54 protein-coding genes (2 of these 54 only partly in view) are annotated in these 56,857 nt (G+C 67.4%); 25 read left to right on the top strand and 29 right to left on the bottom strand.

What is annotated here, in order from left to right:
* The 5 genes from AX730_RS05270 to AX730_RS05250 all read right to left on the bottom strand — a co-directional run.
* Positions 1-887 carry the 5' portion of a diguanylate cyclase gene (locus AX730_RS05270; protein WP_062353014.1) on the bottom strand. 826 nt of this gene lie to the left of the window's left edge, so only the first 887 of its 1,713 coding nucleotides appear in the window; it begins with the start codon at positions 885-887; its stop codon lies off the left edge, out of view.
* A 104-nt stretch (positions 888-991) separates the two neighbouring features.
* Positions 992-1,594, bottom strand: a complete 603-nt coding sequence (locus tag AX730_RS05265; RefSeq protein WP_062353012.1) for a response regulator transcription factor — start codon at positions 1,592-1,594, stop codon at positions 992-994.
* Positions 1,595-1,755: 161 nt separating this feature from the next.
* Positions 1,756-2,946, bottom strand: a complete 1,191-nt coding sequence (locus AX730_RS05260) for a sensor histidine kinase (RefSeq protein WP_083537734.1) — start codon at positions 2,944-2,946, stop codon at positions 1,756-1,758.
* Positions 2,947-2,974: 28 nt separating this feature from the next.
* The gene (locus tag AX730_RS05255; RefSeq protein WP_062353008.1) at positions 2,975-3,733 is read right to left on the bottom strand and encodes an ABC transporter permease; all 759 of its coding nucleotides are present in this window, start codon (positions 3,731-3,733) and stop codon (positions 2,975-2,977) included.
* A complete protein-coding gene (locus tag AX730_RS05250; RefSeq protein WP_062353006.1) occupies positions 3,733-4,653 on the bottom strand; it encodes an ABC transporter ATP-binding protein in 921 nt (306 codons plus the stop codon). Before AX730_RS05250 ends, AX730_RS05255 begins: the two co-directional genes overlap by 1 nt.
* A 233-nt stretch (positions 4,654-4,886) precedes the next feature.
* On the opposite strand from AX730_RS05250, the gene AX730_RS05245 reads away from it, so the two are divergent.
* The 4 genes from AX730_RS05245 to AX730_RS05230 all read left to right on the top strand — a co-directional run bounded on the left by AX730_RS05245 (position 4,887) and on the right by AX730_RS05230 (position 9,755).
* On the top strand, positions 4,887-6,131 hold the full coding sequence (locus AX730_RS05245; protein ID WP_062353002.1) for an efflux RND transporter periplasmic adaptor subunit: 1,245 nt from the start codon (positions 4,887-4,889) through the stop codon (positions 6,129-6,131).
* 200 nt (positions 6,132-6,331) lie between these two features.
* A complete protein-coding gene (locus AX730_RS05240) occupies positions 6,332-7,024 on the top strand; it encodes an ABC transporter ATP-binding protein (RefSeq protein WP_062352999.1) in 693 nt (230 codons plus the stop codon).
* Between the two features lie 12 nt (positions 7,025-7,036).
* On the top strand, positions 7,037-8,197 hold the full coding sequence (locus AX730_RS05235) for an ABC transporter permease (protein ID WP_062352996.1): 1,161 nt from the start codon (positions 7,037-7,039) through the stop codon (positions 8,195-8,197).
* Positions 8,198-8,483: 286 nt separating this feature from the next.
* The gene (locus tag AX730_RS05230; protein ID WP_062352993.1) at positions 8,484-9,755 is read left to right on the top strand and encodes an ABC transporter permease; all 1,272 of its coding nucleotides are present in this window, start codon (positions 8,484-8,486) and stop codon (positions 9,753-9,755) included.
* Between the two features lie 42 nt (positions 9,756-9,797).
* On the opposite strand, the gene AX730_RS05225 is transcribed toward AX730_RS05230, so the two are convergent.
* On the bottom strand, positions 9,798-10,409 hold the full coding sequence (locus AX730_RS05225; RefSeq protein ID WP_062352990.1) for a nucleotidyltransferase family protein: 612 nt from the start codon (positions 10,407-10,409) through the stop codon (positions 9,798-9,800).
* The gene (locus tag AX730_RS05220) at positions 10,406-11,365 is read right to left on the bottom strand and encodes an XdhC family protein (protein ID WP_062352977.1); all 960 of its coding nucleotides are present in this window, start codon (positions 11,363-11,365) and stop codon (positions 10,406-10,408) included. Before AX730_RS05220 ends, AX730_RS05225 begins: the two co-directional genes overlap by 4 nt.
* Before the next feature lie 171 nt (positions 11,366-11,536).
* On the opposite strand from AX730_RS05220, the gene AX730_RS05215 reads away from it, so the two are divergent.
* The 3 genes from AX730_RS05215 (at position 11,537) to AX730_RS05205 (ending at position 14,844) form a co-directional block, all read left to right on the top strand.
* The gene (locus AX730_RS05215) at positions 11,537-11,992 is read left to right on the top strand and encodes a (2Fe-2S)-binding protein (RefSeq protein WP_062352974.1); all 456 of its coding nucleotides are present in this window, start codon (positions 11,537-11,539) and stop codon (positions 11,990-11,992) included.
* Positions 11,993-12,055: 63 nt separating this feature from the next.
* Positions 12,056-14,248 (top strand): xanthine dehydrogenase family protein molybdopterin-binding subunit, encoded by a 2,193-nt coding sequence (locus AX730_RS05210; RefSeq protein ID WP_157074105.1) that lies wholly within the window; start codon positions 12,056-12,058, stop codon positions 14,246-14,248.
* Between the two features lie 8 nt (positions 14,249-14,256).
* Complete coding sequence (locus AX730_RS05205) at positions 14,257-14,844, top strand: hypothetical protein (protein WP_062352969.1); 588 nt, start codon at positions 14,257-14,259, stop codon at positions 14,842-14,844.
* Between the two features lies 1 nt (position 14,845).
* Here the strand turns inward: AX730_RS05205 and rarD are convergent, their stop codons facing one another.
* The 12 genes from rarD to AX730_RS05145 all read right to left on the bottom strand — a co-directional run bounded on the left by rarD (position 14,846) and on the right by AX730_RS05145 (position 29,875).
* Positions 14,846-15,766, bottom strand: coding sequence for an EamA family transporter RarD (rarD, locus tag AX730_RS05200; RefSeq protein ID WP_062352966.1), 921 nt, complete (start codon positions 15,764-15,766; stop codon positions 14,846-14,848).
* Complete coding sequence (gene yedA / locus AX730_RS05195) at positions 15,763-16,671, bottom strand: drug/metabolite exporter YedA (RefSeq protein ID WP_062352963.1); 909 nt, start codon at positions 16,669-16,671, stop codon at positions 15,763-15,765. The genes rarD and yedA overlap by 4 nt, the downstream gene beginning before the upstream one ends.
* 131 nt (positions 16,672-16,802) lie before the next feature.
* Entirely contained in the window at positions 16,803-17,648 is an 846-nt protein-coding gene (locus AX730_RS05190; protein ID WP_062353049.1) for a methylated-DNA--[protein]-cysteine S-methyltransferase, read from the bottom strand.
* 83 nt (positions 17,649-17,731) lie between these two features.
* Positions 17,732-19,912, bottom strand: coding sequence for a carboxy terminal-processing peptidase (locus AX730_RS05185; RefSeq protein ID WP_062352960.1), 2,181 nt, complete (start codon positions 19,910-19,912; stop codon positions 17,732-17,734).
* Between the two features lie 195 nt (positions 19,913-20,107).
* Positions 20,108-21,139 carry a lipoyl synthase gene (gene lipA, locus AX730_RS05180; protein WP_062352957.1) on the bottom strand — a complete coding sequence of 344 codons (1,032 nt, stop codon included), beginning with the start codon at positions 21,137-21,139 and terminating at the stop codon, positions 20,108-20,110.
* 404 nt (positions 21,140-21,543) lie between these two features.
* Positions 21,544-23,721 carry a translocation/assembly module TamB domain-containing protein gene (locus AX730_RS05175; protein ID WP_062352954.1) on the bottom strand — a complete coding sequence of 726 codons (2,178 nt, stop codon included), beginning with the start codon at positions 23,719-23,721 and terminating at the stop codon, positions 21,544-21,546.
* Positions 23,722-23,758: 37 nt separating this feature from the next.
* A complete protein-coding gene (locus AX730_RS05170; protein WP_062352951.1) occupies positions 23,759-25,282 on the bottom strand; it encodes a carotenoid oxygenase family protein in 1,524 nt (507 codons plus the stop codon).
* A gap of 11 nt (positions 25,283-25,293) precedes the next feature.
* A complete protein-coding gene (locus tag AX730_RS05165; RefSeq protein WP_083537731.1) occupies positions 25,294-25,725 on the bottom strand; it encodes a DUF2141 domain-containing protein in 432 nt (143 codons plus the stop codon).
* Positions 25,726-25,827: 102 nt separating this feature from the next.
* Entirely contained in the window at positions 25,828-26,907 is a 1,080-nt protein-coding gene (locus tag AX730_RS05160; RefSeq protein WP_062352948.1) for a 3-deoxy-7-phosphoheptulonate synthase, read from the bottom strand.
* A gap of 221 nt (positions 26,908-27,128) precedes the next feature.
* Positions 27,129-27,737 carry a DUF6445 family protein gene (locus AX730_RS05155; RefSeq protein WP_062352945.1) on the bottom strand — a complete coding sequence of 203 codons (609 nt, stop codon included), beginning with the start codon at positions 27,735-27,737 and terminating at the stop codon, positions 27,129-27,131.
* 102 nt (positions 27,738-27,839) lie between these two features.
* Positions 27,840-29,480 carry a chaperonin GroEL gene (gene groL, locus AX730_RS05150; protein WP_062352942.1) on the bottom strand — a complete coding sequence of 547 codons (1,641 nt, stop codon included), beginning with the start codon at positions 29,478-29,480 and terminating at the stop codon, positions 27,840-27,842.
* A gap of 101 nt (positions 29,481-29,581) precedes the next feature.
* Positions 29,582-29,875 carry a co-chaperone GroES gene (locus tag AX730_RS05145; protein ID WP_062352939.1) on the bottom strand — a complete coding sequence of 98 codons (294 nt, stop codon included), beginning with the start codon at positions 29,873-29,875 and terminating at the stop codon, positions 29,582-29,584.
* 204 nt (positions 29,876-30,079) lie between these two features.
* Here AX730_RS05145 and cutA point away from each other — a divergent pair, with 204 nt between their 5' ends.
* The 6 genes from cutA to accC all read left to right on the top strand — a co-directional run bounded on the left by cutA (position 30,080) and on the right by accC (position 35,873).
* Entirely contained in the window at positions 30,080-30,415 is a 336-nt protein-coding gene (gene cutA, locus AX730_RS05140) for a divalent-cation tolerance protein CutA (RefSeq protein ID WP_062352936.1), read from the top strand.
* A 4-nt stretch (positions 30,416-30,419) separates the two neighbouring features.
* Entirely contained in the window at positions 30,420-32,723 is a 2,304-nt protein-coding gene (locus AX730_RS05135; protein WP_062352933.1) for a protein-disulfide reductase DsbD family protein, read from the top strand.
* On the top strand, positions 32,720-33,313 hold the full coding sequence (locus AX730_RS05130; RefSeq protein ID WP_062352930.1) for a TlpA family protein disulfide reductase: 594 nt from the start codon (positions 32,720-32,722) through the stop codon (positions 33,311-33,313). Before AX730_RS05135 ends, AX730_RS05130 begins: the two co-directional genes overlap by 4 nt.
* 215 nt (positions 33,314-33,528) lie before the next feature.
* Complete coding sequence (gene aroQ / locus AX730_RS05125; RefSeq protein WP_062352927.1) at positions 33,529-33,969, top strand: type II 3-dehydroquinate dehydratase; 441 nt, start codon at positions 33,529-33,531, stop codon at positions 33,967-33,969.
* A gap of 49 nt (positions 33,970-34,018) precedes the next feature.
* The gene (gene accB / locus AX730_RS05120) at positions 34,019-34,495 is read left to right on the top strand and encodes an acetyl-CoA carboxylase biotin carboxyl carrier protein (protein WP_062352923.1); all 477 of its coding nucleotides are present in this window, start codon (positions 34,019-34,021) and stop codon (positions 34,493-34,495) included.
* Between the two features lie 10 nt (positions 34,496-34,505).
* Complete coding sequence (gene accC, locus AX730_RS05115; RefSeq protein ID WP_062352920.1) at positions 34,506-35,873, top strand: acetyl-CoA carboxylase biotin carboxylase subunit; 1,368 nt, start codon at positions 34,506-34,508, stop codon at positions 35,871-35,873.
* A gap of 96 nt (positions 35,874-35,969) precedes the next feature.
* Here the strand turns inward: accC and AX730_RS05110 are convergent, their stop codons facing one another.
* Positions 35,970-36,329 carry a hypothetical protein gene (locus tag AX730_RS05110; protein ID WP_062352919.1) on the bottom strand — a complete coding sequence of 120 codons (360 nt, stop codon included), beginning with the start codon at positions 36,327-36,329 and terminating at the stop codon, positions 35,970-35,972.
* Positions 36,326-37,258 (bottom strand): hypothetical protein, encoded by a 933-nt coding sequence (locus tag AX730_RS05105; RefSeq protein WP_232310179.1) that lies wholly within the window; start codon positions 37,256-37,258, stop codon positions 36,326-36,328. Before AX730_RS05105 ends, AX730_RS05110 begins: the two co-directional genes overlap by 4 nt.
* 147 nt (positions 37,259-37,405) lie before the next feature.
* On the opposite strand from AX730_RS05105, the gene prmA reads away from it, so the two are divergent.
* From prmA to purD, 6 genes are all read left to right on the top strand, one after another.
* Entirely contained in the window at positions 37,406-38,320 is a 915-nt protein-coding gene (gene prmA, locus AX730_RS05100; protein ID WP_062352916.1) for a 50S ribosomal protein L11 methyltransferase, read from the top strand.
* A 62-nt stretch (positions 38,321-38,382) separates the two neighbouring features.
* Complete coding sequence (locus AX730_RS05095; protein ID WP_062352912.1) at positions 38,383-39,315, top strand: DUF3426 domain-containing protein; 933 nt, start codon at positions 38,383-38,385, stop codon at positions 39,313-39,315.
* A gap of 122 nt (positions 39,316-39,437) precedes the next feature.
* Positions 39,438-39,710, top strand: a complete 273-nt coding sequence (gene fis / locus AX730_RS05090) for a DNA-binding transcriptional regulator Fis (protein ID WP_062352910.1) — start codon at positions 39,438-39,440, stop codon at positions 39,708-39,710.
* A gap of 62 nt (positions 39,711-39,772) precedes the next feature.
* Positions 39,773-41,359: a bifunctional phosphoribosylaminoimidazolecarboxamide formyltransferase/IMP cyclohydrolase gene (purH, locus tag AX730_RS05085; RefSeq protein WP_062352907.1), complete on the top strand. Its 1,587-nt coding sequence runs from the start codon at positions 39,773-39,775 to the stop codon at positions 41,357-41,359.
* A gap of 91 nt (positions 41,360-41,450) precedes the next feature.
* The gene (locus AX730_RS05080; protein ID WP_062352904.1) at positions 41,451-41,885 is read left to right on the top strand and encodes a hypothetical protein; all 435 of its coding nucleotides are present in this window, start codon (positions 41,451-41,453) and stop codon (positions 41,883-41,885) included.
* A gap of 10 nt (positions 41,886-41,895) precedes the next feature.
* Complete coding sequence (gene purD / locus AX730_RS05075; protein WP_062352900.1) at positions 41,896-43,188, top strand: phosphoribosylamine--glycine ligase; 1,293 nt, start codon at positions 41,896-41,898, stop codon at positions 43,186-43,188.
* A 4-nt stretch (positions 43,189-43,192) separates the two neighbouring features.
* Here the strand turns inward: purD and AX730_RS05070 are convergent, their stop codons facing one another.
* Complete coding sequence (locus AX730_RS05070) at positions 43,193-44,299, bottom strand: NADH:flavin oxidoreductase/NADH oxidase (RefSeq protein WP_062352897.1); 1,107 nt, start codon at positions 44,297-44,299, stop codon at positions 43,193-43,195.
* Between the two features lie 146 nt (positions 44,300-44,445).
* Between AX730_RS05070 and AX730_RS05065 the strand changes: the two genes are divergently transcribed.
* From AX730_RS05065 to AX730_RS05055, 3 genes are all read left to right on the top strand, one after another.
* Positions 44,446-46,344, top strand: a complete 1,899-nt coding sequence (locus AX730_RS05065; RefSeq protein ID WP_062352894.1) for an MFS transporter — start codon at positions 44,446-44,448, stop codon at positions 46,342-46,344.
* Between the two features lie 154 nt (positions 46,345-46,498).
* Complete coding sequence (locus tag AX730_RS05060) at positions 46,499-46,837, top strand: CD225/dispanin family protein (RefSeq protein ID WP_062352891.1); 339 nt, start codon at positions 46,499-46,501, stop codon at positions 46,835-46,837.
* Positions 46,837-47,247, top strand: a complete 411-nt coding sequence (locus AX730_RS05055; protein WP_062353039.1) for a DUF2752 domain-containing protein — start codon at positions 46,837-46,839, stop codon at positions 47,245-47,247. The genes AX730_RS05060 and AX730_RS05055 overlap by 1 nt, the downstream gene beginning before the upstream one ends.
* A 12-nt stretch (positions 47,248-47,259) precedes the next feature.
* On the opposite strand, the gene AX730_RS05050 is transcribed toward AX730_RS05055, so the two are convergent.
* The 6 genes from AX730_RS05050 to AX730_RS05025 are packed head-to-tail and all read right to left on the bottom strand — an operon-like array spanning position 47,260 to position 51,500.
* Positions 47,260-48,138, bottom strand: a complete 879-nt coding sequence (locus AX730_RS05050; RefSeq protein WP_062352888.1) for a hypothetical protein — start codon at positions 48,136-48,138, stop codon at positions 47,260-47,262.
* A gap of 38 nt (positions 48,139-48,176) precedes the next feature.
* Complete coding sequence (gene nudC / locus AX730_RS05045) at positions 48,177-49,124, bottom strand: NAD(+) diphosphatase (RefSeq protein WP_062353036.1); 948 nt, start codon at positions 49,122-49,124, stop codon at positions 48,177-48,179.
* Positions 49,125-49,144: 20 nt separating this feature from the next.
* Positions 49,145-49,531 (bottom strand): iron-sulfur cluster insertion protein ErpA, encoded by a 387-nt coding sequence (erpA, locus tag AX730_RS05040; protein ID WP_062352885.1) that lies wholly within the window; start codon positions 49,529-49,531, stop codon positions 49,145-49,147.
* A gap of 37 nt (positions 49,532-49,568) precedes the next feature.
* A complete protein-coding gene (locus AX730_RS05035) occupies positions 49,569-50,291 on the bottom strand; it encodes a DUF6776 family protein (protein WP_083537730.1) in 723 nt (240 codons plus the stop codon).
* 47 nt (positions 50,292-50,338) lie between these two features.
* Complete coding sequence (locus AX730_RS05030; RefSeq protein ID WP_062352878.1) at positions 50,339-50,764, bottom strand: bactofilin family protein; 426 nt, start codon at positions 50,762-50,764, stop codon at positions 50,339-50,341.
* Between the two features lies 1 nt (position 50,765).
* Positions 50,766-51,500: a DUF6776 family protein gene (locus AX730_RS05025; RefSeq protein WP_062352876.1), complete on the bottom strand. Its 735-nt coding sequence runs from the start codon at positions 51,498-51,500 to the stop codon at positions 50,766-50,768.
* 98 nt (positions 51,501-51,598) lie between these two features.
* Here AX730_RS05025 and AX730_RS05020 point away from each other — a divergent pair, with 98 nt between their 5' ends.
* The 3 genes from AX730_RS05020 (at position 51,599) to AX730_RS05010 (ending at position 56,700) form a co-directional block, all read left to right on the top strand.
* On the top strand, positions 51,599-52,219 hold the full coding sequence (locus AX730_RS05020) for a DUF4126 domain-containing protein (RefSeq protein WP_062352873.1): 621 nt from the start codon (positions 51,599-51,601) through the stop codon (positions 52,217-52,219).
* Positions 52,220-52,302: 83 nt separating this feature from the next.
* Positions 52,303-54,192 carry an EAL domain-containing protein gene (locus tag AX730_RS05015; RefSeq protein ID WP_062352870.1) on the top strand — a complete coding sequence of 630 codons (1,890 nt, stop codon included), beginning with the start codon at positions 52,303-52,305 and terminating at the stop codon, positions 54,190-54,192.
* A gap of 39 nt (positions 54,193-54,231) precedes the next feature.
* Positions 54,232-56,700: a hybrid sensor histidine kinase/response regulator gene (locus tag AX730_RS05010; RefSeq protein ID WP_407071472.1), complete on the top strand. Its 2,469-nt coding sequence runs from the start codon at positions 54,232-54,234 to the stop codon at positions 56,698-56,700.
* Here the strand turns inward: AX730_RS05010 and bfr are convergent.
* Positions 56,673-56,857, bottom strand: the 3' portion of a protein-coding gene (gene bfr, locus AX730_RS05005; protein WP_062352867.1) for a bacterioferritin. The gene runs 286 nt beyond the window's last position; only the last 185 of its 471 coding nucleotides appear in the window; the start codon falls outside the window, past its right edge; it ends in the stop codon at positions 56,673-56,675. The genes AX730_RS05010 and bfr overlap by 28 nt on opposite strands.

The raw sequence follows: 56,857 nt of genomic DNA, 5'->3' as shown, positions 1-56,857 counted from the left end.
GCATGCTCGCCCCAGTGCGCGACCTCCTCGGCGTAGTCCTGCGAGGCGCGCACCCGGTACAGCGTGCCGCCGGTCGAGGGCAGCAGGCGCGAGAAATACTGCGTGGCCAGGCCGACGGCTTCCTCGGCGCGCACGCAGCTTTGCAGCATGCCGCCGTAGCGGCTGAGTTCGTTGAGATCGGCGCCGTGCTGTTCCAGCGCGCGGATGTTGCTCATCAGCTCGCCGCGTGCGTCGTCGCCATCGGCTTCGGCACGTGCGCGATGGCGGATTTCCCCCAGCAGCCAGCCGTACACCACCGCGATGATGACCAGGCCCATCGGAATGCCGAGGATCGCCAGCGCGCGCAGCAGGTTGGCGCTGGTGCGGCTGGACTCCGCGCGCTGCACCAGCAGCACCTTCTCGTTGGCGACCAGCTGGCGCGCCTGCATGCGCAGGTTCGCCGACGTCCGCCGCACTTCCTGGCCGATCGAACGCTGCGCCGACACCAGGCCACCGGTGGCGTAGTTGCCCAGCGTGGCGTCCATCTGGCCGAGGCGGCGCTCGGTCTCCAGCTTCCACGCCAGCACCAGGCGGGCCTGCTCGGGGTTGTCGCGCACCAGCCGTTGCAGGTTGACGATCATGCCGGGCAGTTCGTCGCGGCTGCGCTGGTAGTCGGCGAGGTAGTTGACGTCGGCGGTGAGCAGGTAGCCGCGCTGCGCGGATTCGCCATCGCGCAGGTGCGCCTCGATGGCCCCCACCAGCGCGATCACTTCATTGGTGTGCGAGACGCGGTTGGCGTCGACGATGAAACGCTGCGCGCCCAGCACCACGCCGACGCCGACCGCGACGAAGATCAGCGCGGCGGCGAGCAGGCCGAGGCGGTTGGCGAGACGGCGACGCTGGGGCATTCCGTGTGGGGCGCGGCAATGGTGAAGTGAAGACTAGGTCGCGCTGTCCCGGGAGACAACCCGGCGCACACCGGAAGTGCCAACCACGACACATCCTGGCGGCGTTACAGCCACCCGCGCTGGCGCGCCAGCCGGTAGGCCTCGATGCGGTTGGCGACGCCGAGCTTGCCGATCGCTTCGGACAGGTAGTTGCGCACGGTGCCCTGCGAGAGGTTCAGCTGCTTGGCGATGTCGCCTGCCGACTGGCCCTCGCCCGCCAGCCGCAACACCTGGCGCTCACGGTCGTTGAGCGGATCGGCATCGGACCAGGCTTCCAGCGCGAGCTGCGGATCGATGGCGCGACCGCCGCGGTGCACCTTGCGCAACGCCTCGGCCAGGTCCTCGGCCGGCGCATCCTTCAACAGGTAGCCGGACACGCCGGCATCGAGCGCGCGCCGCAGGAAACCGCCGCGCGCGAACGTGGTGACGATGACGACCTTGCACGGCAGCGCGTGCCGCTGGATGCGCTGGGCGAGTTCCAGCCCACTCAGGCCCGGCATCTCGATATCGGTGACCAGCAGGTCGGGCTTCAACCGCTGCAGCTCGCGCCAGGCGGCTTCGCCATCGGGCGCACTGCCGGCCACCTCGATATCGGTCTCCATGCCCAGCAAGGCGGTCAACGCACCACGCACCATGGCCTGGTCTTCAGCAATCAGCACGCGGATCATCGGTACATCACGGTGGACAGGTCGGGTGACACGCTAGCAAATCGTGAGCGCTCCCGGGGGCTGTCGTGGGAGCGACGTCAGTCGCGATCGCACGAATGAATCGCCTACATTGCAGTTGGATATCGATACTGCCGACCCGTCCGACTTGGTCGATTCGCGACTTACGTCGCTCCCACAACGTCCTTGCTGGAAGCAATGGTTTCGCCTTCCCGCGACGGCAGCGGCAGCAAGACCTCCACGCAGGTGCCCTGCCGCAGCGTCGATTCGATGCGCAGGCGCCCGCCGCGAGATTCGACCCGCTCGCGCATGCCTGACAGTCCGTTGCCGGGCACGGCGGCACTGCCGACGCCGTTGTCGCGGATGCGCAATTGCACGTGGTCCGGGGTGCCTGTCAGCGACACCTCGGCGAGCGTCGCACGGGCGTGGCGCTGGATGTTCGTCACCGCTTCCCGCAGCGCCAGGGCCAGTACGGTTTCCAGATCCGGCGGCACCACCGCTTCCTGCGCGTCGTAGCGCAGCGTGATGCCATCCGATTCCAGCAGCAGCTTCGCCGATGCGAGTTCGGCCGCCAGTCCTGCCGCACGGATGCCGGTCACGGCGCGGCGCACCTGCGCCAGTGCGTCGCGGGCGACGCGGCTGACCTCGACGATCTCGTTGCGCGCGGCCTGCGGATCGCGGTCGATCAGGCGGCCGGCGAGATCGGACTTCAGCGCCACCAGCGACAGCGTGTGGCCGAGCAGGTCATGCAGGTCGCGGCCGATGCGCTCGCGTTCGGCCAGTGCGGCGAGGCGCCGGACCTCTTCATGCGAGAGCTTGAGTTCGGCACGCTTGCGCACCGTCTCCGACTGGAAATAGTTGCCGGTGAACACCGCCACCGAGATGATCGCGGTCAGCACCGGCACGAACACCGGGAAACCGAGCCACGCCGACAGGCCGTAGTAAGCGGACAGCAAGGCCACCAGCGCCACCAGCCGCACCCACAGCGCCCCTGGCAGCAGCGCGACGAACGCCGCCGCATAGATGATGTAGGTGTTGGAGAACGCATTGGACGACATCAGGCCACAGCCGAGCGCGGCGATGCCGAACGTGCACAGCACGCGCGTCATCGCGCTGCCGCGGTAGGCCAGGAAGTACATCGGCAGGAACACCACGATGGATGCCAGCGTCGGCCACAGGCGCCATTGCACGCTGTCGCCCCAGCCGCCGTTGGACGGCAACAGCAGCGGTGCGAACAGGAACAGCAGGTAGCCCAGCAGCAGGATCGGCATCCAGCCCAGGCCGAGCGCTTCGGGCACGAGCGCGTCGCGCAGGCGGGTGGGGCCACGCAGCAGCGGTGAGGAAGACAGTGTCATCGACGACTCCTTGTACCGGCGCACCGGCTCATTGCACCAGCCGGCGGCGGGCCAGGGTGAAGAACACGCCGGTGATCGCGGCGAGTACGCCCAGATGCAGCCACGCCGATCCGCCGGCATCGACGCCGACGATCTTCTGCGCAAGCTGCGCCAGATGATACGCCGGCCACACCGGCGCCATGGACTGCAGCACCGGGGGCAGCATCGCCAGCGGCACCCACAGGCCCGACAGGAACGCCATCGGCAGGTAGACCAGGTTGATCAGGGCAGGCGCACCACTGCCGCTGACCAGCGTGCCCAGCCACAGCCCGAGCGCACTGAACGGCAACACGCCCAGCAAGCAGGTCGTGGAGAGCAGCAGCCATTGCATCGGCGCCAGCCGCACGCCGGCCACGCCGGCCGCCAACGCGCCGAGCAGCAGCAGGATGATCGCGGCGAACAGCATCGCCATCGCCATCTTGGCGACGAGGTACGCACCGGGCGGCATCGGCTGCGCGCGCTTGAGCGTCAGCAGTCCCTGCTCGCGATCCATCGCGACCGTCACGCCGAAGCCGAACAGCGCCACGCCGACCACACCGAACACGCCGTAGCCGGCCAGCATGTACGACGCGACGGCCGGCCCGCCCTTGCCACCCAGCAGCACGCCGAACAGCAGGTAGAACACCGGCGGGAACAACAGGCACGGCAGCGAGAACGACGGCGTGCGCAGCAGGCGCAGGAATTCGTAGCGCGCCTCGAGCACATAGGCGCGCGTGGAGGAGAACGGAACGGTGGCGGTCGTTTCCATCAGGCGGCTTCCTTCTGCGCGGCGTCGCGGGTGAGGGCGAGGAAAGCATCGGCCAGTCCGGCGCGCTGCACTTCCAGGTCGGACAGGCTGGCGTCTTCGGCCAGCAGGCGACGCACGATGGGCTCGGCGGCTTCGACCACGATCTCCAGCCGCTCGCCGTCGTGCTGCGCCAGTTGCACGCCGGGCCAGTCCTGCACCAGCGCGACCGGCAGCTGGCTGTTGCAGCGGATGCGGCGTTGCGCCACCCGCGCGCGGATCTGCGCCACCGTGCCTTCGGCGACCGCGCGGCCATGGTTGACCACCACGACGCGATCGGCGAGCGCCTCGGCTTCCTCCAGGTAATGCGTGGTCAGCAGCACCGCGCAGCCCTGCGCGCTCAGCTCGCGGATCGCCCTCCACAGCATCTGCCGCGCATCGATGTCCAGCCCGGTGGTGGGTTCGTCGAGGAACAGCAGCTCCGGACGGCCACAGACCGCCAGCGCGAATTGCACGCGCCGCTGCTGGCCACCGGACAGCCGGCCGTAACGGCGCTCCATCAGGCCATCGAGACCGGCCAGCGCGACCAGGTCGGCGACGCTGCGCGGCTGCGGGTAGTAGGCGCGCGTCAGGTCGATCAGCTCGCGCACCTTCAGCGTGTCGGGCACGGCGGCGCTCTGCAGCATCACCCCGGCGCGGCGGCGCGCGTGCAATGACTGCGGCGGCAGGCCGAACAGTTCGACCGTCCCGGCATCGGCACGCTGCAGGCCCAGCAACAGGCTGACCGCGGTGGTCTTGCCCGCGCCGTTCGGCCCGAGCAGCGCGAGCACCTGTCCGGCGGACAGCGCCAGGTCCAGGCCGTCCAGCGCGAGGGTCTTGCCATAGTGATGGCGCACGCCGCGCAGGCGGGCCAATGGTGCGGAGGTGAGGCTTGCCACGTTCATGCGACGGTCTCGTCGGAGGGTGAAGCCATCCTGCGCGCCCACGAATCGTGTGATGAGTGCGGGCTCTCAGGCGAATCAGGTGACAGGTGTCACTGGGATGCGGACCGCCGCCGGCGCAGGATGCGCCCCGTGGAAGGCCTTGGCCGACCGCTCCCGCAGGAAGTGACTTCCGGCAACTGGGCTTCCGTTACCCTTGCTGGTCACACTTCCCCGCATTCACCGTCTGGATACGCATGAATACGTCTGCCGACCTGCTGAAGGAACTCCGCATCGACCGCAAGGCGCCACCGCCGGCCCCGCCGTCGCGTCGTGGCCTGTGGATCACGCTGGGCGTGGTCGTCGTGCTGCTGGGGCTGGCCGCCGCGGCATGGGCGCTGCTCGGGCGCGAGAAGCCGCTCGAAGTGCGTACCGCGCCGACGGTCGCGCTGGGCGGGGGCAGTGCGGCCGCCTCCGTGCTGGATGCGTCCGGCTATGTGGTGGCCCGGCGCATGGCGACGGTGTCGTCGAAGGTCACCGGCAAGGTGCAGGAAGTGCTGATCGAGGAAGGCATGCGCGTCGAGGCTGGCCAGGTCCTGGCGCGGCTGGAGCCGATCAACGCCGATGCCGACCGTGCGCTGGCACAGAGCCAGCTGCTGGCCGCGCGCAGCCAGACCGGCGGCGTGCGCGCGCAACTGGTGGAAGCCGAGGCGAATGGACGCCGGCTGTCGTCGCTGGTCGCCCAGCAACTGGTGTCGAAGGCGCAGTACGACCAGGCCGTCGCCCAGCGCGACCTGTTGCGTGCGCAGCTGCTGACCGCGCAGCGCAACGAACGCTCGGCCGCCGACCGCCTGACGATCGCCGACATCGGCCTGGACAACACCATCGTGCGCGCCCCGTTCGCCGGCGTCGTCATCGCCAAGGCCGCGCAACCCGGTGAAATCGTCTCGCCGCTGTCGGCCGGTGGCGGCTTCACCCGTACCGGCATCGGCACCATCGTCGACATGGAATCGCTGGAAGTGGAAGTGGAGGTCAACGAGTCCTTCATCGGCCGCGTGCAGCCGAAGATGCCGATCCAGGCCACGTTGAACGCGTATCCTGACTGGCAGATTCCCGGCGAGGTCATCGCCATCATCCCGACCGCCGACCGCAGCAAGGCGACGGTCAAGGTCCGCGTGGCGCTGAACGTGAAGGATCCGCGCATCGTGCCGGACATGGGCGTGCGCGTGAGCTTCCTGGAGGCCGCCAAGCCGCAGCAGGCCGAGCAGCCCAAGGGCGTGCGCGTGCCCGGCGCCGGCGTGGTCGAACGGGAGGGCGCGCAGGTAGCTTTCGTGGTCGGCGACGACGACACCGTGCAGCAGCGCGGCCTGAAGGTCGCCGGCAAGCTGGGCGACGATGTCCACGTCACCGAAGGCCTCGAGGCGGGCGAGACGGTCGTGCTCGATCCGCCTGCCGAACTGAAGGACGGCGCCAAGGTCGTGCTGGCCGAAGACGCCGAGTGAATCATCGGCTCATCGCGTGAGGATCTTCCTCATGCGGCGAACCACCTGACACATCGGCGCCGCCCCACCGGCGCCTGCAGATCCCGGGCGATGCCATCCGTCGTCCTGAAGGACGGACCGTGTCCATCGCGGACGGGATCCGCCCGGCTTGAACCGCCGCATCGCCGTTCGCCTTCCCGCCTCCAACAAGGACCTTGCCGATGTCTTCCCTGGTTTCCATCCGCAACCTCACCAAGACCTACCAGCGCGGCCCCGAGAAGGTGCAGGTGCTGCACGGCATCGACCTGGACATCCCGCACGGCGACTTCGTCGCAATGATGGGGCCGTCCGGCTCCGGCAAGACCACGCTGCTCAACCTGATCGGCGGACTCGATACGCCCAGCGGCGGCGAGATCGAGATCGAAGGCCAGCGCATCGACCAGATGAATGACGGTCAGCTCGCGCACTGGCGCAGCTCGCACGTCGGCTTCGTGTTCCAGTTCTACAACCTGATGCCCACGCTGACCGCACAGCGCAATGTCGAACTTCCGCTGCTGCTGACCAAGCTCGGTGGCGCGCAGCGCAAGCGAAATGCGGAGATCGCCTTGCAGCTGGTCGGCCTGGCCGACCGCAAGTCGCACCGCCCCAACGAACTGTCCGGCGGCCAGCAGCAGCGCGTGGCGATCGCGCGCGCCATCGTGTCCGACCCGACCTTCCTGATCTGCGACGAGCCGACCGGCGACCTCGACCGTCATTCGGCCGAGGAGATCCTCAACCTGCTGCAGATGCTCAACAAGGAACACGGCAAGACCATCATCATGGTCACCCACGATCCGAAGGCGGCCGAATACGCCACCCACACCATCCACCTGGACAAGGGCGAGCTGGCCGACGCCCCGGCCGGCGCGCACTGACCGGAGGCGGCCATGAAATATTTCTCGCTGATATGGTCGGCGCTGTTCCGCAGCAAGACGCGGACGTTCCTGACCCTGCTGTCGGTAATCGCGGCCTTCCTGCTGTTCGGCCTGCTCGACTCGGTGCGCGTCGCGTTCAACTCCGGCGGCAGCGTGGCCGGCGCGGACCGCCTGGTCGTCGCCTCGCGGCTTTCGATCACGCAGATGCTGCCGTACAGCCTGGCGGCCCGCATCGATGCGACGCCGGGCGTGAAGAAGAGCGCCTACGCCGCCTGGTTCGGTGGCATCTACAAGGACCCGAAGAACTTCTTCCCGAACTTCTCGGTCGGTCCCGGCTACATGGAGATGTACCCGGAATACGTCATCGACCCTGCGCAACTGAAGGCGTGGGAAGCCGACCGCACCGGCGCCATCGTCGGCGAGAACCTGGCCAGGCGTTTCGGCTGGAAGGTCGGCGACACCATCCCGCTGCAGGCGACGATCTTCCCGCAGAAGGACGGCAGCAATGCGTGGCCACTGACGCTGCGCGGCACGTTCAAACTGTCCGACAGCAAGCGCAAGGGTGAAGAGAACCAGCTGCTGTTCCACTGGAAGTACTTCGACGAAGCCAACCAGTACGTCAACGGTCAGATCGGCTGGTACATGGTGAAGCTGGACAACGTGAGCCATGCCACCCGCGTCGCGAAAGCGATCGATGCGATCTCGGCCAACTCCGCGCACGAGACCAAGACGCAGACCGAGCAGGCCTTCAACCAGTCCTTCGCCAAGCAGTTCGCCGACATCGGCCTGATCGTCACCGCGATCATGGCGGCGGTGTTCTTCACCCTGCTGCTGCTGACCGGCAACACCATGGCGCAGGCGGTACGCGAGCGTGTCCCCGAACTCGCCGTGCTGAAGACGCTCGGCTTCACCAACGGCACGGTGCTCGTGCTGGTGCTGGTGGAATCGGTGCTGCTGATCGTGCTGGGCGGCGTGCTGGGCATGGCGATCGCCTCTTTGATCATTCCAACGTTGAGTCAAGCGAGTAACGGCGCGATCGCTCTTCCCAACATCCCGAGCCAGACCTGGGCGCTTGGACTCTCGCTGATGCTGGTGATTGGCGTGGTAGTAGGTGCCCTGCCCGCCACGCGCGCCATGCGCTTGAAAATTGTCGACGCACTGGCCGGGCGCTGAGGAGAAGAAACCCATGAAATCAATTCTTAGCACCATCCTCACCGCGATCCGCTGGACAATCGCACTACTCTTAACTGCCGGACCGTTCATAGCGGAACTGGTTTTTCTCAGGAAGGTCACGCATATGCTGGCGTACCCTCTGTTTTTCCTCGTAGTTCTTGCAACATTGGCGCTGCTGGCGCCCCGGGCATTGGAGGCGTTTTCGAAATGGACCGAACGGGATGGCTTCCTGCCATCGCTGCTGCGGAACGTATCCTCTTCCTGGCTATTTTTCACACTGATCTCAATGCTGGTTTTCTTGTTTTTTGACACCAGTACGTTTGCGCTCATCACCCTGATTTCGCTATTGAGCCTGATCGCTCTCTGGCTGCTCCTTACCCGACAGGGAAAGAATGCAATCGAGATCGCGAAGATCGGCATCGCCAGCCTGCCGCAGCGCTGGGGCGCGTCGTCAGTGATCGTGGTGGGCATCGCCGGCGTGGTCGGGGTGCTGGTGGCGATGCTGGCGATGGGTGAAGGCTTTTCGGCCACGCTCAAGCAGACCGGCGGCCAAGACACCGCCATCGTGCTGCGCGGCGGTTCGCAGGCGGAAACCAATTCCGTGATCAGCCGCGATCAGGTACCGCTGATCTCCACACTGGCCGGCGTCGCCAAGGGCAAGGACGGTCGCGCGCTGCTGTCGCCGGAGCTGTCGCAGATCGTCAACCTGCCGACGGCCAGCACGGGCGAGGACGCCAATGCGCAGTTCCGTGGCGTCAGCGAGGCCGCGTGGTCGATCCGTCCGCAGGTGAAACTGACCAAAGGGCGCAAGTTCAATGTCGGCGTGCGCGAGATCGTGGTCGGCCAGGGCGCGAAAGGCCAGTACCGCGGCCTCGATGTCGGCAAGACGTTGAAACTGGGCAACCAGGAGTGGACGGTCGTCGGCGTGTTCGCGTCCGGTGACGCGCACGACTCGGAGCTGTGGACTGACATCGATACGCTGTCGTCGGCCTACGACCGCCGCGCCTACCAGTCGGTCACCGTGCGCACCGAAGGCAAGGCAGGCTTCGACCGGTTCAAGCAGGCGATGGAGAACGACCCGCGCCTGAAGCTGGACGTGCTGACCACGAGCGATTACTACACCAAGCAATCGACACAGCTAACCGGGCTGATCAGGTGGCTTGGAATGGTGATCGGCACCATCATGGCGATCGGCGCGGTGTTCGGTGCGCTCAATACCATGTACGCCGCCGTCGCCGGACGTGCGCGCGAGATCGCCACGATGCGGGCGATCGGCTTCCGCGGCCTGCCGGTGGTGATGGCGGTGATGCTGGAGACGATGCTGCTGGCGCTGCTGGGCGGGCTGCTGGGCGGGTTGATCGCCTGGGTGGTGTTCAACGGCTATAGCGTCGCCACGCTGGGCAGCAACTTCAGCCAGGTGGTGTTCCAGTTCAAGGTCACGCCGGAGCTGCTGTGGAGCGGACTGAAGTGGGCGCTCGGCATCGGCCTGGTCGGCGGGCTGTTCCCCGCGTTGCGGGCCGCGCGCCTGCCGATCACGCAGGCACTTCGCGCGATCTGATGGACCAATGAGGGTGTCGGCGCAGCCGGCACCCTCGTCGCATCAGGACGACACCGGATCCAGCCATCCCTTCGCGATGGCGGCATCGATGTCTTCCCACGTATCGATGTCGTATGCGAGTTCGGGCGCATCGCAAGGCACGACATCCAGCCCATCGACATTGAGCACATCGCGCAGGCCGCGGTCGCCGTCATGCAGCGCGAGCGCACGGTGCAGGATATCCGGCGAAACGAGCGCGGGAATACCGAGGCGATCGCCGAAGCGCGTCGCCGCCGTGCCGGCGAGAGCGCGAAGCGCAGCCTTCCTCAGCGCTTGCAGATGCGACAGCGCCAGCGCCGGCTGATCGCAGGCCAACAGCAGCGTGGCGGCTTCGTGCGTGGCGAGCGCTTCGGCTGCCAGGCGCAGGCTGCCGGCCATGCCCGTCTGCCACGCGTTGTTGACGACATATTCAACCGACAGATCCGCCAACGCGTTACGCATCTCGTCCGCATGCGCGCCCACGACCACCAGTACGCGCGACGCACCTGCCTCCCGTGCCAGCCGCGCGGCGCGATGCACCAGCGTCTCGCCTTCGCGCGTCAGTAGCTGCTTCGGTCGGCCCAGCCGCGTGCTGCCGCCGGCCGCGAGCACGACCGCCGCGTGCGGAACGCTCATGCTGGCTCGCCGTGATACCACGCCTGCAGTTGCGCGGCGATGCTGAGTGCGATCGCTTCAGCGCCCTGCCCACCCAGCTTCAAGCCGATCGGTGAGCGAAGGCGCGGCAAGAGCTGCGCATGCAGACCAGAAGGAACTACCCGCAACAGATCCTCGCGCCGGCGCACGGGACCAAGCAGGCCGATGAACCGAATCGCGGTGTCCGCCAGCACGACCAGCGCTTCGCGGTCGTGTTCGAAATGATGGTGCATCACCAGCGCGGCATCCGGCGCAGGCTGCAGCGTTAGAAGCGCATCATCGGGCGACTGCATCCGCCAATCGTCCGCGACACTGTCCGCAGCGATCCAGCGCGCACGCCGCTCCACTACGGTGACGTGCCAACCGAGCTGGCGCAGCCACGCCACCAGCATCGGCGTCTCCGGACCGGCGCCGAAGATGGCCACGCGCGGTGGTGGCGGCACCGTTGCTTCGCCGACGATCTCGGCCGCGGCGGAAGCCGCGACGGGGAGCATCCATGTCCGCTCGATATCGCCTACGCGTGCGGACACGCCACCTGCTGCGGTCAGCCGCAACGACAGCGGTCCTGCGCCCTGCCACCATGCCTGCACCACCTGCGACCAGCCGGGCAGGCGATCCAGCGGCAGCAGCGCCAAGCGCAAGCGACCCCGGCACCCGATGGCGGAACCCGCCAGCAGATCCTCGTCATCGCGCGTGTCGATCTCCATCGCATCGAGATGGCCAGCCGCGACCGCCCCACGCGCACGACGCGCGATCTCGGGTTCCAGGCAGCCGCCGCTCAACCAACCCGTCTGTGCATCGTCCGCCGCGAACACGGCCATCGCGCCCTGCCGCACGTACGTCGAGCCCTCGGTGGCGACGACCACGACCAGCGCGCTGCCGTCGCCGGCCTCGCTGGCGCGCGCGGAGACTTCCAACGGGTGGCGATGGACCGACATGCGCACCACGATGGCGCAAGCACGGGGCCGAAGGCAACGCCTCGGGTGCCGTCCCGGGCATCGGGCAAGTTTTCCGGAGGATCGTGCAAGCGGCGGCGTGCGTTTTCACTGGCAGCCCACGGAGTCACGGAGTATCGTCGACCCGTCCCACGCCGCCGCCAGGGAGACACCATGAAGTTGAACGTCAATGGGTCGGAGCGCGAAGTCGATGCGTCCGATGACATGCCGCTGCTCTGGGTCCTGCGCGACCTGATGGGCCTCACCGGAACCAAGTTCGGCTGCGGCATCGCGCAATGCGGTGCCTGCACCGTGCATGTCGATGGCTCGCCGCTGCGCGCCTGCGTCACGCCCGCCTCCGCCGTCGCCGGCAAGAAGATCACCACCATCGAAGGCCTGTCGGCCGACGGCTCGCATCCCGTGCAGAAGGCGTGGGCCGAACTCGACGTCGTGCAGTGCGGTTACTGCCAGTCCGGCCAGATCATGTCGGCCGTGGCGCTGCTCGCGGTGGTGCCGACACCGACCGACAGCGACATCGACCACGCGCTGTCCGGCAACCTCTGCCGCTGCGGCACCTACCAGCGCATCCGCGCCGCCGTGCATCGCGCGGCCGAGCTCGGCAAAGCCTGATCCCACGCCGCCGCGGCATGCGTTGCCGTGGCTCCGATCCGATGTTCGACGGAGGTCGTGTCCGTGAACCTTGAACTGAAATCCTCGCGCCGTGGTTTCCTGCGCTCCACCGCGCTCGTCGGCGGCGGCCTGGTGGTCGCCATCGCCGTACCCGGTGCCCGCCGCTTCGCCTGGGCGCAGGAAGCCCAGGCCGCCGTCGCGCCCGCGTTCGTGCCCAATGCCTTCCTGCGCATTGCCGCCGATGATTCCATCACCGTGCTGCTCGCGCACGCCGAAATGGGCCAGGGCATCTGGACCACGCTGCCGATGCTGATCGCCGAAGAACTCGACGCCGACTGGTCGAAGATCCGCGTGGAGCACGGGCCTGCCGACAAGGCGTACACCAGTCCGGTCTTCGGCATGCAGGGCACCGGCGGCTCGACGACCACGTGGTCCGAGTTCGACCGCTACCGGCAGGCCGGCGCGACCGCACGCGCGATGCTGCTGCAGGCCGCGGCGGCACGGCTCAACGTGCCGGTCGACCAGCTCCACACCGAGAACGGTGCCGTCGTGTCCGGCACGACGCGGCTGCGCTATGGCGAACTGGCCGACGACGCCGGCAAGCAGACACCGCCTGCGCTGGACGCGTTGACACTGCGCGACCCCAAGGACTGGAAGCTGATCGGCAAGGCGACCAAGCGCCTGGACACGCCGGAGAAGATCACCGGCAAGGCCGTGTTCGGCATGGACATCCAGTTCGACGGCCTGCTGACCGCGGTGGTACTGCGCTCGCCGGTGTTCGGCGGCAAGGTGACGTCGTTCGACGCCACGGCGGCACGTGCGGTCGCCGGTGTGCGCGACGTGGTGCAGGTCCCCAGCGGCGTCGCCGTGGTGGCGGACCATTTCTGGGCGGCGAAACTCGGTCGCGATGCGCTGCAGGTCGTCTGGGAAGCCGGCGAAGGCGCCAAGCTGGACAGCGTGGCGCTGCGGCAGCAGTTCTCCCAGCTGGCGACCGAAGAGGGCCCGACTGCCGCCCGCGCGGGCGACGTCATCGCCGCCCTGAGCAAGGCCGCGAAGACCGTCGATGCCGAATACGCCGTGCCCTACCTCGCTCACGCCGCGATGGAGCCGCTGAACTGCACCGTCAAGATCGAGAATGGCGAGTGCGACATCTGGTGCGGCACGCAGTTCCCCACGCTGGACCAGAACAGCACTGCGAAGATCCTCGGCATCCCGCCGGAGAAGATCCGCATCCATACGCCGTTCCTCGGCGGCGGCTTCGGTCGCCGTGCCACGCCCACGTCGGATGTGGTGTCGGAAGCGGTGGAAGTGGCCAGGGCCGCGAAGGCGCCGGTCAAGACGGTGTGGACGCGCGAGGACGACACGCGCGGCGGCTACTACCGCTCGGCGTTCGTCGAGAAGGCCACGGTCGGCCTGGGCGAGGATGGCCTGCCGGTCGCCTGGCACCAGGTGATGGTGGGCCAGTCGATCATGGCCGGCACCTTCATGGAAGCGATGATGGTGAAGAACGGCATCGACGCCACCTCGACCGAAGGCGTCGCCGATTCGCCCTACGTGCTCGGCACGCCGGCGCATCGCGTCGACCTGCATTCGCCCAGGACCGGCATCCCGGTGTTGTGGTGGCGCTCGGTGGGCCACAGCGTCAACGGCTTCGTGATGGAAAGCCTGGTGGACGAACTGGCGCATGCCGCCGGCAAGGATCCTGTCGAGTACCGCCGTACCTTGCTGAAGGATCATCCGCGCCATCTCGCGGCACTGAACCTCGTAGCGGAGAAAGCGGGCTGGTCCACGCCCGCCACGCAGGGCCGCGGACGCGGCGTCGCCGTGCATGAGTCATTCGGCAGCTATGTGGCGCAGGTGGCCGAGGTCTCGGTCGAGGACGGCCAGATCCGCGTGCATCGCGTGGTCTGCGCGATCGACTGCGGCGTGGCGGTGAATCCAGGTGCCGTCGAGGCGCAGATGGAATCCGGCATCGTGTTCGGTCTCAGCGCGGCACTGCATGGCGCGCTGACGCTGAAGGAGGGCCAGGTGCAGGAGTCGAACTACCACGACTATCGCGTGCTGCGCCTGCACGAGATGCCGAAGGTCGAGGTGCACATCGTGCCGAGCACCGAGAAGATGGGCGGCGTGGGCGAACCCGGCACGCCGCCGATCGCACCGGCCGTGGCGAATGCGGTGTTCAAGCTGACCGGTCAACGGTTGCGCGAACTGCCGCTGCGCCTGCCGACGCCTGCTTCCTCCACACCGACCGCGTGAGGCCCGCCATGCGCATCCTGATGATGTCGTTGACCGTCCTCCTGCTGGTGGCCTGCAAGCCGCGCATCAGCGAGGAGCAGAGGGCCCAGGCGCTGACCGCGTTCGCCACCGTGGAGAAGGTGTTCCAGCATCCCCGCTGCAGCAATTGCCACATCCCCGGCGACGCGCCGCTGCAGTTCGATGCGCAGACGCCGCATGCGATGAACGTCGCGCGCGGCCCCGATGGCAAGGGCGCGCCCGGCCTGCCCTGTTCCACCTGCCACGCCGAACAGAACGCGCCGGCAAGCTACGGCCCTCACGCGCCGCCCGGCGCGCCGCACTGGCAGCTGCCGCCGCCGGATCACAAGATGGCGTGGATCGGTCTGCCCGCCGACCAGCTGTGCGAGATGATCCAGGACAAGAAGCGCAACGGCGACCGCGACTTCGACGCGCTGCTCAAGCACGTGGCCGAAGACAAGCTGGTGCTGTGGGGCTGGAGCCCCGGTGGCGAACGCGCACCGGTGCCGGTGCCGCACGACCAGTTCGTCGCCGCGTTCAAGACGTGGAAGGAGGCCGGCGGCCCCTGCCCCGCGCCGGCAGCGAAGGCATCCGGCTGACTCAGCGTCCCGATGCAGCCGCCGCGACCGCATCGCGGCGGCGTGCACGCCACAGCCCATCGCTGGCGAAGATCAGCAACCCGGTCCAGATGGCGGCGAAGCCGATCGCACGCTCAACGCCGAAGGCTTCGCGGAACACCAGCACGCCGATCAGCAGCTGGATGCTGGGCGCGATGTACTGCAGCAGCCCGACCACCGACAGCGGAATACGGCGCACGCCGTAGGCGAAGCCGATCAATGGCACCGCCGTCACCACGCCACCGAAGATAAGCAGCAGGTCATTCTTCCAGCCGTAGCCGCTGACGAAGCCGCCGCCGTGGCCGAACTCGCCCCAGACCACATACGCCAGCGCGGGCAGGAACAGGTACAGGCTTTCGACGCCGAGACCGGCCACCGGATCCACCGCGACCAGCTTGCGCACCAGCCCGTACAGGCCGAACGAGAACGCCAGGCCCAGCGCGATCCACGGCGGCGAGCCCGCCTGCAGCGTCAGCCACGCCACGCCGGCCAGCGCGAAGCCCACCGCGATCCACTGCGCGGGCGACAGGCGCTCGCGCAGCACCAGCACGCCGAGCACCACGTTGATTAGCGGGTTGATGAAGTAGCCGAGGCTGGTCTCCACCACGTGCCCCGCGTTCACCGCCCAGATGTACAGGCCCCAGTTGAACGCGATCAGCAGGCTGCTGACACCCAGCAGTGGTACCGCACGAGGCTGGGCGCGCACCTGTCGCCACCAGCTGCGTCCGTTCTTGATCAACAGCCAGCCGATGACCAGCACCGCGCTCCAGACGATGCGGTGCGCAATGATGTGGAACGACGGCACTGCCTTCAGCAGATGCCAGTAGAGCGGCACCACGCCCCAGATCAGGAACGTGCCGGCGGTAATCGCCAGTCCCTTGCGGTCGATGGGCGCGGCGCTCATTTCGGTTGCCGTGCGCGTGCCAGCGTGATGAACACCACGCCCGCCAGGATCACCGCCATTGCGCCGAGGTCATGCCGCGTGAAGGTTTCGCCGGCGATGAAGGCGCCCAGTGCCACCGCGATCACCGGATTGACGTAGGCATAGCTGCCCACCAGCACGGGGCGTGCATGGTGCAGCAGCCACACGTAGGCGGTGAACGCGATGATCGAACCGAACACCGCCAGGTACGCGACCGCCAGCCCGCCGTTCAACGTCCAGTCCGCCGTATCGAAACGCTCTCCGTGCAACAGACCCGCAATCACCAGCATCACGCCGGCCGCCAGCATCTGCGCCGCAGCGGTCATGAAGGGCGATGGCAGGTCACGGCCGCGCGACCACACCGAGCCGTAGGCCCAGGCGATCGGCGCGATCAGCAACAGCACCAGCCCGACGGGGGAACCGGTCAGCGAACTGCCGGCGTTGAGCCAGACCACGCCGGCGAAGCCGACGATGATGCCGAGCCACTCGCCACGCGTCGGATGCTGGCCACGCATCGCACCGAACAGCCCCATCCACAACGGCATCGACGCCACCGCCACCGCGGCCAGGCCGGAAGACACCGTCTGCTCCGCCAGCACCACCATGCCGTTGCCCATCAGCAACAGCAGCGCGCCCATCACCAGCAGGTTCTTCCACTGCGCCCGCGTGGGTGGTGCGACACCGCGCCACAGCAGGAACAGGAACATCACCAGGCCGGCCACGACGAAGCGGCTGCCCGACACCATCAGCAACGGCGGGAAACCGCCCTCGAGCGCGATGCGGATCCCGAGGTAGGTCGAACCCCAGACCAGATAGACGATGGCCAGGGCGACAGCGACGGCTAGCCCGCCACGCGCGGGCGCGGCAGCGGAAACGGAGGAGGTCATGGGATCACGGGGGGGACGACGTACGCACATTCTAGGCCAGCAGTACACGATGGACGTGGCGCGTCGGGCGCGGACGCGCTTGAAACGTTTCCTGCCCGCCTTGAATCCTGCTCAAGTCGATGTGAGAAGACTCATGCCTGTTCGCGTGCGAGCAACTGCTGCTTGCGTGGCAGGCCCCAGCGATAACCGCCGAGCGAACCATCGCCACGGATCACGCGGTGGCACGGCACGACCACCGCGATGCGGTTGTGGGCGCACGCGCTGGCCACCGCGCGAGCCGCACGCGGCGCACCCAGCGCGTGCGCCAGTCCCGCGTAGCTGACGGTTTCGCCTGCGGGAATCTTCATCAAGGCGTCCCACACGCGTTGCTGGAAACCGGTGCCCAGCAGATCCACCGGCACGCGCGTATCGCGCCCCGCCAGGCGCTCGGCGACGGCACGCAGGCGCGGCGCGAGATAGTCGTCGCGACCAGCCTCGACGCGCTCGAGCCGCGCCAGCGGAAACTCGCCACGCAGCCGCTGCTCCAGCACCGCGTCATCGTCGCCCAGTTCCACCGCGCAAATGCCACGCTCCGTGGCCGCGACCAGCGTGCGACCGAGGACGGTGTCCACCAGCGTCCAGCGGATCGCCACGCCACGTCCGCCGGCACGATAGGTGGCCGGCGTCATGCCGAGTTTCGTCGCCCCCTGCTCGTAAAGCCGCGAGGGCGAGCTGTAACCGGCGTCGTACAGCGCCGTGGTGACGTCGGACCCTTCACGCAATGCGCTCTTCAGCGTGCCCAGCTTCCTGCGCGCGAGGTATTCGGCAGGGCTCAGACCGAAGTGTGCGCGGAAACGCCGCTGGAGGTGCGAGGCACTGAGGCCCGTGCGCAAAGCCAGCTCCGACAGCGAGGGGTCGCCTTCGTCGAGCAGGCGGCGCGCCAGCTCCAGCGGATCGCTGGAGGCGGCGGTTGGAGTGGAGATCGATCGGCGCGGCATGGTGTCCATGCGCCCAGACTAGGGCGCATGCGGCGGTCGTGCTATCCGGATCTTGCGCGGGGAGCGGATCCCGGCGCAGGCCGTCACTGGGCCCAGCGGCCCGGACCCGGCGAATCCGGCAGCACCTGCGCCGACAGCTTGCGGTCCTGGCCCAGGATGCCGATGGCGTCGGACAGGATGGCGGCGGATTCGCGCAGCAGCGGGTCGGGACGCTTGTCGGCCAGCTTCTCGCGCTGCGCATCCTTCACGATGTCGCGCTCGGACGCACCCAGGCCGTCATCGGCCAGGTCTTCGGCCAGCGGATCCAGTGCCAGTCCAAGCGTCTTGCGATCGGCCTGCCGCTGCTTGCGCTGCGTATCCTGGCGATCGCGCTCGGCACGGCGCTCTGCCTCGTTGAGCGACACGTACTTCTTGGCGGCTTCGGCGCGGAACTGCGCCACGTCCTCCGACCACCACTGGAATTCCTTGTCCTTGACCGAGCGGGCCGCATGCAGCGATTCCAGCCGCGGCAGCAGCGGCGCGAAGTTGCCGTACTGCGTGTGCGGCACCGCCGCGATGCGGGTCCACGGCAACGCGTTGTCATACGTGCTCTCGCCGTACTCGCTGCCGTCGACGCTGACCGGGAACGCGATGTCCGGCACCACGCCCTTGTGCTGGGTGCTGCCACCCGCCACGCGGAAGAACTGCGCGATGGTCAACTTCACCGAGCCGAAGCGCGGCGCTTCGTTGGCCGGCCAGCGGTCCAGATCCACCATGTTCTGCACGGTGCCCTTGCCGAAACTGGTTTCGCCGATCACCAGGCCACGGCCGTAATCCTGGATGGCACCGGCGAAGATCTCCGATGCCGATGCAGACGCGCGGTTGATCAGCACCGCCAACGGACCATCCCACGCCACGCCGGTCTTGCGGTCGCTGTTGACCGTCACGCGGCCACCGGATTCGCGCACCTGCACGACGGGGCCCTTGTCGATGAAAAGACCGGTCAGTTCCACCGCCTCGTCGAGCGAACCGCCTCCGTTGTTGCGCAGATCCATCACCACGCCGTCGACGCCCTGCGTCTTGAACTGGGCTAGCAGCTTGGCGATGTCGCGGGTCGCGGAATTGAAGTCGTTCGGATTACGGCGGCGTCCTTCGAAATCCTGGTAGAACGCCGGCAGCTTGATCACGCCGATACGGCGTGCGGGTTCGCTTCCATTGGCGGGCAGCGTGATCGTCTCGGCCTTCGCCGCCTGCTCTTCCAGCTTGACCTTCTGGCGCGTGATGGTGACCTGCGCGTGCTTGCCATCGATGCCGGCCTCGACCGGGATGTACTCGATGCGAACCTGCGTGTCCTTCTTGCCGCGGATCTGCGCGACGACATCATCGATGCGCCAGCCGATCACGTCGGTCATCGGACCGGACTTGCCTTGGCCGACGGCAACGATGCGATCACCGATCTTCAACTTGCCGCTGAGGTCGGCTGGACCGCCCGGGACAATCTCGCGGATCGCCACCAGGTCGTCCTGGCGCTGCAGTACGGCACCGATGCCTTCCAGCGACAGCGACATCGACTGGTTGAAGTTCTCGGCGGTGCGCGGGGTGAAGTAATCCGTGTGCGGATCGATCGCGCTGGTGTAAGCGTTGAGGAACGTCTGGAAGACGTCTTCCGTCTTGAGTTCGTTGACGCTGCGCTGCAGGTTGCCGTAGCGCTTGTCGAGCGTCTTGCGGATGTCGTCGGGCTTCTTGCCGGCCAGCTTCAAGCGCAGCCAGTCGTTCATCACCGACTTCTTCCAGATCGCATCCAGCGCCTTGGCGTCCGCCGCCCATGGCGCATCCTCACGGTCGTATTCCCAGCGCTCGTCGCCGGTGAAATCGAAATCCTGTTTCAGCAGCGCGCGTGCATAGGCCACGCGCTGGCCGACGCGCTGCTTGTAGACAGTGAAGATGTCGTACGCCGGGGCGAGATCGCCACTGCGGATGGCGTCGTCCATCTGGGTCTTGTACGGCGCAAACTTCGCGATGTCGGCGGCGGTGAAGAACTGCTTGCCTCCATCGAGCGCGTCGAAATAGCGCTTGAACACATCCTGCGACAGTGTGTCGTCCAACGGACGCGGCCGGTAGGCGTAACGGCTGTCGGACAACAAACCGTAGACGAGCTTGGAGGTGTTCGACTGGTCGGTGGTCGGCGCCACCGCAATCGCATCGCCGTCTCCGCGCGCGAGCAGCGCCAACGGAGCCGAAAGGGCCAGGACCAGCAGCAGGAGAGGGGCTTTCTTCAGGGTCATTGCGTACTCATGGCCCGGAGGCCGGTCAGGCGTGAACGGAAGGCAGATTCGACACGCCGACAGTGCACAAAGTTGCGCGTCCTGTCATCTGCCTTTCGGCAGCCTATAGGCCTGATGGTACAAAAAGGTGAACCGTACCCGTGCCGCGCGCCCGACTGCGACCACCTGCGGCCGGGCGTCACGAAACCCGTGGGCTCAACCCGCCTGTCGGGCGGTGTAGGCGGCCTGTGCGGCCTGCTGGTCGGCGTGGTAGGACGAACGCACCAGCGGACCGGACGCGACATGGCTGAAGCCCAGCGCCATGCCGTACTCCTCCAGCGCCTTGAATTCGTCCGGGGTCCAGTAGCGCAGCACCGGGTGATGGTGCGGCGTGGGCTGCAGGTACTGGCCGATGGTGACCATGTCGACGTCATGCGCACGCAGGTCGCGCAGCGTGCCCTGCACCTGCTCCATGGTCTCGCCCAGGCCGAGCATGATCCCGGACTTGGTCGGCAGGTGCGGATGCTGCTGCTTGAAGCGCTGCAGCAGGGTCAGCGACCACTGGTAGTCGGCGCCGGGGCGGACGTTCGTGTACAGCTCCGGCACGGTTTCGATATTGTGGTTGAACACGTCCGGCGGGTTGACCGCCAGGATCTCCAGCGCGCGGTCCATGCGGCCCTTGCCACGGAAGTCCGGGGTGAGGATCTCGATGCGCGTGGCCGGCGAATGCTCGCGGATCGCGGCGATGCAATCGACGAAATGCTGGGCACCACCGTCGCGCAGGTCGTCGCGGTCCACGCTGGTCACCACGACATACTTCAGGCCCATGTCGGCCACCGTATTCGCGAGGCTCAACGGCTCGGACGCATCGGGCGGCTTGGGCCGGCCGTGGGCGACGTCGCAGAACGAGCAGCGCCGCGTGCAGACCTCGCCGAGGATCATGAAAGTGGCCGTGCCATGACCGAAGCACTCGTGGATGTTCGGGCAGCTGGCCTCTTCGCAGACCGTGACCAGGCGGTTCTCGCGCAACTTGGCCTTGAGCTTGGCGACCGAGCCGTCGGACGGAATGCGCACGCGGATCCACGAGGGTTTCCGCAGTACCGGGGCGTCGGCGAACTGGACGGGCGAGCGCGCGATCTTGTCGCCACCGAGCTGCTTGGCGCCCGTCTCAAGCGGGGCCGCGGCGGTGGCGGAAACGATCTGCAGGGGGATTTCCCGGGCGCTGGCCGGGCGGGCGGATTCGGTCATGCGGCAATTCTACTCCCCGACCCTTCCGCATCGGCGCAGACGGGGCGTCCCGCTTCCGGAATCCAGCGTCCCGCCCCACGGCGCGGCCGTGGACGCGGGCAATAAAAAAGCCCGCAACAGCTAGGCTATTGCGGGCTTGCTCCCTCCCCCACGTCGGGATGCGGGGCCATCGTGAAGGGTGGGTTACAGGTGTTGCACGCTGCACTGCAAAACAGAACCGGGCGGTTCACCCGCCACTGTTGTGATGTCACGAATATGAATGCGAGCAAAACCCGCGCCGCTACTGCGTGTTACCGATATCAGACCAATTCGCTGGCCGTTCGTCAGAATTCCGATTACGTTCCTCAACGCATTTACCTGAACAGGGCAATCGCACCGTCTTGGCGCAACTGCGCGGCTCCTGCCTATTTCAGGTAGTGGGGACGTCCGTCGTACCAGTCCCTGGCCCGGACAAGGTGGAGCTTGCGCTGGGTCCCCTGCACTTCCATGCCGACGCTCAGCGCGCGCCAGCGGGCATACAGATCGCCCCGCCGCTGGCCACCTTGCAGGCGCAGCCGTGCCAGCACGTCGTAGCGGTCGTTGCGCGCCTGCATGCGGTCGAGCACCAACAGGTCATCGCGCCACTGCACACGGCCCCGGACCTGCGCCTGGCCGGCATCGACCAGTTTGTAGACCCAGGCCGGGTATTCCTTCTGTCGCGAGAACAGCGCCAGCAGGAAGCCGACATCCTTCATCGTCACGTCGGCTCCGCCGCGAGCGCTGACCGGACGATCGACGTCCAGCCGCGCCCGGTCCAACGTCACCCGCGCCCACCAGCCGCGCCGTGATTCGCCGCCGGACTCGGTGAAGCCGACATTGCGCACCTGCACGGTGCTGCCGTCCGCAACGAACAGCCGCCGCTTCAGGTCGGCGCGACGCAGCTTCAGGTCGAGGTCGATGTCACCACGCAGCTGCACGCCCGCCAGATGCATACGGGTGTCGCGCCCGGCGATGCGGACCGAGCCGCGCCCCACTTCACCCGCCGCATCCATCGACAGGTCGCCGCTGAGCACGCCGGCGCCCCCGTCGAAGCGCATGTGCCGGCGCGGCAGGAACGGGTTGTAGACGCGCAGGTCCGGCACGCGGGCATCCTTGAACACCACCCTCGCCTGCAGCGCGTCGCGCAGTTGCGCCAAGGGGCCATCGGCATTGATCGACAGCGCCAGGTGCCTCCCCTGCACATAGGGCGTGCCGGGGGTCTTCAGCGACGCCACGTCGAAACAGTCCATCGTCGCCTGCAGCCGCGGCACCAGCGCGCCGTCCTTGCCCGCATCCAGCCGGATGTCGGCGCGGGCGCGGCCACGGATGCGGTTACCCATCACCTCGGCCACCGCATCGACTTCCGGCACCGCGATACGGCTGCCGGCAGCCAGCTGTCCGTCCGCCACCTGCACGTCGGCACTGACCGAGCCGGCGCCGTCGAGTTTCAGCCATGGCGCCTGCGGGAACAGATCCGACAGCCAGCGCAGGGAGTCGAAATGCCACGCACCTGCCACATGGCCGGACGCGCGAGGCAGCAGGCCGGCGACATCGCGCAGGGGCACGTCCCTTCCCCGCAGGCGCAGGTCGGCGTCGACCGCCAGCCTGCCGTCGGCCTGCGGCGGCACGGTCGCCTTCAGCACGATGTCCTCGTCCACCGCCACGTCGATGCCGAGGATGTCGTTGCGCACCGCGCCGGCGATGTCGTTGCCGGCTACCGCCATCGTCCACTGCGCGCGGCCGCCGGGTGTGAGCTGGCCACGCTCGAACCCCAGGTCGATGTCGGCGCGCCCTTCTCCGGGCACCAGTGTCACCGCCACGTCGCCACGCGAACCGACGGCCACGTTCAGTCCGGCAGTGCGGCCCCCAAGCGCCAGGTGCAGCGTGGTCTTCAGCAGTTTGTCGAGGCCGGCGGCGTCCTCGCGGCGATGCCGGTCGATCGCGAAGCGCGCGTCCAGCGTGGCGTCGCGCAGCACTTCCTGGCCGTCGCGGAGCAATCGCGCGCCGGTGAACCCGGCGGTGGAAGGCATCAGTTCCATCGGCCCGCCGCGCAGTTGCTTGTAGAAGCCGACTTCGCCGCGGCCCTCGCCAAGCAGTTCGAACCCGTCGAAGAAGCCGCGCCGTATCGAATCGCTGGCGATTCGGTCGAACTGCAGTTCCCAGCCGCCGTCCTGCGGTGGTGGCGCCGGCAGTTCCTTGTCCACCCGGCGGACGCCGCCGCGCACCTCATGCGCACGCACCTCCGGCACATGCAGCTGCCGCAACAACAGCGGCCATAACGCGATGCGCCCTTCGACCTGTTGAGCCTGCGCCTCCCAGCCGATGCGCCGCGACTGCCCGCGCATCGTCACCTCGCGCAGGCTGACGCGACCTGGCCACCAGGTGTGGCCGGACGCCCACTGCATCTGGAAGCGGTCCGGCTTGCGATTCGCCGTGTTCTCACCCAGCGCCGTGTTGAGGAACACGTTGCCCGCGACCAGGTAGACCGCGTAGGTCGCCGTCAGGGCGATCAGACCTCGCGCCAACCAGCGCAGGGCATTCGTGCGAAAGGAGGTCCGTTTCATCCGCACAGGATGCCGCATCCGGCGCCGACGGAGGATTTCAACGCGCGGCGAAGTGTCCGTGGAAGCCGAGCGGCACCGTGTACGGCAGCCACGCCTGCGCCAGCGGACCGGCACCCACGCGCCGTGCATCCAGCACGGCGATGCCGCTGCGGCCCTTGGCCGCATCGAGCAGCGTGCCGACCAGCCAGCCGTCATCCGGACGCGTGCTGCCGGGACGCGGCACGAACAGGTGCTCCTCCACCAGCACGTCGCGCCCGTAGTCGTACACCTGGCGTCCACCGCGCTTGAGGTCGAAGGCGCCGATGCGGCTGAAGTAGGGTGCGGTCGAGCCATCGGCATGGATCGGTGCGTACAGGCGCGCCGCGTCGCGCGACGGCGTGCGGGCATCGAATACCGGGAACTCGATGCCGGCGATGCCCGTGTCTTCCCAGTGCGCCTTGCCGCTGCGCAGATCCAGCACCAGCTCACGCAGCGGGCCCTTGCCACCATGCGCCGCGCCGTGCGCGTCGCCATTCATCGCCGCCTTCATCGGTGAACGCGCCTCCTCCAGATCGAGGTGCTGCACGGCACGCACCGTGATGCGGCCATCGCGTTCGCATGCATCGCCGAAGTGGTAGATCGCGGCGAAGTCGGCCTCGAACCACTGCGCCTTCGACGGCGATGCCTTGTCGACCACGGCCACGCGCAGCGGCTGGTCCGCCTGGAATCGCAGGCGTTCGAAGAACGCCCCCTTGCCTTCGATGTAGCGGAACGGAATCAGTGCAAAGACCAGATGCCGGTCGGTCATCGCGAAGCTGTGCAGGTAACCCGGCACCGGCGTCTCCAGCACGTCGGCCGACGCCAGCGTGCCATCGCGACCGATGTGCCACACCACCAGGCCGTTGCCGCCCATCATCGAGATGGAGCCGAAATTCCATGACGAGCCATCGCGATCCACCAGCGGATGCGCGGAGAACGGAATGGCGGCCAGGTCGGGACGCCACGTCACGGGGCCAAGCGTTGTCAGCGCATCCGGATCCAGTTCGAACGCGGAGCCCGCCTCGGAGAGCGCGAACAATCGGCCGTTGATCATGGTGACCGAGGTGTTGGCCGTGTTCGCGTCGTCGTTGTTGCGGATCGGCTGCATGTCGGGAATGGACGTGCCCGCCGTCGGATACAGGAAGCGCCCGGCCTTCTGCTCGCGGGTGAACTTGGGCGTGGCGACCATGCGCGCGTGGTGGCTCAGCGTGCCGTCGCCGTTGAAGCGCCAGCCGTGCACCATGCCGTCGCCGTCGAACCAGTGTTCGTAGCGGAAACCGGCACGCTCCGTCCATGCCGGCCCGTTGCGGTACAGCGTGCCGGTGAAGCCCGACGGCAAGCGGCCTTCGAGCTGTACAGTCGCCGGCCCCAGCGTTTCAGACTGCACGGATCTCCAGCCGGCGAGCCACGGCTGCTCGCGCAGGCCCGCCGCAAACTTGCCGGGATCCCCGGCGAATGCGTACTCGCTGCGCAGCAGAGCCGGCGCGACGGCAAGCGCGGTGGCGCCGGACAACAGGGTGCGCAGGAAGCGGCGGCGGTCCATGGCCTGGCTCCTCAACGCAGGGTGATGTCGATGGCGGCATCCTGCGCGCCGACGTCGAAACGGGCTTCGTCCCAGGTCGGCTTGCGCATCACGTTGGGATTGTTGCTGAAGCCGTAGGCCTCGATCGGCATGCCGATCATGTTGCTGTCGAGCGTGCCGTTGCCGTTCTCGTCATGGGTCACCAGCACGGCGTAGGCACCCGGCTCCAGACCCTTGAACACGAACGTCGCCACGTTGCCCTGCGGCGGAGCGCCATCGGCCTGTATGGGCTTCGCCTGTCCGTCCCAAGCGGCCTGCGAATCGACGACTGCGAGCTTCAGCACGCCGGACTGGGCACGCACATCGTGCAGGGTGACGGTGAGATCGGCGGCCTGCGCATGGAAGGCGCCGAAACAGGCCAGCACAAGGGCGAGCGACAACGCGTAGTGTTTGGGACGGAACATGGCGGACTCCGGTGACAGGTGTGCGGCCAGTGTCGTCCGTCGTCCCGAGCCGGGTCAGTTGCCAGCCGTCACCTCTTCGACCTGCCGGAAGTCACTTCCCGCTCAGGCCGCCTGCACCGCCGCGTCGCCACGCTGGCGGCGCGTGCGTACCGCCACGGCAAGACGCTCCAGCACCTGCACCGACGCCTCCCATCCGAGACATCCGTCGGTGATGCTCTGCCCGTACGTCAGCGGCTGACCATCGACCAGATCCTGCCGCCCGCCAATCAGATGGCTTTCCACCATCACGCCGACGATGCGGCGCTCGCCCGCCTCCAGCTGCGCGGCGATGTCGTCGATCACGGCCGGCTGGTTGTCCGGGTTCTTGCCGCTATTGGCGTGGCTGGCATCGACCATCAGGCGCGCCGACAGTCCCGACTTCACCAGCACCTGGCTGGCGGCGTCGATGCTCGCGGCATCGTAGTTGGGCGCCTTGCCGCCGCGCAGGATCACGTGGCAATCGGGATTGCCCGCCGTCGCCGCGATGGCCGAACGGCCTTCCTTCGTCACCGCCAGGAAATGATGCGGATGCGAGGCCGCGCCGACCGCGTCCACTGCGATCTTGACGTTGCCGTCGGTGCCGTTCTTGAAGCCGACCGGGCACGACAGGCCGCTGGCCATTTCGCGGTGCACCTGGCTCTCGGTGGTACGCGCGCCGATCGCGCCCCACGCCACCAGGTCGCTGATGTACTGCGGCGAGATGGTATCGAGGTACTCGCAGCCTGCCGGCAGGCCGAGCGCGTTGATGTCGCGCAGCAGCCCGCGCGCCAGGCGCAGGCCACGGTTGATGTCGAAGCTGCCATCCAGGGCCGGATCGTTGATCAGGCCTTTCCAGCCGACCGTGGTACGCGGCTTCTCGAAGTACACGCGCATCACGACTTCGAGATCATCGGCCAGCGCGTCGCGCAGCGGCTTCAACCGGCGGGCGTAATCCATCGCCGATGCAGGATCGTGGATCGAGCACGGCCCGATCACGACGACGAGGCGGTCGTCGCGGCCGTGCAGGATGTCGTGCAGCGCGCCGCGCGCATCGGACACGGTCTGCGAGACCACGTCGTCGCAGGGCAGTTCGCCGATCACGGCGGCAGGCGTCACCAGCTCATCGAGTTTGCGGATGCGCAGGTCGTCGGTATGGGGGGCCATCGGGGTTCTCCGGGTCAACAAAAAAGCCGCCAGTTTCGCTGGCGGCTTCAAGGGATTCTTCTGGGGTCTTGCCTAGAATGAATGCAACCTCGCGTCCGCCGCTGGCATCGGAAAGCCTTCGTACCAAAACCAATAGCGGGCGCAAACGGTGTTCACATCGGCATTGGGCCATGCATCGTGATGCTTGTCGAATGTTTCATCGGCAACGGACGATCGCCCGCTCAGGCTGCGGTGAAGAACATCAGGTAAACCAGCCGCCCATCCTCCATCGTGCTGCCGAACGCAGGCCCCGCGGTGTGCCACAGCCACGGACGCAACAGGACCAGCCGATTGAAGCGCATCGGCACCTGCATGGCGGGCTCCCACATGCTGTCGTCGTTGCTGTGCTTCTCGATGATCTCCTGGTGCATCTGCGCATGCGAGGAGAACCCCATCTCCGCCAGTTCCGCATCGTTGATCGGTGCGCGGTCGCGGTTCGAAGGGCGATGGCGAAAGAACTCGGTACCGCCGCGGCAATCCTCGGGACGGCTGAGGTAGAGGATGCCCGACCAGTACGCCTGGTCGATGTGGACCTTCGCGCTACCGACATCCGAGGCAAGGGTGATGCGGAACTTGCCATGCGACTGCAGCGGGTTGATCGGCTTCAGGCGTTCGCCGGTGAGGTGCGACGCGATCTCGGACAGCCCTTCCATCTCGATCCGCTCCAGCGAATTGCGCCCGGGGAACGGCCCCTTCAGATCTGGGTAGGCCAGCTTGAGCGCGGCATCGCGCAGCGACCACGCGTCCTGCTGGCCGAGGAAGTCGTCGACGATGATGAGGGAGGTGTGCATGGCGCGCAGGCTAGCGATACACCGCCCCAACCACAAGGCAAGAAAAAGCCCCGCATCGCTGCGGGGCTTTTTTTGTGTAGCGGTATGGCGGAGAAGCGGGACTCAGAAGTCCATGCCGCCCATGCCGCCCATGCCACCGCCGGCCGGCATCGCCGGCTCGTCCTTCTTCGGCGCCTCGGCCACCATCGCTTCGGTGGTGATCATCAGGCCCGCGATCGAGGCGGCGTTCTGCAGCGCGGAACGCGTGACCTTGGTCGGGTCCAGGATGCCGAATTCGATCATGTCGCCGAACTCGCCGTTGGCGGCGTTGTAGCCGAAGTTGCCCGAACCGTCCTTGACGCGGTTGACGATCACCGACGGCTCTTCACCGGCGTTGGTCACGATTTCGCGCAGCGGGGCTTCCATCGCGCGCAGGGCGATCTGGATGCCGTGGTTCTGGTCTTCGTTGATGCCCTTCAGGTTGCCGATGGTCTGCAGCGCACGGATCAGCGCCACGCCACCGCCCGGGACCACGCCTTCTTCCACCGCCGCACGCGTGGCGTGCAGGGCGTCTTCGACGCGGGCCTTCTTTTCCTTCATTTCGATTTCGGTCGAGGCACCGACCTTGATCACGGCCACGCCGCCGGCCAGCTTGGCCACGCGTTCCTGCAGCTTCTCGCGGTCGTAGTCCGACGAGGTCTCTTCGATCTGCGCCTTGATCTGCTTGATGCGCGACTGGATGCGCTCGGCATCGCCGGCGCCGTCGATGATGGTGGTGTTCTCCTTCGAGATCACGACCTTCTTCGCACGACCCAGGTCGTTGATGGTGGCCTTCTCGAGCTGCAGGCCGACTTCCTCGGAGATCACCGTGCCGTTGGTCAGCGTGGCGATGTCTTCCAGGATGGCCTTGCGGCGGTCACCGAAGCCCGGCGCCTTGACGGCGGCGACCTTGACGATGCCGCGGATGGTGTTGACCACCAGCGTGGCGAGGGCTTCGCCTTCCACTTCCTCGGCCACGATCAGCAGCGGCTTGCCGGCCTTGGCGACGCCTTCCAGCACCGGCAGCAGTTCGCGGACGTTGGAGACCTTCTTGTCGTGGATCAGGATGAAGGGGTCGTCGAATTCGACCTGCTGCGACTGCTGGTTGTTGATGAAGTACGGCGACAGGTAGCCGCGGTCGAACTGCATGCCCTCGACGACGTCGAGTTCGTTCTCCAGGCCCGAGCCTTCTTCAACGGTGATCACGCCTTCCTTGCCGACCTTCTTCATGGCCTCGGCGATGATGTCGCCGATGTTGCTGTCGGAGTTGGCCGAGATGGTGCCGACCTGGGCGATCGCCTTGTCGTCGGCGGTCGGCTTGGAGAGCTTCTTCAGCTCTTCGACGGCGGCCTTCACGGCCTGGTCGATGCCGCGCTTCAGGTCCATCGGGTTCATGCCCGCGGCGACGGCCTTGGAGCCTTCGCGGATGAACGCCTGCGCCAGCACGGTGGCGGTGGTGGTGCCGTCACCGGCGTTGTCGGAGGTCTTGGACGCGACTTCCTTCACCATCTGCGCGCCCATGTTCTCGAACTTGTCGGCCAGTTCGATTTCCTTGGCGACGGAGACGCCGTCCTTGGTGATCGTCGGGGCGCCGAAGCTCTTCTCGAGCACGACGTTGCGGCCCTTCGGGCCGAGGGTGGCCTTGACGGCATTGGCGAGGATGTTCACGCCGCGCACCATGCGCGTACGGGCGTCTTCACCGAAACGGATATCTTTGGCTGCCATGTGCAACTCCAGGAATATTGAGAGTGGTTCGTGCGGCGGGCGGGCCCGCCATCAAAAGGAACTCGGTGACGTGGGCGACGGCGCGGTGCCGTCGCGCGCGATCAGGCGAGGATCGCGAGGACGTCGTCTTCCTTGATGATCTTGTACTCGATGCCTTCGAACTTGTACGCCGAACCGGAGTACTGGCCGTAGATCACCTTGTCGCCGACCTTGACCTTCGGGGCGCGGACGGCACCGGTGGCCTCGATGAACTTGCCTTCGCCGACGGCGACGACTTCACCCTTGGTGGGCTTTTCCTTCGCGGCGTCGGGAATGATGATGCCGCCGAGCGAGGTTTCTTCGGCTTCGATCGGCTTGACCACCAGGCGGTCGTACAGCGGCTTGATATTGCTCATGTCAATCCTCTTAAGTGATTGATTGGACTGGGAAAGGGGCAGCGATGTTAGCACTCGCCTCAGGGGACTGCCAACGCCGCAGGTACAAAAACCCGGCCAGGCCGGGATGCAGGGGATATTGGGTGCGCCGGACGGCTTTCAAGGGCGGGCCCGCATCTTTGTCGCAGGGGGCCGGTCGGGCGGGTCTGCAATAATCGCCGGCCCATGCCCGTCTTCCTGATCCTGTCCACCTGCCCGGACGCCGACACCGCCCAGCGGCTGGCGCGTGCGCTGGTGGACGAACGGTTGGCGGCCTGCGTGAACCTGCTGCCCGGCGTGGTCTCGACCTACCGCTGGCAGGGCCAGGTGGAGCAGGCGACCGAGGTCCAGCTGCTGGCCAAGACGTCCGCCGACCGGCGGGAGGCGCTGGTCGCCCGGCTGGCCGAACTCCACCCGTATGAACTGCCGGAGATCCTGGCGGTCGAAACCGCCGCCGGCTTGCCCGCCTACCTGGACTGGGTGGCCGCCGAAACCCGGGCCGACGCCCGTGCCTCCGAGTGACCCGATGACGCTGATCCGCACCCTGTTCACCTGCCTGCTGCTGCCCTTCGCCTCGCTGATCGCGCCGACCGCGTCCGCGGCGATTACCCAGGACGACCTGCTGCCGGTGGACGAGGCCTTCGTGCTGACGGCGACCGCGCCGGCGCGGGACCACATCGAGATCCGCTGGAAGATCACCGACGGCTACTACCTGTATCGCCACCGCACCGGCGTGGAAGCCGATGCCGGTTTCGTCGCGCAGCCACTGCAACTGCCCAAGGGCAAGGCGTACCGCGACGAATTCTTCGGCGATGTCGAGACCTACCGCGGCGAACTGCTCGCCACCTTGCCCGGCCAGCCGACGGCATCGACCGACAGCGTGACGCTGAAGATCAAGTACCAGGGCTGCGCCGATGCGGGCATCTGCTACCCGCCGCAGACGCGCACGCTAAAGGTGGCGTTGCCGCCTGCGGAGGACGGCGGCACCTTCGTACCACTGGGATCCGGCGCACTCACCGGCGGCCTGCTCGACCAGAAACCGCAGGCAGGCATGGACGCGCGGCCACTGCCGGCGGAACAGGCGTTCGCGTTCGAGGCGATCGCCTTCAACGGCAACGAGTTGCTGCTGCGCTTCACCCCGGCGCGCGGCTATTACCTCTACCGCGACCGCACCTCGATGGCGCTGGAAGGCGCGCAGGGCATCACCCTGCAGGCACCGCGCTGGCCGACGGGCAAGGCGCACCGAGACGCGCATTTCGGCGACGTCACGGTCTACTTCGACCAGGCCGAGGTCCCTGTGCCGCTGCGGCGCGAGCATGGCGACGCGACGAAAGCGACGTTGCGCGTGACCTTCCAGGGCTGCCAGACCGACGGCATCTGCTATCCGCCGATGACGCGGCGCGTGGCACTCTCGATTCCGGCGGGCAAGGCGACGCCGACGGATACGCCGACGGCACCGCCCGTCCCGCTGCTGATGCCGCTGCCGGGCGCGAACGTGCCCGAAGCGCCGGCCGATGCGGATATCGCTGCCGCCATGCCCGTCACCGAGGCAGCGACACCCGTCGAGGTCGAGCGAACGCGTCCTCCCGAAGACGTGCTGGCACGCAACCAGCAAGATTCGACATCGCTGCTCGTCGCGCTTGCTCTGGCGCTGGCGGGCGGACTGATCCTCAACCTGATGCCCTGCGTGCTGCCGATCCTGTCGCTGAAGGCGCTGTCGCTCGCCGAAAGCGGACAGAGCGAGGGGAACGCCCGCCGCCGTGCGCTCTGGTACACCGCCGGCGTGCTGGTCAGCTTCGTCGCCGTCGGCGCGCTGGCCATCGCGTTGCGCGCGGCCGGCCAGGCACTGGGCTGGGGCTTCCAGTTGCAGCAGCCTTGGCTGGTCGGCCTGTTGGCCTATGTGATGTTCGCCGTGGGCCTGAGCCTGTCGGGCGTGTTCGCGGTCGGCCACCGCCTGGCCGGTGCCGGGCATGGCCTGGCCTCGCGGCGCGGTCCGGCGGGCGATTTCTTCACCGGCGTGCTGGCGGTGGTGGTGGCCAGTCCGTGCACGGCACCCTTCATGGGCGTGGCGCTCGCGTACGCCTTCACCGCGCCCACCCCGCTGGCGCTGCTGGTGTTCGCGGTGCTCGGCCTGGGACTGGCGCTGCCGTTCCTGCTGATCGGGTTCGTACCCGCGCTGGCGAACCGCCTGCCGCGTCCCGGCGCCTGGATGGAGACGCTGAAACAGGTGCTCGCCTTCCCGATGTACCTGACCGCCGTGTGGCTGCTGTGGGTGCTCGGCAAACAGCGCGGCATCGACGCGGTCGGCCTGGCCCTGGTCGGCCTGGTGCTGTTGGCGCTGGGGCTGTGGTGGTTCCAGCGCGTGCGCTTTGCCGCGTCGCCGCTGCCGCGCGTACTGGCGCTGGCGCTTGCCGCTGCAGCACTGGTCCCCTTGCTGATGGTGCACCGCTTGCCGGTGGCGTCCGTCGCCGCACCGACGGCGGAGGGCCACGTGGCGTACTCCGCGCAACGCCTCGCGGCGTTGCGTGCCGAGGGCCGCATCGTTTTCGTCGACATGACCGCCGATTGGTGCGTTACCTGCAAGGCCAATGAAAAGGCCGTGCTCAATACCGCCGCGTTCCGCGACCTGCTCGCCACACACGAGGCGGTGATGATGACCGGCGACTGGACCAACGTCGATCCGGCCATCACCGCCTTCCTCGAGCAGCACAACGCCGTGGGCGTACCGTTGTATGTGATGTATCCGCGCGGTGGCGGCGAAGGCGAGGTGCTGCCGACCGTGCTGACCCTCGACACGATGCGCCAGGCCCTCGAGCGGGCGGCACGATGAAGGTCACCACGCCGCGCATCGTCGCCGTCGCGATCCTGGCCGGCGGCTTGGGCCTGGCCGCCAGCGCCTGGTTCAACGGCAATCCCTTCTGGCGCACGCAGATGGGCGAACGCGCCCTGCATGCAGCCACGAATGCGACCGCACCCGCACCGCCCGCCGGTGTTACGCCTGCCGGCATCGGCGACCCGATGCCGGCGATCGCGCTTCCCGGACTGGATGGCGCCGTCGTCGACCTGCGCACGCGCTACGCAGGCAAACGGTTGCTGATCAACGTGTGGGCGAGCTGGTGCGGTCCCTGCATCGAGGAGATGCCGGAACTCGATCGTTTCGCCGCGTCGCAGGGCGCGGAGGGCGTGCAGGTGATCGGACTCGCACTGGACACGCCGGATGGCGTACGCGACTTCATCGCGAAGATCCCGGTGCGCTATCCGATCGTGCTGGACACGCCGGGGCCCGCCGATGCCAGCGTGTGGCTGGGCAACGCCAAGGGCGTATTGCCCTACACCGTATTGATCGGGGCCGACGGCCACGTCGAGCGGCAGAAAGTCGGGCCGTTCCAGCATGGGGAGATCAGCGGCTGGGTGAAATAGGCTCCGGACGCGAGAACGTCGTCGAATCTGTCGCCAACGCGCGCGAGGCGGCCCGACCGACGCCTTCATCTGTCACGCCGATGCCTGTCGTAAGCCCATGATCTGGCGTGCCCTGACAAGAAAATCAAACAATTGCTTGAAACAAGCCTAACTTCGGCTAACTGGACAGCATCGGCAGCTTCAAGCAGACTGCCGCCCTTCCGCTGGAGAGCCGAATGGCGAAGCTGCTGGTCCTGCATGGCCCCAACCTCAACCTGCTCGGCACGCGCGAGCCGGAGGTCTATGGCCATGCGACGCTGGCAGACATCGACCTGGCATTGGTGGCGCAGGCGCAGGAAGCCGGCCATGAGCTGAGCACCTGTCAGTCCAATGCCGAGCACGCGCTGGTGGACCGTATCCAGGCCGCCCGCACCGACGGCACCGCCTTCATCCTGATCAATCCGGCCGCCTTCACCCACACCTCCGTCGCGATCCGCGACGCGCTGGCGGCAGTGGCCCTGCCCTTCATCGAAATCCACCTGTCCAACCCGCACAGCCGCGAGCCGTTCCGCCATACCAGCTACCTCAGCGACAAGGCGGTCGGCGTGGTCTGCGGCTTCGGCGCCGACAGCTACCGCTATGCGCTGGACGCCGCCCTGCGGCGGCTGCCGGCCTGACTTTCCTTTTTGTTCCCCGCGAGGAACAGCGTTCAACCACGAGGCTCCCATGGATCTCCGCAAAATCAAGAAACTGATCGACCTGCTCGAAGAGTCGAACCTGGCCGAAATCGAGATCAAGGAAGGCGAAGAATCCGTGCGCCTGGCGCGCACCCCGAAGGGCGGCTATGCCGTGCCTGCACCGGCGCCGGTCGTCTACGCTGAACCGCGCGCGGCGGCACCGATGCCGATGAGTTCGCCCACCGAGGCCTCCACCGGCGGCACCGCCAAGGCCGGCACTACCCTGCCCGACGGCCATGTGGTGCGCGCGCCGATGGTCGGCACGTTCTACGCGTCGCCGTCGCCGGACAAGCCGGCGTTCGTCAGCGTGGGCCAGTCGGTGAAGGCCGGCGAGACGCTGGCGATCATCGAAGCCATGAAGATGTTCAACCCCATCGAAGCCGACGTGTCCGGCACCGTGCTGTCGATCCTGGCCGAGAGCGGCCAGCCGATCGAATTCGACCAGCCGCTGTTCGTGATCGGCTGAGGTCCGCACCATGCTGGACAAAGTCGTCATCGCCAACCGTGGTGAGATCGCGCTGCGCATCCTGCGCGCCTGCCACACCCTCGGCATCCGCACGGTCGCGGTGCATTCCACCGTCGACCGCAACCTCAAGCACGTGGCCATGGCCGACGAGTCGGTCTGCATCGGCCCGGCCGCGTCCAAGGATAGCTACCTCAACGTCCCGGCGATCATCGCTGCAGCCGAGGTGACCGACGCGCAGGCCATCCATCCCGGCTACGGCTTCCTGTCGGAGAACGCGGACTTCGCCGAGCGCGTGGAGCAGTCCGGCTTCATCTTCATCGGCCCCAAGGCGGACACCATCCGCATGATGGGCGACAAGGTGGAAGCGATCCGCGCCATGCAGGCCGCCGGCGTGCCGTGCGTGCCCGGCAGCGGCGGTCCGCTGGGTGACGACATCGTCGCCAACACCAAGATCGCGCGCGAGATCGGTTACCCCGTGATCATCAAGGCCGCAGGCGGCGGCGGCGGTCGCGGCATGCGCGTGGTGCATGTCGAGGGCGCACTGAAGGCCGCCATCGAGATGACCAAGTCGGAAGCCAAGGCCGCGTTCGGCAACGGCGAGGTCTACATGGAGAAGTTCCTGGAAAACCCACGCCACGTGGAGATCCAGGTACTCGCCGACGGCCAGGGCGGCGCGATCCACCTCGGCGAGCGCGACTGCTCGATGCAGCGTCGCCACCAGAAGGTCGTCGAGGAAGCGCCGGCACCCGGCATCACCGACGAACTGCGCAACGAGATCGGCAAGGTCTGCGTGGAAGCCTGCATCCGCATCGGCTACCGCGGCGCGGGCACCTTCGAATTCCTGTTCGAAGACGGCCGCTTCTATTTCATCGAGATGAACACCCGCATCCAGGTGGAGCATCCGGTGACCGAGCGCATCACCGGCATCGACCTGGTCTGCGAACAACTGCGCATCGCCGCAGGCCAGAAGCTGACCATCAGGCAGTCCGACATCGTGCTGCGCGGCCATGCCATCGAATGCCGCATCAACGCGGAAGACCCGGACACCTTCATGCCGCATCCGGGCCTGATCCAGCACTTCCATCCGCCGGGCGGCCCTGGCGTGCGCGTGGACACGCACATCTACGAAGGCTATCGCGTGCCACCGAACTACGACTCGATGATCGCCAAGCTCATCGTGCATGGCCCCGACCGCGAAACCGCCATCGCCCGCATGCGCGTGGCGCTGAGCGAGATGGTCATCGACGGCATCAAGACCAACATCCCGCTGCAGCAGCGCATCATGCGCGACCAGGGCTTCCAGGCAGGCGGCCAGAACATCCACTATCTGGAAAAGCGCCTGGCCGAACGCAAGAACAAGGCGATCTCGCTGGTCTGAGGTGGCGGTGCAGGCAAAACAAAGGGCCGGGATGCTGACATCCCGGCCCTCCTTGTTCGTGACGCCTGCGCCGACCAACTGTCGGCGCTGACGCGCTCAGGGCTCGACGGCCTGCTGCGTCCCCGGCACCGGCGCCGCGCCCAGGGGCGAGGACGGATCGGTGACCTTGACCATTTCGGACGAGCCGTCCGCCCAGACCACGCGGATCGTGCTGCCCGGCGCGAGCGTCGAGAACGGCGTACCGCTGCGCGCGCGGTACAGCGCGGCGATCTGCGTGGCGCCAAGACGACGTACGTCGTCGGGCGCGTGGATGGTCATGTGACCCACCCGTGCGAGATCCCGGAACGCCGGATCGCGCGTATCGATGATGATCGTCGCGGCAGCCGCGGCATATGCCACCACCACCAGACCCCAGACCAGGAGATTCGCTCCCGGCCGCGTGCGCTTGTACTTCATCCGTCCACTCCCGGGCGGGCCAGCAAGCTGCCCACCATGTCGTCCACATTGTCCGCACCCTGGCGCGGGACACCGGCGTCCCGTGCAAAGGTGGTGAAATCCTGCGATTCGTCCTGCGAGCAGATGCCGCCGTTCACGCAGTAATTGGTCATCATCGAACCGTTCGGGCTGCAATCCATGCCCAGTTGGCACGACGCGATACGCCAGGCGATCTCGCTCAGCTCACTGCCGGACACATCGCCCAACGTGTCGCGCCGTCCGCTGCCGATCGTGCCCATGGCCGGGGCGATCGCGAGATAAGCGAACGGGTCTCCGGAGTCGAGCACCCGCTGCACAAGATCGCGCCGGTAGTCGTCGCCATCCTGCAAGGGCCGCTCCATCGCCAGCAGCGATGCTTCCGCCGCCAGGCTGCCCGCACGTGCCGCCTGCTGGCGCTGGGTGACGATGGTCGGCAGTGAAAAACCATCCTGCGGCATGAAACGTGCGCAACGCTGCTGCACGCGCTGGCGCGCCGACAGCATGGCGTTCCCGTTGGACAATCCGAGCCGCGTGATCGCGCGCGTGTCCTGCGCGTAGCCGGCCGGATCCGCCGAATAGCCCGCGCAATAGTCCTGCACCAGGCTGAGCAGCCACATGGCATCGGCATCGCCGGCAGCCGCCAGCGTCATCAATTCGCGGGAATACGCGAACAGGTCCGTGCTGTCTTCGAAGCCGCGGCGCAGCGAGGTCAACGCCGGCACTGCGCGCGCCACCATCGGGCGCATTACGGCTGGCGCGCTGGATAAGGGAACGAGAGACGCGTCCTGCGGGTCGGCAACGACAGCCGGCGAAGCCATCAGCGATACCTGTCCCGCCTGGCGCAGCGGAATCCACGCGAGCGCACCCAGCAGGCCCACCAGCATCATCGGCAGTAGCAGTTTCCGGGGCACATGCCCATTATCCCGGTGCGTCCCGCGCGATTCAACGCGATGCATGCGCGTTTACGACCCCGGTCACGCCCTTTCGTCGCCCACCCGCGGTCCGGGTCCATGAGGCGCGTGAGACAATCCCGGCCCGTTCAGCTCGCCGACGTCGTCATGCCTTATCTGGAACTCTCCCTTCGCTGCACCGAAGCCGAGCAGCCGCGCTACGAGAACGCACTGGACGATGTGGGCGCACTCTCGGTGACCCTGCTGGATGCGGACGCGGATACCCGCAACGAACACGCCATTCTGGAGCCGGGCGTCGGCGAGACGCCCTTGTGGAAGGCGCTGGTGCTGACCGCGCTGTTCGAAGCGGAGACCGACGCATTGATCGTGCTGGCCGCCCTGGAGGCGTTCGATCCCGGCCTGGACTGGACGCAGGTCGGGTTCCGCAAGGTCGAGGACGAAGACTGGGAACGCGCATGGCTCGACCAGTTCAAACCGATGCGGTTCGGTGCGCGCACCTTCATCGTGCCGTGGAACCACGAGGTTCCCGACGACGCCGGCGATGACGCCGCGATCGTGCGGCTCGACCCTGGCCTGGCATTCGGCTCCGGCACGCACCCCACTACCGCGCTCTGCCTGCGCTGGCTGGATACGCTGGCCAGCGACGGTCTACTGCGGGATCAACGCGTACTCGATTTCGGTTGCGGCTCCGGCATCCTGGCGCTGGCGGCCTTGAAGCTGGGAGCCGCACAGGCGATCGGCGTCGACAACGATCCACAGGCCTTGCTTGCCAGCGCCGACAACGCACAGCGCAACGACGTCGGCGATCGTTTCAGCGTCCATTTGCCTGCGGACGAACCGGTGACCACGTATCCGGTGGTGGTGGCCAACATCCTGGCGTCGGCCCTTGACGCCTTGGCCGATGTCCTTGCTGCGCGCGTAGCCCCGGGTGGTCGCATCGCGCTGTCCGGCATCCTCAAGGGACAGGAAGACGACCTGCTCGCGCGTTACTCGGCCTGGTTCGATGCGCTGGTCGCCACGCAGGACGGCGACTGGATGCGCATCGACGGCATCCGTCGCTGAGTGCGGGGCAGCCTACCCCCGGTCACAACACGCCTGCGGGCGAGCATGGTTGAATAGCCATCATGTTCACCACCTGTCCGCACTGCCAGTTCCTCGTCGCCGGTGATCCGCGCACCGGCGCATCGCCGACGGATTGCCAGCGCTGCGGCAAACCACTGGTGACGGCAGGCGACGCGGCCACGGCATCTGCACCCAGCCTGGCGACGCTGCTCAATGCAGCGCCATCAACCGTGGACAGGAAGGCGAGCGCGTCGCACGCCATCGAACCGGAGACGACACCGACGTCATTCGGCGCACCGACAGAAGCAGCAACCGCGGACGAGCAGGCCGACGCGTCTGCGCCGCACTGCGACGTGGCCGCGAACGCCGACGAGGCGGCTGGCAACGACGCCGCTGCACCGATCGACCTGTCGCCACCCGAACCCGTCGCGATCGACAACATCGCAGTGGCCGCTGCGGCGCCACTCGCCGCACGCAAGGCAGCAGGCCCCCGCTTCCTGCGCCGAAACCGCACCACATCGGTGCATGCCCGCGGCGCACGCGGACAATGGGCGATCGTCATCGCGCTGTTGTTGCTGCTTGGCCTGCAGGTCGTGATCGCCGATCGCGCACGATTAGCGACCCAGGCAAGCTGGCGACCCCTGGTCGTGTCCTTGTGCGGCCTGTTCCGTTGCGACGTGCCGGTCTGGCGGGAGCCCACTGCCTTCGCCATGCTGAGCCGCGACGTCCGCCCCGTCCCCGACACGCCAGGCGCACTGCAGGCGCAGGCGACGTTCCGGAACGAGGCACGCTGGGCACAGGGATGGCCGGTGATCCTGCTGACATTAAAGGATGCCGATGGCCGTACGCTGGGCACGCGTGCGCTACAGCCCGGCGACTACCTGCCTGAAGACGAAGCGCTCACGACCATCGGACCGGGCCAGAGCGCGCAGATGGCCGTGCGCATCCGCGAACCCAGCGCCAGCGTCGTCGCCTTTTCCTTCGACTTTCGTTAAGCCCTCCGGATTCATCAAAAAGCGGATGCGCACACCGCGATCAGGCGCTAGACTCGTCCCCCCGCCGAATACCCACACGCACGTGGCGGGCATCTGCATCCGTAGCGCCCCAGGGGATCCGATTGAACGCTGCCTCCACACGCCAGGACACGCCACGCACCGCGTCGCGCCCGCCATTGCGCGAGCATGTAGCGCATTCCGTGCGTCGCTACCTGCGTGACCTGGATGGATGTGATGCGGATGATGTCTACGAGATCGTACTGCGCGAAATGGAAATCCCGCTGTTCGTGGAAGTCCTGAACCACTGCGAAGGCAACCAGAGCCGCGCCGCCGCCATGCTCGGCATCCATCGCGCCACGCTGCGCAAGAAGTTGAAGGATTACGGGCTGGCCTGACCGCCCCGGATGCGTTGGTGCAGCGCGTTATAATTCGCGCCCCGTTCCGCACCACCGCTCCCATGACCCTCGATCTCCAGCCCGTTCGCCGGGCGCTGCTGTCCGTTTCCGACAAGACCGGCCTGCTCGACCTCGCCCGTGCCCTGGTCGCCCGCGATGTCGAACTGCTGTCCACCGGCGGCACCGCAAGGACATTGCGTGACGCCGGCCTGGCCGTACGCGATGTCGCCGACGTCACCGGCTTCCCGGAAATGATGGACGGTCGCGTCAAGACGCTGCATCCGACGGTACACGGCGGCCTGCTGGGCCGTGCCGGCACCGATGACGCCGTGATGGCCGAGCACGGCATCGGCGCGATCGACCTGCTGGTGCTCAACCTGTACCCCTTCGAGTCCGTGACCGCGAAGGCGGACTGCACGCTGGCCGATGCCGTGGAAAACATCGATATCGGCGGCCCTGCGATGCTGCGCTCGGCGGCGAAGAACTTCGCCCGCGTCGCGGTCGCGACCGATCCGTCGCAGTACGCCGGGCTGGTCGCCGAGCTGGACGCGAACGATGGCGCGCTGTCTGCGAAGACGCGCTTCGCATTGTCGGTTGCCGCGTTCAATCGCGTGGCGCAATACGACGCCGCGATCAGCAACTACCTGTCCGCCGTCACCGACGCCTCGTCCGACGTGCCGGTGCGCAGTACGTTCGCCGCGCAGGCGAACGGCAGTTTCATCAAGGTCATGGACCTGCGCTACGGCGAGAACCCGCACCAGCAGGCCGCGTTCTACCGCGACCTGTATCCCGCGCCCGGCTCGCTGGCCACGTTCGAGCAGCTGCAGGGCAAGGAACTGAGCTACAACAACATCGCCGACAGTGACGCCGCGTGGGAATGCGTGCGTCAGTTCGACGCGCCGGCCTGCGTGATCGTCAAGCATGCCAATCCGTGCGGCGTGGCGGTCGGCGTGGCCTGCGGCGATGCCTACGAGTTGGCCTACGCCACCGATCCCACCAGCGCGTTCGGCGGCATCATCGCGTTCAACCGCACACTGGATGCGGCGACGGCCAAGGTCATCCTCGACCGCCAGTTCGTCGAAGTGCTGATCGCACCGGATTACGAGCCGGGCGCGCTCGACTACGCGACGAAAAAAGCCAACGTGCGCGTACTGCGCATCCCGCTGGCACCGGCATCGCGCGGATTCATCGACACCAAGCGCATCGGATCGGGCCTGCTGATGCAGACCGCCGACGACCGCGTGGTCACCCGCGACGAACTGAAGGTGGTCACGAAGCTCGCACCGACCGAGGCGCAGTTCACCGACCTGCTGTTCGCCTGGAAGGTAGCCAAGTTCGTCAAGTCCAACGCCATCGTCTACGCGAAGGACCATCGCACCATCGGCGTCGGCGCCGGCCAGATGAGCCGCGTCTACTCGGCGCGCATCGCCGGCATCAAGGCCGCGGATGCGAACCTGGTGGTCGAGGGATCGGTGATGGCCAGCGACGCGTTCTTCCCGTTCCGCGACGGCATCGATGCGGCGGCCGCGGCCGGCATCAAGGCGGTGATCCAGCCCGGCGGCTCGATGCGGGACAGCGAAGTGATCGCCGCGGCCGACGAACACGGCATCGCCATGGTGTTCACCGGCGTACGTCATTTCCGTCATTGATGGCCTTGCGCGGTCGCCTTCCCCATGGCGATCGCGTGTCGTCATGCCGCCTTCTTCATTCGTTGAACAACACGGGAGCATCGACACGACCATGAAGACTCTCCACTCGCTCGCCGCCTCGCTCCTGGCAGCGACCGCCCTGCTGTCGCTCGGTGGTTGCGTCGATACGGAGGCGCAACTGCGGGAAGCGAAGACGAAGATCGCCGCCACGCTGCCGGCCCCGTACTTCGAAGATCTGGTGACCGAAGCCGTTGATGTCGACGGCAACCGCCTGGTGCTGCGGGTCCGCAGCCCCGTTGGCGACGCTGCGAAGACGCGCGAAGCACCCGGCTTCGATGCGCTGAAGGAAAGCGAGCAACATGCACTGCGCGAGCTGTGCGCCTCGCCGGCCATCATGCCGCTGATCGACAGCGACGCCATCCTGGTCCGCCGCTTCATGGACCGCAACGACGCCCTGTTCTTCGAGGTCGAACTCCCGGCACGCGAGTGCTTGAACCCTCCGGCCGACGCGCCGGCCCAGCCATGAGGAATGCGCCTTGAAAGTCCTGGTCATCGGTTCCGGCGGTCGTGAGCACGCGCTGGCGTGGAAGCTGGCGCAATCGCCGCGCGTGGACGAAGTCATCGTGGCGCCGGGCAATGCCGGCACGGCGACGGAAGCGAACTGCCGCAACGTGGCGATCAAGGTCACCGACATCGACGGCTTGTTGGCGCTGGTGCAGTCCGAAGGCATCGGCCTGACGGTCGTTGGCCCCGAGGTGCCGCTGGTGGCGGGCGTCGTGGACCGTTTCCGCCTGGCGGGGCGGCGCATCTTCGGGCCCACCGCCGCCGCCGCGCAGCTGGAAGGCAGCAAGGCGTTCGCCAAGGATTTCCTTGCGCGCCACGGCATCCCGACCGCGTATTACGCCGTGCACACCGAGGTCGACGCCGCATTGGCCTACCTCCGTGAGAAGGGTGCGCCCATCGTCGTCAAGGCCGATGGCCTGGCCGCAGGCAAGGGCGTGATCGTGGCGATGACGCTGCAGGAAGCGGAAGACGCCGTGCGCGACATGCTGTCGGGCAATGCGTTCGGCGATGCCGGTGCGCGCGTGGTGATCGAGGAATTCCTCGAGGGCGAGGAAGCCAGCTTCATTTCGATGGTCGACGGCATCACCGCGCTGCCGATGGCGACCAGCCAGGACCACAAGCGCGTCGGTGACGGCGACACCGGCCCGAACACCGGCGGCATGGGCGCCTATTCGCCCGCACCGGTGGTGACGCCGGAGGTGCATGCGCGCGTCATGCGCGAAGTCGTGAATCCGACCGTGCAGGGCATGATCGCCGACGGCGTGCCGTTCACCGGCTTCCTCTACGCCGGCCTGATGATCGATGCCGACGGTGCGCCGAAGGTCATCGAATTCAACGTGCGCTTCGGCGATCCGGAGACGCAGCCGGTGATGCTGCGCCTGCAGTCCGACCTGGTGGACCTGGTCGAGGCCGCCATCGACGGTCGCCTCGACGTGACCGACGCGCGCTGGGATCCGCGCCCCTCGCTCGGCGTGGTGATGGCCGCGGCACCGTATCCGGAAACGCCGATCACTGGCGACGTGATCGCGGGGCTGGATGAAGTCCCCGCGGCCGCCAAGGTCTTCCATGCCGGCACGGCGCTGGATGCGGAAGGCCGCGTGGTCAGCGCGGGCGGGCGCGTGCTGTGCGTGGCCGCGCTGGGCGAATCGGTATCGGATGCGCAGCGTCACGCCTATGCCGGCGTGGACAAGGTGCGCTGGACGAACGCGTTCCACCGCACCGACATCGGTTGGCGCGCGATCGCCCGCGAGCGCGCGGACGCCTGACCGGTTACGGCGCCTGCCTGAAGCTCGCCGCGTGTTCGCGCGGCGCGCTGCGCAGGTACTGCGGCGCGATGTCGATCTGCGCGCCCAGTGCGGCCGCGGCATGCCACGGCCAGCGCGGGTCGTAGAGGATGCCGCGCGCGATGGCGATCGCATCGGCCTGCGCCTGTTGCAGGATGTCGTTGGCCTGCTGCGGTTCGGTGATCAGGCCCACGGCGATCACCGGCATCGCCACCTCCTGCTTGATGGCCTGTGCGAATGGCACCTGGTAACCCGGTGCCAGCGCGATCTTCTGCGCGGGATGCAGGCCACCACTGGACACGTCGATGAAGTGGCAGCCGCGCGCATCGAGCGCCTTCGCCAGCGCGATGCTCTGCGCGAGGTCCCAGCCGCCCTCCACCCAGTCGGTGGCGGAGATACGGATGCCGACCGCCATCTCATCGGGCACGACCGCCTTGATCGCGTCGAACACCTGCAGCACCAGCCGCATGCGGTTTTCCAGCGAGCCACCGTAGGCATCGTCGCGCTGGTTGCTCAGCGGCGACAGGAACTGGTGCAGCAGGTAACCATGCGCGGCATGGATCTCGACCAGGTCAAGACCCAATCGAACGGCGCGGCGCGCACTGTCGACGAATGCGGCAATGACGGCATCGATGCCGGCCTGGTCGAGGGCGAGCGGCGGATGCTGGCCTTCGCTGTAGGGCAGTGATGAGGCCGACACCGTTGGCCAGCCATGCGCCGCGTCCGGGGCGACCTGCGCGCCATGATCGTCCCAGGGACGGTGGGTGGAGGCCTTGCGCCCGGCATGCGCGAGTTGGACGCCGATCGGTGTTCTGGAATACCGACGTGTCGCCGCAAGCGCCTTGGCGAACGCGGCTTCCGTCGTGTCGTCCCACAACCCGAGGTCGGCCCAGCTGATGCGCCCGCGCGGTTCCACTGCCGTCGCCTCGATGATCACCAGGCCCGCGCCGGACTGCGCGAGATTGGGCCAGTGGAACGCGTGCCAGTCCGTCGCTCGGCCTTCCTCGGAGGAGTACTGGCACATCGGCGCGATGACAATGCGGTTGGACAACGACAACGGCCCCAGTGCAAGGGGCGAGAACAGAGGACTCATGAAGGAGATGCAGCCGGACAACGTGGGGAGCGCCACTATCCTCCCGCCACCCTGCCCCTTCAATGCCACGGGCGGAACACTGTCGGGCAGTCCGGCTGGCAGCGCCATCGCGATTTGCTAGGCTGCGCGCAACCCATGGAGGGCGCATGTCCAGCCACAGCCAGTTTTCGCTGCTGACACAACGGCGGTTCCTGCCGTACTTCACCGTCCAGGCGCTGGGCGCCTTCAACGACAACGTCTACCGGCAGGCCATCATCGGACTGCTGATCTTCCTCGGCGCCAGCACCGACGAGCGGGCGCTGTACGCGATCATCGCGCCGGCCATCTTCATCCTGCCGTACTTCCTGTTCTCCGCCATCGCCGGCCAGATCGCGGAGAAGCTGGAGAAGCAGCGGCTGATCGTGATCACCACGACGATGGAGATCGTGATCATGTCGCTGGCGGCGGTCGGCTTCCTGCTGCAGAACATGCCGGTCCTGCTGGTCGCGCTGTTCTGCACCGGCGTGCAGTCCACGCTGTTCGGGCCGGTGAAGTATTCGGTGTTGCCATCGATCCTCAAGCCGGAGGAACTGACGGGTGGCAATGGCCTGGTCGAGATGGGCACGTCGATCTCGATCCTGTGCGGCATGATAGCCGGCGGCATGATCTTCCAGGTCGCTGGTGCGCACGGGCCGCAGGCCGCGGCCATCGCCATCGTCCTGCTGGCGGTGCTGGGCAACGTGCTGTCGCGACTGATCCCGCGCATGGATGCCGGCGCGCCGGACCTGAAGATCAACTGGAACCCGATTCCGGAATCACTGGTCGTGCTGCGCATGGCCAAGCAGCAGCTGGCCGTGCGCAACGCCATCCTCGGCGTGTCGTGGTTCTGGTTCTTCGGCACGCTGCTGACGTCGCAGCTGCCCACCTACGCCGAGCTGCACCTCGGCGCACCCAGTGATTCGGCCACGCTGTACGTGGCGGCGCTCGCCTTGTTCTCCATCGGTACCGGCATCGGCTCGCTGCTGTGCGAGAAATTGTCGGGCCGCACGGTCGAGATCGGCCTGGTGCCCGTCGGTGCATTCGGCATGACGGCGTTCCTGCTGGACCTGTACGTCGCGCGTCCCGGCCTGGCGCCGGTGGGCGGGCTGGAGCTGGCGCAGTTCGTGCGGCAACCCGGCAGCGTCCGCATCATCATCGACCTCGTCGGCATCGGCCTGTTCACCGGCATCTTCGTGGTGCCGCTGTTCGCGCTGATCCAGAGTCGCACCGCGAACTCGCAGATGGCGCGCGTGTTCGCCGCGCTGAACATCCAGAACTCCGGCTTCATCGTGCTGGCCGCGCTGACGGGGCTGGCACTGCAGCGCGGGCTCGACTGGAGCAGCCCGCAGATGTTCCTCGCGCTGGCCATCGCGAATGCCGTGGTCGCGATCTGGATCTTCACGATCGTGCCCGAGTTCCTGATGCGCTTCCTCAGCTGGTTGCTGGTGCGCGGCCTGTACCGGCTGCGCCTGCACGGCGTCGAGAAGCACGTCCCGGATGACGGCCCGGCGCTGATCGTCTGCAACCACGTCAGCTACATGGACGCACTGATCCTGGCAGCGACCATCCCGCGCCCGGTGCGTTTCGTCATGTACTACAAAATCTTCAACATCCCGGTGATGAGCTGGATCTTCCGCACCGCCAAGGCGATCCCGATCGCGGGCGCCAGGGAGGATCCTGAGCTGATGCGGCGCGCGTTCGAAGAGATCGATGCGGCGCTGGCGGCGGGCGAGATCGTGGGCATCTTCCCGGAAGGTGCGCTGACGAAGGATGGCGAGATCGCCGCCTTCAAGTCCGGCGTCGAAAAGATCCTCGAACGCCGGCCGGTGCCGGTCGTACCGATGGCGCTGAAGGGCATGTGGGCCAGCATGTGGAGCCGCCGCGACACGCGCCTGGGTCGCATGCGGGTGCCACGACGGTTCCGCGCCCACATCGAGGTCGTGGCAGGTGAGCCGATGGACGGCGCCACCGTGGATGCGGATCAGCTGGAAGCCCGTGTTCGGTCACTGCGAGGCGATGCTGCGTGACATGACCGTGCACCCGATGGAGGTTGGCGTGCGGGCATGCGATGAGCCTCCTTGCCGTGGTTCATTTTTCGCACAGGTCTGGCACTATTGAGCGGCCTGAGCGGCATGCACGCCGACTCGCACGCCCCTCCATCCCTGTACAAGGAAAGCCTGCATGAGCGCCGTACCTCCCATGCCTCCGTCATCCGCCGCACCCGGCAGCGTTCCCAACCACCTCGCGTGGGCCATCGTGTCCACGGTGCTGGCCACCTGCCTGTGCTGTCCGTTCGGTCTGATCGGCATCGTCGCGATCGTGTTCTCGTCGCAGGTGAACGGCAAGCTCAACCAGGGCGATCTGGAAGGCGCGCGTCGCGCTTCCGCCAATGCCAAGACCTGGTGCTGGGTGACCACTGCGTTCGCCATCATCGGCTTGTTGCTCAATATCGTCGTGCTCGCCACGGGCGGCATGGAGCAGTACATGACGATGATGCAGCAGATGCAGCAGATGCAGTGATCGCACTGCGCCCCCTGCACTACGTTGCATTGACGGCGGCGGCCCTGGTGGCCGCCGCCGGCGTTTGGCTGCTGCTGAATTTTGATCCCAATGCCGCCGACAGTCCGTTTCCCGGCTGCATGTTCCGCGCGTTGACGGGCTACTTCTGCGTGGGATGCGGCCTGACGCGCGCCCTGCACGCGCTGGTCCACGGCGACCTGCCACGTGCGTTCGCGATGAACCCGCTGGTCGTCCTGTTGATCCCCGTGATCCCGCTGATGATTGCCCACGGACAGGGCTGGCGACCACGCATGCTGGCGCCGCTGATGCGCGTGTTGCTGGTGCCCTGGTTCTGGCTGGTACTGCTGCCTGCGTACTGGGTCGCGAGGAACCTGCCATGGTTTCCCTTCACGCTGCTCGCACCGGGCTGACCGATACGCGCCTCAGCTGACCCAGCCACCGATCACGAACACGGCCAGCACCGCCAGCCATAGCAGCAGGATGCGCCAGACCAGGCTCATGGCATCGCGAAGTTCCGGCAACTCGCGCATGGCCTGCACCATGCCCTCTTCCGCATACTCCTCGGCCTCTTCCGCCAGTTCGCCCCGCACGCTGGCGCGGGCCACCTGGGCGAGAAATCCGGTATCGGGACGGAAGCGCGCACCACCGGCCTCCCGCCAGGTGGAGAACACCGTATCGAAGTTGCCCACCAGCGCCATGGCCAACGTCATCAGTTGCGCGACGGGCCAATCCAGTGCCGTCTTCAGCGCGCGGGCGCCCCGGCTGTTCTGCTCGGGCAGGTCGGGGGCCGACGCACTCCTTGCCGCCAACCGATACAGGATGGCGCCCACCGGGCCCAGCAGCAGGAACCAGAACAGCACACCAAACCAGCGCTGCAGCGCATTGGCGAATACCGCTTCGACCAGTGCGGGACCGTCCAGCGCCGCTGTTTCACCGGTGAGTCCCAGCCGCGCAATCGCAGCGCGCCGTGTCGGTGCATCGTGCGCATCAATGATGGCTTCGACGTCCACGTCGAGGTCGCGCGGTCCCCACGCATAGACCAGGACGGCGATATCGAACAGCAGGCCCACCAGCCCATACACCGGACCATCAAGCATCCATTGCAACAGCGCAACGAGCAGCACGATGGGCGCGAGGGCGAGCGCAATGCCGTAGCGGCCCCGCCAGGCATCGCCGCCAGACTCGCCCAACCAGTGCAGCCATGCCGTGTACCAGCCGTACTGGCGGAACGACGCGACCAGTGCAGGCGCGACGTGGCCAAGCACCAGGGCAAGCACGACGGCAACGAGCGTGATCGACATGCGGTTCCTCCGACGCGGGATTCTATCGCGCCGACGCGTTAACGCAGGGTTTCGCCCGACGCGGCTGCGCTGCGCGCACGCATGCCGGCATGCCAGTGCGCGATCAGCGCATGCGCGATCGAGATGGCGGGCGGCAACAGCAGACCTTCGCCGTCCTCATCGCCGTCGCGTGCGAGCGCCGCATCGATCTCGTCGAAGGTGAACCAGCGTGCATCCTCGAGTTCGCCATCGACCTGCGGGACATCGGGCTCGGCGTCGGCGCAGAAGCCCAGCATCAACGCACCCGGGAACGGCCAAGGCTGCGCGCCGAGGTAGCGGCACGTCCGCACGCGCACCCGGGCTTCTTCCATCACTTCGCGCAAGACGGTCTGCTCCAGCGTCTCACCGGGCTCGACGAACCCGGCCACGACCGAATACCGCCGTGGCGGCCACGACGCCTGCCGCCCCAGCAACAGACGCTCGCCGTCGCTGACGGCGACGATGACAGCCGGATCGACGCGCGGGTAATGGTCCTTGCCGCATTGCGTGCAATGCGCGGTGTAGCCCGCGCGCCGGAAGGTGATGTCGCCGCCGCAGGCGCTGCAGAAGCGCGTGGACGACTGCCAGTGCAGCAGCGCACGCGCCATTGCGAACACGCCGGATTCGAATGCGGGCCACGTCGCCGCCGCCCGGCGCAGGTCCAGCCACGCCGGCGCATGCACGGCATGATGACGCGCATGGGCGGCGAACCACGCCAGGCCATCACGACGTCCCAGGAAAAGACTGGCGCCCGGCCCCCCACCCAGCGAAACGCCTTCGCAGGCCAGCAGCGAGCCATCGGCCTGCACCCGCGCGCGCCCGTCGTCATCGAGTATCAGCACGCGCGCAGATGGCCACAGGCGCGCCAGCGCATCGGCGTCATCGCGCAAGGCGTCGGCACGATCCAGCGTATCGCCCGCGAAGGCGAAACCGGAGAGTGGTGCGGAAAGCGGAACAGGACCTGTCACGGAACGCGGCAGGCCAGGCGTCACATGCTGAAACTGCTGCCGCAGCCGCAGGTGGTCTTCGCGTTGGGATTGCGGATGACGAACTGCGCGCCCTGCAGGCTCTCGCTGTAATCCACTTCCGCCCCCATCAGGTATTGCAGGCTCAGCGGATCGACCAGCAGCGACACGCCGTCGGTGTCGACCGCGACGTCGTCCTCGGCACGGTTCTCGTCGAACTCGAACCCGTACTGGAAGCCCGAGCAGCCACCGCCCTGGATGTAGACGCGCAGAGCCAGGCTGTCGCTGCCTTCTTCCTGGATCAACTCGCGCACCTTCGCCGCCGCGGCCGGCGTGAAGTTCAGCGGGCGGTCGATCGACTGGTAGTCGGGTGCGGCCGCCGCGATGGGCAGGGAAACGACGGTAGTCATGCGGAAAGGATGAGGGCTCGGGGAGGGCAGTTCAAGGTCAGGGGGTGCCGGCGCCGGCGCCTTCCTTCGCCGTGGCCTGTACCCACGGGAACGACTGTTCCACGGCGGCACCGCCCTGCGGCACGACGCGGGCGATCACCCGGACCGGCTTGAACCCCGGCGGCAGCAGCAGGTCGCCTTCGACCTGTTGGAAATACTTGAACGAGTAAGGCACGCCCGGTGCGTTCGGCTGCTGCCGCAGGTCGGCCCAGGCCAGGCGACGCAGCTTGCCGGCCTCGGTGCCTTCCACCGATACCAGCAGGCGACCGGCATTCACCGCGCCCCGGTTGAGGTTCTGGGTCAACGTGGCGGTGAAGTGCCACGCCTGTTCGTCCTGCGGCTGCAGGGTCAGCTCGTGCACCGACAGGCCGCGGCGCTGGGCGGTGGCGCCGACGAACCGCTCGTAGAAGGCGACATCGGCGCGCAGGCCGGCGATTTCCTCGTCACGCTCGGAGAGGGTCGCCTGCAGGTCGCGATTGGCATCGCGACTGATCTGGTCCGAGCGGGACAGCGTGGCCGTCTGCTGCTCCAGTGATTCGATGCGTTGCTGCTGGCCGCGCAGCTGGGCCGGCGTGGGGCCATTCCCCTCGCTGCCAGCCATCGAGCGCCACGCAGCCCATCCGCCTGCCACGACCACCACGATCAGCGCCACGATGACGATGACCGGCCCCCTCCTGAATCGGGGTGGCGGCACGGTCGGCGGAAGGGGTCTGGCGTTCATGGCCGCAGGATAGCGCGGCGGTTCCCAGCCGGCTCTGAATGACGCCGTCAGGCGTCGGCGGCCGCCCAGGCTTCCGGTAACGGCGAGGCGGCGTGTGCGTCGTTCTCCACCGCATCCGCATGCACCAGCCGACCCGTCAGTTGCGCGCCCGCGCTCATCTCGACGACCTTGTAGTGCAGGTTGCCCTGCACGCGGGCCTTGGTGGCCAGCTCGATCCGCTCGAAGGCATGGACGTCGCCGGTCATGCGCCCGTTGATCACCACCACCGGCACCTGCACCTCGCCCTCGATGCTGCCCTGTTCGGCGAGCGTCAACACGGCTCGCCCCCCGTTCTCGGCGATCACCTTGCCCTGGATATGGCCCTCGACGTACAGGCCGCCGCTGAATACGACGTCGCCGCGGATGGTGACCTGCGGGCCGATCAAGGTGTCGATGGCCCCTGCGTCGGGTCGGATGGGCTTGGTCTTGAACATGTCACTTGCCTCCTGCGGCAGTAGCGGTCTTCCAGTCGAGGGCTTGCTCCACGGCGGCATCGTCGCCGTGCAACGTCACCTTGACGCGCTGTGGCGTGAAGCCAGCCGGCAGCATCACGTTGCCATCCAACTGCTGGAAATAACGGAAGGAATACGTCTGTCCCGGCGCGCTGCGCTGCTGGTGCAACTCATCCCATTGCACCGCTGCCAGCTTGCCCTCGCGTACGCCTTCCACGGCGAAACGCATCTGGCCCTGGCTGATCGCGCCCCGGTTCATCGTCTGCGTCAGCATGATCTGGTAGCGCCAGGTGCCGCCCGCCTCGGCCGCGAACTCGGCCACGTGCACGGTCAGCCCCTTGCGCTGGCTGGTCGAACCCACCAGGCGCTCGAAGAAGGCGATGTCGGCGCGCAACGCGGCAATCTCCTCATCTCGCTCGGCAAGCGCCTCCTGCACTTCGGCATTGGCCGCGCGGCTGATCTGGTCGGAACGCGACAGGGTCGACTCGCGCTGACGCAGGTTGTCCAACTCGGCCTGCACGGCCTTGATGTCGTGCTCCGCGCGCGCGCGCGCGCCGTCCGCATGCGCCAATCGAGGCGCTGCCGTGTAGCTGGCGGCCCACCAGGCTGCTCCCACACTGGCCACCCACGCCAGAGCCAGCAGCAGCGAGGTACAGCGGCGACGCACGGCCGCATCACGCGGCACGATCCGGAAGCGGGAAGAAACAGGCGCAGACATGACGGACAAGCGGCAGGCGGCGCTCAGCCGGCAGCCAGACGGGACCCCTATACTCGCCGCAGTGGCGCGAGCCATTGAGTTTAACGGGAGTGGCGGGGATGTCCGAAGCGCATCTTTTCGTAATTGGGATCCTGTTGGCATGGATGGCCGGGATCCGCGTCTACCTCACGGTCTTCGGTGTCGGCCTGGCCGGCGCGCTGGGCTGGCTTGACCTGCCGCCGGCGTTGCAGGCGACCGAATCGTGGTGGGTGTTGGGCACCTCCGGCGCACTGGCGCTGACCGAGTTCTTCGCCGACAAGATCCCCGGCGTGGACTCCGGCTGGGACCTCCTGCAGACGCTCGCGCGCGTGCCGGCCGGCGCTTTCCTAGCGGCTGCCACGCTGTCGCCGGATGGCCAGCTCAGTGGCGGCGTGCTGGCGGCGGGCGCCGGCGTCGCACTGACCAGTCATGTACTCAAGAGCGGCTCCCGCGCCCTCATGAACACGTCGCCCGAACCGGTCAGCAACTGGGCCGCCTCGATCACCGAGGACGCCGTCGTGGTCGGCGGCCTGGCGCTGGCCTTCGCGCACCCCTGGATTGCGTTGTTCCTGGTGATCGGTGCATCGGTGCTGATCGCGGTCGCCGTGTGGTGGGTCTGGCGCAAGGTGTCGCGTGGCCTGAAGCGTTTGCTGCAGGCGTCGCCACTCGCGGATGCGCCACCCCCGACCTCAGGCCCGTGACAGGGGCCGGTGCATCGGGGATCATGAGCGCTGCCTCGGCCGTGAACTTCATCGCATAATGGGGCTCAGCTTGGGGAAGCCTGATGTCCGCCATCGATTCCACATCCCGCCCGCAGGATGAGCCTTCACGCTCGCGCCTGCGTGCCGAAACACCGCCGGCGCACCATTGGCGCCGCTGGGTGGGTGATGCCGCTCCCGAGGATGTGGCGGATGCCCCCGGAGCCGGAGAGCCCGCCGAGATGACCCCACACCCCGTCGCACCGTCTGCCGCCCCGATCACCGCGACACCCACGTCCGTCGCGTCGGTGGATCCGCCCGAACCCATCGACCCGGAATCCCCGTACCGCGTGCTGATCGTCGAAGACGACCGCGGCCAGGCCCTGTTCGCCCAGAGCGTGCTGCACGGCGCCGGCATGCAGGCCGAGGTGCAGATGCAGTCGGACGGACTGCTCGACACCATGCGGCGCTTCCGTCCCGACCTGGTCCTGATGGATCTGCACATGCCGGGCACGGACGGCATGTCGCTGACCATGCTGCTGCGGCAGCAACCCGAATACCTGCATCTGCCCATCGTATTCCTGACCGGCGACCCGGACCCGGAACGCCAGTTCGAGGTGCTGGAAAGCGGCGCGGACGACTTCCTCAACAAGCCGATCCGCCCGCGCCACCTGATCGCCGCGGTCTCCAATCGCATCCAGCGTGCGCGCCAGCGCAATCAAGCCCTGCAGGCGCCGCGCCCGTCCGTGAACTCCGATACCGGCCTGCCGACGCGCACCTTCGTGCTGCAGCAGCTCGCCGAATCGCTGCAGCGGCAGTCGCGCGGCGGCGTGTTCTTCGTTGAGGTCAACAGTGCGCTGAGCCTGCGTGAACGCTACGGCTATGCGGTGTTCGAGCACCTGATGAACCAGGCCGGCCGCCAATTGGCGGCGGCGGCGTCGCCACACCCGGTGGCACGTCTGAACGACAACAGCTTCTTGATGCTGGCCGACAGCGTCGATGAAACCACGCTGGCCGCGCTGGCGCAGCAGTTGCGCGACGGCCTTGCCGGCCATGATTTCCAGACCCGCCCCAACGAAATCCTCAAGCTCCGGGGCTCGGTGGGTTACACCGCGCTGTCGATCGGGTTCGCCGACGCCGGCAGCGCACTGGAAGCCATCGAGCGCGCCGTACTGCAGGCCCGCCTGAAGTCAGACAGCCTGGCCGAATACGTGCCGGCCGAAGTCGACGACGATGCGCCGCGCATCTCGCTGGAAGACGGTCAGTTCGAACTGGCCTACCAGCCCATCGTGGCTGTCGCCGGCAGTGACCAGGCGCAATACCAGGTGCTCCTGCGGATGCGCCAGCCCGATGGCTCGTTGCTGCCGGCCTCGCAGGTCATTCCGGCCGCCGAGCTCGCCGGCGGCATCGCCCAGATCGATCACTGGGTACTGGAGCACGCGCTGTACGTGCTCGCCGAGCGCCAGGCCGCGGGGCCATCGCTGCGCCTGTTCGTCTCGCAGTCACCACGATCGCTGGCCCGCGAAACGCATGCGCAGTGGTTGCTCGACGCCCTGCGTGCGCGCGGTATCGAGGGCACCTCGCTGGTCATCGACCTGCGCCTTGCGGATGCGCTCATCCACACCGTCACGCTGCGCCAGTTCTGCCAGCAGCTGATGCCGGCCGGCGTGCAGTTCTGCCTGAGCCAGTTCGAGCCGGGTACAGAAGCCGATGCCCTGCTCACCCAGTTGCCGCTGGGCTTCGTCCGCGTCTCCAGCAGGTACGCCAGTGCGCACGCGGACCCGGTGCTGCGTGACCAGCTGCGCGGCATCATCGACAACGCGCATCGCCAGGGCCTGCAGGTGATCGGTCAGCAGATCGAGGATCCGCAGGCCGCAGCGGCCATGTGGATGGGCGGCGTCGACTTCATCCAGGGCAATCTGGTGCAGGCGGTCGGCAGCGAACTCGGTTTCGACTTCCACAACGCGGTGCTGTAACAGATGCCCTCGACCGGTCGCATGCCGGTGATGCCCTGGGTGACGGTGGCATGCGCCACCGTCTCGGTGGCCTCGCTGGGCCTGCACTGGGCGGGCATCGCCGGCCCCTGGTTGCAGGTGGCCACCGGCAGCGGCACCGCAGGATTGCTGGGCGCCTTCACCTCCGCCTGGCACACGCGCGTCGACGCGCGTCGTCATACCGGGATCCAGGCGCGTGCGGCGATGGCCGAATCCGAACGCGACGGGCTGCAGCGCGACCTCCAGCGGCATGACCGCCTTGAGCAGGAATTGCTGCGCGCCAAGCAGGCGGCCGAATCCGCCGCGATGGCGAAAGGCGAATTCCTGGCCACGATGAGCCACGAAATCCGCACCCCGCTCAACGGCATCGTGCCGATGCTGGAAATGCTGTCGCGCGCACCGCTGGCGCCCGACCAGCGCGAGATGCTGACGACGGCGACCGCGTCATCCCATCAATTGCTGCGGATCGTCGACGACATCCTCGACTACTCCAAGCTCGAGGCCAACAAGCTCGACCTGGAGATCACCGGCTTCAACCTGCGCGAGTTGCTCGACAGCGTGCTGCAGTTGATGTATCGACCGGCGGAGAACAAGGGCCTTCGACTCAGCCTGCAGCTCGACCCGGCCGTGCGCCTGCCGGTGCGTGGCGACCCGGTGCGCCTGCGCCAGGTGCTGACCAATCTGGTCGGCAACGCGATCAAATTCACCGAGCGCGGCACGGTCACCATTGTAGTGCGCCGGCTGGGTGAAACCGCTGCGCAGCACCTGCTGCGGTTTGAGGTGCGCGACACCGGCATCGGCATCGAAGAGGATGCGCGCCATCGCCTGTTTCATTCCTTCAGCCAGGCCGACGCCTCGACCACGCGCCTGTATGGCGGCACCGGGCTGGGACTGGCGATTTGCCGGCGCATCGTCGATCTGATGGGTGGTCGCATCGACGTCGTGTCGGAGGTGGGCCGTGGCTCCACGTTCTGGTTCGAAGCGCCCTTGATGAAAGTCATCGGCGACCTGCGACAGCGTGACAACGGCGTGCTGGACCATGGCCGTGTGCTGATCGTGTCGCCGGATGCCCGGCTGCGCCAACGCCTCACACTGCTGTCCACCAACTGGGGCATGCAACCTGTCGCCGTCGAGACGACGCAGGAGGCGCTGGATCGCCTGCGCCTCGTCGGCGAACAGGGGCAGCAGGATTACCTGGCGGTACTGGCTGACATTGGTGGCATCCGCAGCACCGCGCTGGCGCTGCATCGGGCCATCGCGCGCCGCCCCTTGCCAGACACGCTGCGCTTGCTGTGGCTGTACGGCGACGAGACCGTCCCCGCGGAACTCCATCCACGCAGCACACTGCTGTCGCGACAATCACCCGACGCGGACCTGCGCGCCGCGTTGACGGGCGCCACACCCGAGCCGGAGCCTGTCGCCGACACTGCCGCGCTGGAAGAGATCTTCCCGGAGTCACCCAGCCTTCTAGGCTCAGCCGGTGATGATGCTTCGCCTGCGTTTGATGCGAACGAAACATCAAGCGTGCCTGTCGCAGTCGTTGCTGCCCCGGCCGACGTTGCCGTCGCAACGGAACCTGAGCCTGCCGTCGTCAGTGCCATGCGCACAGAACCACGCCTGTTGTTGGTGGAAGACAATCCGGTCAACCTGCTGGTGGCGCAGAAGTTGCTGTCCGCCCTCGGCTTCAACTGTGAGACTGCCGCCAACGGCGACATTGCGCTGAAGCGCATGCAGCTAGAGCACTTCGACCTGATCCTGATGGATTGCCAGATGCCGGTGTTGGACGGCTACGCCGCGACACGGCGCTGGCGCGAACTGGAAGCGCAGCGCGCCGATGGCGGCCGCCTGCCCATCGTGGCGATGACCGCCAATGCCATGGCAGGCGATCGCCAGCGTTGCCTTGACGCTGGCATGGACGACTATCTGGCCAAGCCGGTCTCGCGCGAGCAACTCGAGAGCTGCCTGCACCGATGGCTGCCCGATCGCATGAACTTCGTGCTGCGCAACGCCGCACTTGTTACCCCAGCGGAACCCGCCCCGCCCGCGCCTGCCGTAGCCACGGCGCGTTCGCCCGCACCCAGCTTCCCGGTACTGGACCAGACCATGCTGGAGGAACTGCGCGAGATCGCGGGCGACGAAACGACGCGCATCATCACCATCTTCCTGGAAGACGCCCCGCGCCTGATCGGCACGCTGGAGAAGGCCGCCGCCGTACCCGACCTGGATGCGATGCGCGATGCAGCGCATACCCTCAAGTCATCCAGCGCGAACGTCGGCGCCATGGCGTTGTCGGCGGCCGCCAAGCGCGTGGAGCTGGGTGCCCGCGCCCGCAAGCTGGAACGCCCGGCCGTGGCCGTGGCGCTGGTCATCGCGGAGTACGCGCGTGCCCGCATGGCACTGCAAGGCTACGCCGCGCAGCAATTGGGTCGACCACTGCTTCCGCCGCTGTCGACCCCGCCCCCTCAATCTTCGAGTTTAGTCAGCAGGTAATTCGGTTCGCCAATACGGTCGATCACCGACAGCTGTGTTTCCAGCCAGTCGATGTGCTCCTCCTCGGAGTCCAGGATGTTGGCGAACAGCTGGCGGGTGACGTAGTCGGCCACCGATTCGCAGTACGCGATCGCTTCACGCAACACCGGCAGCGCTT

The organism is Pseudoxanthomonas mexicana (assembly GCF_001556105.1).
GTDB classification, from domain to species: domain Bacteria; phylum Pseudomonadota; class Gammaproteobacteria; order Xanthomonadales; family Xanthomonadaceae; genus Pseudoxanthomonas_A; species Pseudoxanthomonas_A mexicana_A.
The sequence above is the reverse complement of the archived record's forward strand: the minus strand, read 5'-3'. Positions and strand labels throughout refer to the sequence as shown.

Excerpts from the sequence above, each read along its gene's own strand:
- AX730_RS05265 (WP_062353012.1), bottom strand. The coding sequence starts at position 1,594 with ATGATCCGCGTGCTGATTGCTGAAGACCAGGCCATGGTGCGTGGTGCG.
- AX730_RS05260 (WP_083537734.1), bottom strand. The coding sequence starts at position 2,946 with ATGACACTGTCTTCCTCACCGCTGCTGCGTGGCCCCACCCGCCTGCGC.
- AX730_RS05255 (WP_062353008.1), bottom strand. The coding sequence starts at position 3,733 with ATGGAAACGACCGCCACCGTTCCGTTCTCCTCCACGCGCGCCTATGTG.
- AX730_RS05250 (WP_062353006.1), bottom strand. The coding sequence starts at position 4,653 with ATGAACGTGGCAAGCCTCACCTCCGCACCATTGGCCCGCCTGCGCGGC.
- AX730_RS05245 (WP_062353002.1), top strand. The coding sequence starts at position 4,887 with ATGAATACGTCTGCCGACCTGCTGAAGGAACTCCGCATCGACCGCAAG.
- AX730_RS05240 (WP_062352999.1), top strand. The coding sequence starts at position 6,332 with ATGTCTTCCCTGGTTTCCATCCGCAACCTCACCAAGACCTACCAGCGC.
- AX730_RS05235 (WP_062352996.1), top strand. The coding sequence starts at position 7,037 with ATGAAATATTTCTCGCTGATATGGTCGGCGCTGTTCCGCAGCAAGACG.
- AX730_RS05230 (WP_062352993.1), top strand. The coding sequence starts at position 8,484 with ATGCTGGTTTTCTTGTTTTTTGACACCAGTACGTTTGCGCTCATCACC.
- AX730_RS05225 (WP_062352990.1), bottom strand. The coding sequence starts at position 10,409 with ATGAGCGTTCCGCACGCGGCGGTCGTGCTCGCGGCCGGCGGCAGCACG.
- AX730_RS05220 (WP_062352977.1), bottom strand. The coding sequence starts at position 11,365 with ATGTCGGTCCATCGCCACCCGTTGGAAGTCTCCGCGCGCGCCAGCGAG.
- AX730_RS05215 (WP_062352974.1), top strand. The coding sequence starts at position 11,537 with ATGAAGTTGAACGTCAATGGGTCGGAGCGCGAAGTCGATGCGTCCGAT.
- AX730_RS05205 (WP_062352969.1), top strand. The coding sequence starts at position 14,257 with ATGCGCATCCTGATGATGTCGTTGACCGTCCTCCTGCTGGTGGCCTGC.
- rarD (WP_062352966.1), bottom strand. The coding sequence starts at position 15,766 with ATGAGCGCCGCGCCCATCGACCGCAAGGGACTGGCGATTACCGCCGGC.
- yedA (WP_062352963.1), bottom strand. The coding sequence starts at position 16,671 with ATGACCTCCTCCGTTTCCGCTGCCGCGCCCGCGCGTGGCGGGCTAGCC.
- AX730_RS05190 (WP_062353049.1), bottom strand. The coding sequence starts at position 17,648 with ATGCCGCGCCGATCGATCTCCACTCCAACCGCCGCCTCCAGCGATCCG.
- AX730_RS05185 (WP_062352960.1), bottom strand. The coding sequence starts at position 19,912 with ATGACCCTGAAGAAAGCCCCTCTCCTGCTGCTGGTCCTGGCCCTTTCG.
- lipA (WP_062352957.1), bottom strand. The coding sequence starts at position 21,139 with ATGACCGAATCCGCCCGCCCGGCCAGCGCCCGGGAAATCCCCCTGCAG.
- AX730_RS05175 (WP_062352954.1), bottom strand. The coding sequence starts at position 23,721 with ATGAAACGGACCTCCTTTCGCACGAATGCCCTGCGCTGGTTGGCGCGA.
- AX730_RS05170 (WP_062352951.1), bottom strand. The coding sequence starts at position 25,282 with ATGGACCGCCGCCGCTTCCTGCGCACCCTGTTGTCCGGCGCCACCGCG.
- AX730_RS05165 (WP_083537731.1), bottom strand. The coding sequence starts at position 25,725 with ATGTTCCGTCCCAAACACTACGCGTTGTCGCTCGCCCTTGTGCTGGCC.
- AX730_RS05160 (WP_062352948.1), bottom strand. The coding sequence starts at position 26,907 with ATGGCCCCCCATACCGACGACCTGCGCATCCGCAAACTCGATGAGCTG.
- AX730_RS05155 (WP_062352945.1), bottom strand. The coding sequence starts at position 27,737 with ATGCACACCTCCCTCATCATCGTCGACGACTTCCTCGGCCAGCAGGAC.
- groL (WP_062352942.1), bottom strand. The coding sequence starts at position 29,480 with ATGGCAGCCAAAGATATCCGTTTCGGTGAAGACGCCCGTACGCGCATG.
- AX730_RS05145 (WP_062352939.1), bottom strand. The coding sequence starts at position 29,875 with ATGAGCAATATCAAGCCGCTGTACGACCGCCTGGTGGTCAAGCCGATC.
- cutA (WP_062352936.1), top strand. The coding sequence starts at position 30,080 with ATGCCCGTCTTCCTGATCCTGTCCACCTGCCCGGACGCCGACACCGCC.
- AX730_RS05135 (WP_062352933.1), top strand. The coding sequence starts at position 30,420 with ATGACGCTGATCCGCACCCTGTTCACCTGCCTGCTGCTGCCCTTCGCC.
- AX730_RS05130 (WP_062352930.1), top strand. The coding sequence starts at position 32,720 with ATGAAGGTCACCACGCCGCGCATCGTCGCCGTCGCGATCCTGGCCGGC.
- aroQ (WP_062352927.1), top strand. The coding sequence starts at position 33,529 with ATGGCGAAGCTGCTGGTCCTGCATGGCCCCAACCTCAACCTGCTCGGC.
- accB (WP_062352923.1), top strand. The coding sequence starts at position 34,019 with ATGGATCTCCGCAAAATCAAGAAACTGATCGACCTGCTCGAAGAGTCG.
- accC (WP_062352920.1), top strand. The coding sequence starts at position 34,506 with ATGCTGGACAAAGTCGTCATCGCCAACCGTGGTGAGATCGCGCTGCGC.
- AX730_RS05110 (WP_062352919.1), bottom strand. The coding sequence starts at position 36,329 with ATGAAGTACAAGCGCACGCGGCCGGGAGCGAATCTCCTGGTCTGGGGT.
- prmA (WP_062352916.1), top strand. The coding sequence starts at position 37,406 with ATGCCTTATCTGGAACTCTCCCTTCGCTGCACCGAAGCCGAGCAGCCG.
- AX730_RS05095 (WP_062352912.1), top strand. The coding sequence starts at position 38,383 with ATGTTCACCACCTGTCCGCACTGCCAGTTCCTCGTCGCCGGTGATCCG.
- purH (WP_062352907.1), top strand. The coding sequence starts at position 39,773 with ATGACCCTCGATCTCCAGCCCGTTCGCCGGGCGCTGCTGTCCGTTTCC.
- AX730_RS05080 (WP_062352904.1), top strand. The coding sequence starts at position 41,451 with ATGAAGACTCTCCACTCGCTCGCCGCCTCGCTCCTGGCAGCGACCGCC.
- AX730_RS05070 (WP_062352897.1), bottom strand. The coding sequence starts at position 44,299 with ATGAGTCCTCTGTTCTCGCCCCTTGCACTGGGGCCGTTGTCGTTGTCC.
- AX730_RS05065 (WP_062352894.1), top strand. The coding sequence starts at position 44,446 with ATGTCCAGCCACAGCCAGTTTTCGCTGCTGACACAACGGCGGTTCCTG.
- AX730_RS05060 (WP_062352891.1), top strand. The coding sequence starts at position 46,499 with ATGAGCGCCGTACCTCCCATGCCTCCGTCATCCGCCGCACCCGGCAGC.
- AX730_RS05050 (WP_062352888.1), bottom strand. The coding sequence starts at position 48,138 with ATGTCGATCACGCTCGTTGCCGTCGTGCTTGCCCTGGTGCTTGGCCAC.
- erpA (WP_062352885.1), bottom strand. The coding sequence starts at position 49,531 with ATGACTACCGTCGTTTCCCTGCCCATCGCGGCGGCCGCACCCGACTAC.
- AX730_RS05035 (WP_083537730.1), bottom strand. The coding sequence starts at position 50,291 with ATGAACGCCAGACCCCTTCCGCCGACCGTGCCGCCACCCCGATTCAGG.
- AX730_RS05030 (WP_062352878.1), bottom strand. The coding sequence starts at position 50,764 with ATGTTCAAGACCAAGCCCATCCGACCCGACGCAGGGGCCATCGACACC.
- AX730_RS05025 (WP_062352876.1), bottom strand. The coding sequence starts at position 51,500 with ATGTCTGCGCCTGTTTCTTCCCGCTTCCGGATCGTGCCGCGTGATGCG.
- AX730_RS05020 (WP_062352873.1), top strand. The coding sequence starts at position 51,599 with ATGTCCGAAGCGCATCTTTTCGTAATTGGGATCCTGTTGGCATGGATG.
- AX730_RS05015 (WP_062352870.1), top strand. The coding sequence starts at position 52,303 with ATGTCCGCCATCGATTCCACATCCCGCCCGCAGGATGAGCCTTCACGC.